This is a genomic window from Kribbella koreensis (assembly GCF_039525325.1).
In the GTDB taxonomy this organism is placed as follows: Bacteria; Actinomycetota; Actinomycetes; order Propionibacteriales; family Kribbellaceae; genus Kribbella; species Kribbella koreensis.
The window spans coordinates 168,069-224,433 of sequence record NZ_BAAAHK010000019.1 but is presented as its reverse complement, the minus strand read 5'-3'; the positions used below and the strand labels follow the sequence as shown (position 1 = coordinate 224,433).

Below are 56,365 nucleotides of genomic sequence, written 5' to 3'. Positions count from 1 at the left end.
GGGCTCGGCCAGACGGCGATCACCGCGATCAACCAGCAGGACCTGCCGGTGATCATCGGGATCGTCCTGTTCGCCTCCGCGGCGGTCGTGGTCTCGAACATCCTGGTCGATATCGCCTACGCCGTCCTCGACCCGAGGGTGAGGTTGCACTAATGAGCGCGGTATTTGGCTGGGGACTGTCCGGTCATGCGTTTGAAGGCGTTGCTGAAGGCACTCTCGGAGCCGTAGCCGAACTCGCCGGCGACGGAGAACACGGTGCGGTCGGTCGAGCGGAGGACCCGGCCGGCGGCCTGGATCCGCCAGCGGGCGAGGTAGTCGAGAGGGGACATCCCGACGAGGGTCTTGAAGCGGAGCGCGAAGGTACTGCGGGACATGCCGACCTTCTCCGCCAGCTCGGCCACGGTCCACCGGCGGGCTGGTTCACGGTGCAGCAACTCCAGCGCCGCGCCGATGCTGGGGTCGGCGAGCGCGCCCAGCCAGCCGGACGGACGCTCGTCGGAGGCAATCATCGCCCGGAGCGCCTGGACGAAGAGCACCTTGGTGAGCTGGTCGCGCACGGTGGCGGCACCGGGTTCGGCGTGCGCGAACTCCTCGCCGAGAAGCTCAAGCAGTGGGCGGAGAGCAGCAGCGGGCTTGCTGTTGGCAGGGATCCGGACGGTGGTGGGTAGATGATCCAGCAACAACGCCGCGGTGGTCTGGTCGAAGTCGACCGCGCCTCCGACGATCACCGTCTGGTCCGGAGCGCCTTCGGTGGTCTGGTACCGGACGGTGTCCGGGTAACCGCCGTTCTCGAAGACGGCGGTCCCGTCCACCGGAGCGAGGGCGGGATCGGAGGTTGCGCCGAAGGCCCGGGCGCTGGCCACCAGATAGCAGTCACCCGTTGCCAGATGCAACGGTTCGCAACCCTCCGCGGTGATCCAGCAACTACCCTCCAGAACGGCGCCGACCTTGATGTCGGCGTACCCGCCGAATTCGAGAGCCCAGTCGCCTGCCGCCTCGAAACGGGACGGGAGCGCGGCCTGGAGGTTGAGCAGGGCAAGCATCTCCGACAGCGGATCCATCCCGGCTCCTCTCAGCCTCGGACGCTCGATCAAGTAGTCCGGACGCCTACTCATGGAGTATGCACGGTCGTCCTCCTAGCGTGGTGAGTAGACCACGAGAGGAAGAATGCAATGAAGTTCGCTCAGCTTGGCGCGACTGGTTTGTACGTGTCCCGGATCGCGCTGGGCGCCATGTCCTTCGGCGGGGCCGGTACGCCGCCCTGGAACTTCGTCGGCGGGCTCGACGACGCCGCGGCCGGGCAGCTCGTCAACACCGCCCTCGACGCGGGCGTGAACCTGATCGACACGGCCGACATGTACGCCGACGGCGAGTCCGAGGAGATTCTCGGCCGGGTGATCAAGTCCCGCCGCGACGAGGTCATCCTGGCGACCAAGCTGGCCGCACGGATGGGACCGGGGCCGAACGACGCCGGGCTGTCGCGGTACCACGTCACGAACGCGCTGGACGCGAGCCTGCGGCGACTCGGGACCGATCACATCGACCTGTACCAGATCCACAACATCGACCCGATCACGCCGATCGAGGAGACGCTGCGCGCGCTCGACGACGCAGTGCGGGCCGGGAAGATCCGGTACCTGGGTGCGTCGAACCTGGCCGCGTGGCAGCTCGCCCGGGCGCTCGGCAAGTCGGATCAGCTCGGGTTGTCGCGGTTCGTCGCGTCGCAGTCGTACTACTCGCTGGCTGGTCGGGATATCGAGGCCGAGCTGGTGCCGTTGCTGACTGAGGAGAAGGTCGGGCTGATCGTGTGGAGCCCACTGGCCGGCGGGTTCCTGTCTGGCAAGTTCGGTCGCGACGGTAGTACCGATGCTGAGGCGCGGCACGGGAAGACCGGGTTCCCGCCGGTTGATCCCGAGGCCGGCTACGACATCGTCGATGTGCTGCGGAAGGTGGCGGAGCGGCGGGAGGCGACGGTGGCTCAGACGGCACTGGCGTGGGTGCTGGCGCAGCCTGCGGTGACGAGCGTGATCGCAGGGGTCAAGCGGCTCGATCAGCTGACCGGGAACTTGGCCGCGGTGGAGCTCGAGCTGACTGCGGAGGACCTGGCCGAGTTGGACGAGGTCAGTCGGCCGGCGGCGCGCTACCCGAACTGGTTGCAGGCCGATCAGAGCTGGCGCCACCCTGCCGCTTGATGTGGGCGGGTGGTGGGCGAGATATGGGCAGGTGTCACCGATGAGGTGAGCTGCGCGTCCGCCGTACAAAGAATCGCCGGGTCCGTCTGGGGCCCGGACCGATTCTTCCCAGGGGAAACCGAATGACGCTCTCAACGGAGCAGGGTCAGGCGACTGCGGTGGTGTTCGGGGGTGGGGTTGCGGCGGCTGCGGCTTCTCGGCGCGTGGGGACGTTGAGGCGGGTGAGGATGGCGGAGACGTGGTGGTCGACTGTGCGGACGGAGAGGATCAGCTTTTCGGCGATCTCGGCGTTGGTCAGGCCCTCGGCGATGAGGGTCAGGACGTCGGCTTGTCGGGCGGTTAGGCCGATGGGGTTGGCGCGGGTGGTGGGGACGGGGCCGCGGGGGATGACTCGGAGGCCTAGTTTGCGGAGGCGGCGGCGGACGAGGTCGGCGGCGGGGCGGGCGTCCAGGGCGTCTAGCAGGCGCAGGGCTTCTAGGGTTGGTTCGGTTTCGCCGGATCGGGCCAGCTCCAGCGCTTGCTCGTAGGTGTCGCCCAGCCGCGCCCACTCGTCGGCGGCTTGCTTCCAGTGGCGGGTGGCCGGCTCGAGGCCGGCGCGGACGTAGTACCGGTGGAGTTCGGGCCAGATCGGGGTCGATTCGAGGGCGCGCCATTCATCGCGTAGCGCTGCGATCCGCTCGAGGTCTCCAGCTAGGAAGGCTTGCTCGATCAAGACCGGTACGACGTACGCGGGCTCGCCCTTCGGGTCGGCCGGCTGACCGCGGCGTACCAGCAAGCGCGCGGCGACCGCCTCGACACGTGAGCGGATGAAGTCGCTTGGGTGGGAGCGGAGCGGTTCGAGGGCGGCCTCGGCTCTGGCCCAGTCGCCGCGGCGGAGCTGGATCAGGGCGTGCAGGGTGGTGAGCAGATCCTGGCCGGGACGGTTGCACTCGGCAACTACTGAGGCGAGTTCGTCCCAGCGCGACTCGTGGTAGAGCGTCTCCAGCCAGTCGACTCGATCCTGGAAGGAGTCAAAGTCGAAACCGACCTCCCGCGCCTCATCCCACCGATAGGCGTTGAACAATTCCCACGCATACGCAGTCCTGTGATCCGCCGGCAACAGACCCAACCGCCACGCCGCATCGAACAGCCACAGCGCCTCGTCATGCGCGCCGGCCGCGGCCGCCTGCTGGCCGGCTCGCGGAGCATACAAAGCAACCGCCTCGACATCCGCCGCCGCGATCGCGTGATGCGCGAGGCGAGCCAGATACCGCTCACCCTGACCAGCCTGTACGTCGAGCGCGCGCTTGTGCAGCCGCCGTCGCGCCAACCCACGCATCCCCTGCTCGATCGCGAGCCGGACGATCTCGTACCGGAAGCCGATCCCCTCGTGCCGCGCCTCCAGCAACCCGTACTGCTCCGCCTCCGCCAGCAACTCCTCGTCGCCGCCCGTCAGCCGCTCGGCCAGCCCCAGATCGATCGTCCCCGGCAGCACCGCCAACTGCTCGACAACCGACCGGCACGCATCGCTCAACCGCGCGGTCTTCGCCAGTACTGCGTCGCGGACGGCATCCGGTACGCCGGTCCCGGGAGAAGCGAGCATCGCCGACAGGTAGAACGGATTCCCGCCCGTCAACGCATACAACTGCTCCGCCCTGGAACCGGCGACCCATCGACGGACCTCGTCGAGCCCCAAAGGCGCCAATGGCAACCTCCGGGCACCTGCAGTCGCCAGTCCCCCGAGCCAGCGATGCAGCCGTTCCGGCAGCCGACTGTCGTCAGCCAACGTCAGTACGACGACGAGCGGATACCCCTCCACCCGCCGAGCCAAGTACCCCACCAGATCAAGCGTCGCGTCATCAGCCCACTGAATGTCATCGATCAACAACGCGGTAGGCACTTCCCCCAACCCCACCAACAACTCCTGATAGCCGACCTCAACCCGCCACCCCGCCTCCCGCAACGGCCCCAACCGAACCGGCTCCCGCACGTCATCACAGGCTCCGGCCACCACCCGAAGCTCGCCCGCCAACTCACCCGCGAGCACCCGCAGCAGACTGCTCTTCCCAACTCCACTCTCGCCAGTCACCAACACCACAGACCCATTCCCGCCCAGAGCCTGCCGAGCGGCAGCCCGCACCACGGCCACTCGCTCGTCGGCCGGAGCGTCGGGGCTACCGGCGGACCGGGCGCCTCGGCCCGCGACCGGGCCACCGGGCAACGCGGCGTGGCGCGCCTCGGGTGCGTGGGCGGGGTTCATGTCAGGCTCCGGTGGCGGGTCGGCCGCGGCCCGGCGTACCGGCTAGCTCTTTGCCGTGGCGTTCTCGGCTGTAGAGGTGGATTTCCAGACCGTCGGGGTCGTGGAAGATGACGAGCCAGCCGATGGTTGCGAGGACCAGCTGATGCTCGATGCCCAAGGCGGTCAGGTGGGCGATCCAGGCGTCGACGGCTTGCTTGTCCTTGACGCCGAAGAGGACGGGGTCGAAGCCGGAGAGGCCGGCTATGTCGGGGCGTTCGCGGAGGGCGAGGCCGCTGTTGCCCAGGCCTGGGCAGTCGTAGGCGACTCCGCGGATGACCCCGTGCTCGTCCGGGAACTCGAACTGCGTCGTCAGGTCGAAGACCTTCTCGTACCAGCGCCGGCTCGTCGCCAGCTCCTTCACCGGGAGCTTCACGGCGAAGATCCCGTCCAGTTCGGCTTTCATCAGGTCCCCCGAAGTCATAGGATTGAACTACATTCAATTAGTTTGAAGCTGATTCCAACGAAGTGTCAAGGAGTTCGTCCCGGTGACCGAGAAGCGCCGCTACTCCAGCGCCCTGCGCAGTGAGCAGACCGAGCTGGCCCGCAGCCGGATCCTGACCGCGGCCAGCGCCCTGTTCCTCGACAAGGGCTATCTCGGGACCACGCTGGCAGCGATCGCCGGCGAGGCCGGAGTGAGCGTGCAGACCGTCTACAACGTGATCGGCGGCAAGCCGGCCGTCCTGAAGGCCGCGTACGACGTACTGCTGGCCGGCGACGACGAGCCGATCCCGATGGTCGACCGCCCGATCTACCAGGCGATCGCCGGCGCACCCACCGCCGGTGAATGCCTCGCCCTGTACGCCGGCCTCGCCCGCGGAATCGCCGAGCGCACCACCCCACTGATCCGGATGGCCCGGGCCCAGGCCTCCACCGGCGACCGCGACCTGACGGAGTACCTCAAGACCCTCGACGGCGAACTCGCGTTCGGCTGCCGCTACATGGCCGGCCACCTCGCCGAGAAGTTCGGCCTGCGCGCCGGACTCGACATCGACAGCGCCGCGGACATCCTCTGGTCGATCAACGGCTCCGACCTGAGCCATCGACTCGTCAACGAGCGCGAGTGGGGCTGGGACCGGTACGAGCAATGGCTTGCCACCACGCTGACGGACCTGCTGATCGGCTAGAACGCCTCCAGCAAGGAGAACCGCTCGTCACACCGAACCACTCGACCCGGCTCGAACCCGGCAGCGGTCACCAGCGCGGCCCATTCCGCCTCGGTACGGTCGTTGCCACCGGCAATCACCATCATCTCGACGTCGTCGAACTTCGAGTAGTGCGGCTCGTTCCCGGCCGGGATCATCGTCTCGACCAGCAGCAGCGGCGCGCCGGCACGGCGGAGTACGCGAAGTAGCTCGATCGCCCGCTCGTCGCCGAAGTTGTGCACACAACTCTTGATCAGGTACGCATCGCCGGGCGGCACCTCCACGAAGAAGTCACCCGCGACCAGCTCGACGCGATCGCTCAGCCCCTCGGCCTCGAAGGTCCTCGAGGCCTCAGGCAGCACCTCCGCGAGCTCGAACAGTTGTGGGCCACGCTCCAGCAGTTGACCGGCGAGACGACCCCACTGCCGGACCGCGCCCTGATCCGCTTGGATGAGAGCTGACGTGGCTGATCCGCTGGGATGGAAGCTGACGTAGTGGCTGATGACTATGCAGGAGGAGGCGGGTAGTGGCGATCGCGGTCTATGGCGCGGGTGGGATCGGCTGTTACGTCGGTGGACGGTTGGCGGCTGGTGGTGCGGACGTCGTCTTCGTCGGGCGGCAGCGGCTGGCCGATGAGGTGGCTGAGCATGGGCTGCATCTGACCGACTACCTCGGCGCCGATCTCGTCGTACCGGCTGTGCGTTATGAGACGACGCCGGCCGCTGCTGCCGAGGCCGACCTCGTGCTCGTCACGGTGAAGTCCGCCGGTACTGCGGACGCTGCCGACGAACTCGCGTCGGTGCTCGAGCCCGGTGCGACTGTCGTGAGCTTCCAGAACGGGATCCGCAACGGCGAGGTGCTGCACGAGCGGCTGCCGGAGCAGACCGTGCTGACCGGGATGGTTCCGTTCAACGTGCTCAACCGCGGCAGCGGGTCGTTTCATCAAGGGACGCAGGGCAAGCTCGACGTACAGAAGCATGCGGCGTTGGAGCCGTATGTCGACGCGTTCGCGCGAGCCGGACTGCCGCTGACGCAGCACGACGAGATCCTGCCGGTCCAGTGGGCGAAGCTGCTGCTCAACCTCAACAACCCGGTCAACGCGCTCTCCGACCTGCCCCTGCGCGACGAGCTGGCCCAACGCGCGTACCGCCGCTCCTTCGCTGCCGCCCAGACCGAAACCCTGGCGCTGCTGAAGGCCGCCGGCATCACCCCGGCCAAGGTCACCGCCGTCCCCGCACACCGCCTGCCTGCCTTGCTGAGCCTCCCCGACTTCCTCTTCAAACGCCTTGCCGGCAAGATGCTTGCGATCGACCCACACGCCCGCACCTCCATGTGGGAAGACCTCCAGGCCGGCCGCCGCACCGAGATCGACTACCTGAACGGCGAGGTGGTCCGCCTCGCCGAATCCCTCGGCCGCCAGGCACCCATCAACAGCAAGCTGATCGACCTGATCCGGCAAGCCGAAGCTGGCGACACCACAGCCATCCCCGGCCCCACCTTGCTGAAACTCCTCACCTCAGCCTGAGACGACCATTCAACTGGCTGCGGAGGTGGGAGAAGAGGGAGGCCAGGCGGCCCTACCTATCAACCCGCCCAGAGCTGCCCATTCGAGCGGCGGCAGGCAGCCGGCCGGCATCGGCAACCGGCCATTCCAGCGGCGACTCACCAAGCGCCGCCAGCTCCTTCAGCTGCAGTACGCACCAAGGTGACAAATCGGTCCGTACGCCGAGATCGCCCCACTCGACCCACTCGTACGCCGCGACCTCAGCCTCATCAGCCACCGGCTCCCCGGCACACGTCACCCGGAACACCGGGCACAACTCGTTCTCGACCATCCCGTCCGCCATCACCGCGCGATACCGGAACTCCGGAAGTACCAACTCCACCGACGAAGCGACCAACCCGAGCTCATCGGCCAGCCGGCGCCGCACCGCGGACTCCATCGACTCACCGGGCAGCGGATGCCCACAACAACTGTTGGTCCAGATGCCCGGCCAAGTCCGCTTCCCGAACGCGCGCTGCGTCAGCAACAACCGCCCGCGCTCGTCGAAGACGTAGCTGGAGAACGCGAGATGCAGCGGCGTCGCGCTGTGATGCACCGTCGCCTTGGCCTCGGTCCCGACCGCGCGGCCGAAATCATCGACCAGGACCACCATTTCCGTCTCCACCCAGCGAGCCTAACGGTTCCGCCTGCAGCTCGGTGACCGGCCGACGCCCCCGGTACCTTCGCCGGCGTCGACTGGTCGATGACCGGATTGGTTGCCGCCGGACGAGGTCGGCCGCCTGGTCGGCCGGCGGCTGGAATCAACTCGGTACCCGGTCGAGCTCGGCGCTGTTAGCCTGAGCCGGTGATCAAGCGACCCGCGCAGTATCGACCGGCTCTGGGACGAGCCGGCCTGCTGTCGTAGTTCGCTCCACCCCAGAGCCTCCGAGGCAGGAACCGTCGTGGTTCCTGCCTCTTTCCGTTGCCGGAGGCGCTGGACCGGGTGCCTCTGTTCCCCGAGAGGATCCAGAATGACCGACGTACCGGCCGTGCTCGAACGGCTGCGGCGGACGACCGACACCATCGTCGGCGAGCAGGACCTGATCGACCGGCTCGCGTCCGGGCGCAGGCTGCGGATCAAGTACGGCGTCGACTGCACCGCGCCCGATCTGCATCTCGGCCATGCCGTCAACCTGTGGATGATGCGCCACTTGCAGGATCTCGGCCACCAGGTGGTCTTCCTGCTCGGCGACCTGACCACCCGGATCGGCGACCCGACCGGGCGTTCGGAGACGCGGCCGACGCTGACGCCCGAGGAGATCGAGGTGAACGCGGCGTCGTTCCTCGAGCAGGTTTCGCTGGTGCTGCGGACCGAGCCGGACGTTCTCGAAGTACGGCGGAACTCCGAGTGGTACGGATCGATGGAGGTGGCGACGCTGCTCGGGTTGTTCAGCCAGGTGACGCAGGCGCAGTTGATGGCGCGGGACATGTTCCGCGACCGGGTGGCCGCCGGGCGGGAGATCGCGCTGCATGAGCTGGTCTACCCGGTGCTGCAGGGCTACGACAGCTTCGCGATGGACAGCGATCTCACGATCGTGGGGTCCGACCAGCTCTTCAACGAGCAGCTCGGGCGGCATTTCCAGCAGCGGCTCGGGGCGCCGCCGCAGGCCGTCGTGATCACCACGATCACGCCGGGGATCGACGGTGGGCCGAAGCAGTCGAAGTCGCTGAACAACTACATCGGGCTGACGGACTCGCCGAAGGAGAAGTTCGGCAAGCTGATGAGCCTGCCGGACACGCTCGTCCAGACGTACGCGCACGTCTACAGCGAGCTTCCGCTGGAGCTGGTCGCGGCGCTCGGCGAGGCAGCGGCACATGGTGGTCCACCTGCTCGCGATGCCAAGCTCAAGCTGGCCGCGGCGATCGTCACCCGCTACCACGGTGCGAACGTCGCGAAGGCCGAGCGGGCGGCGTTCACCGAGCAGTTCAGTCATCGCGGTGTCCCGGCCGATCTACCGGAGGTCGCAGTGAAGACCTCCCGGCCGACCATCCTGGAGTTGCTGCAGGCGGCGCGTCCAGAGCTGAGCAACTCCGAACTCCGCCGGCTGATCCGCCAGGGAGCAGTCTCGATCGACGACCGGAAAGTGCTCAGCCATGACCAACCCGTCCCCCTCACCGAGCCCGTCACCCTCCGCTCCGGTTCCCGGACCTTCCACCGCGTCGTCGCCGACGTCTGAAACGAAGACCGTGGAGGCGTTGGTCAGCCTCGGCAGCCGGTACCTGGGTCAGGTACCGCTGTTCGAGGCGGACCGGCCGTGGTGGTCCGAGGTCGCGGCGACGACTCGCTATCTCGACGAGCTGCTCGGCGTACCGACCTTCGTGCTGCGCCTGGTGCACGCGGACAACGCGGAGCTCGGGCATGGCGGCCGGGTCGTCTTCCATGTCCAGGTGGCTGGGGAGCCGCGGGCCGGCGTACTCGATCCGACGCCGCGCGCAGACTGGCCGGAGATCATCGCTGCGCAGCCGCTGCGAGCGACGTGGGCCGAGGTCGACGGCCCGCAGCGGCTGGTGGATTGGGCGACCGGGATCGTCGGGGCCGCGGGCAAGCCGGTCCAGTACAAGACCTGGAACCTCTCCTGCCTGATCCAATTGCCTGACGCCGGCGCTTGGGCGAAGGCGACCAGCCGGTTCTGCAGCGTCGACGCGGACGTGATCAGCCACGTTCACCAGTACGACTCGCAGCTCGCACCAGCGGTTCTCGGGATCGACCTCGAGAACCGCTGGTCCCTCCTCGCCCACGCCCCCGGCACCGACTGCTGGGAACCCGACCCGGCCACCATCGAAGATATCGTCAGCCGCTGGGTCGCCGTGCAGTCCGCGATCGCCGACGATGACCTACGCGTCCCCCAACTCCTCCCCGCTGACCTCCCGGCGGAACTCGACCGCCTACTCGCAGGCGAAGTAGGCGACCGCCTCACCCCCACCGAACTGACCCAAGCCCACACCCTCCGGGCCCAACTCCCGGCGATCATCTCCGAGCTGGACTCGGCGGGCCTCCCCAACACCTTGGTCCACGGCGACTTCCACCCCGGCAACTGGCGCTCCGACGGCACCCACCGCGTCATCGTCGACTGGGCCGACAGCTACGTCGGCCACCCCGCCACCGACCTCCAACGCCTCACCAACTGGCTCCCCACCGAGAAGCGCCCGCTCGCCGTTCAGACCTGGACCACCGCCTGGCAATCCGCCCACCCATCCAGCAATCCGCTGCGCGCTCTCAAGCCGATGTCGGTCCTCATCCATCTGCTCGGCGCCGCCACCTACCAGCGCTTCCTCGACAACATCGAACCCGACGAACGCATCTACCACGAGGACGACCCCACGAACGAAATCCGCGCCGCCATCCAAGCAACGCTGACCCCGGACCACTGACGCCAGGCACGCCGAAACATCACGCCAGCGCCACAACCCCGCCAACGAACCCCGTTACTTCGCCCACTCCCACCCTGCAGGTCGCCACCGGCCGAACAACCCGCCAGCCGACCCCACCCGGCGGCGCCCCCACCGGCAAAGCACCCCGTCCGCCCAGCGACTGGACGGAAACACCCCGCCGCCCTCCCAAACCAGTTGCCTGAGGCACCTAGTGCTCCACCTGCGCATCTCCCGGCAACGGATCCACTCACACCGAGCACAAGTCGCCAAACCCGCACCGCCACGCACGCACAACCCCCACCAACCACTCCGACACGCCGAAGGCAAGCGATTACCCGCCGAGTTGGGTACGCACTCACGACCGCTACGTGCGCCGGCCGCCGGCCGAATTCGAGATTCCTGCTGACTTCCTTTCCGGCGGCACCCCGTACGCCGCGAATCCGGTTCGGGATCGCCCCTTTGTCTGGCACTGTGGTCAGCGATGGATGCGATCCTGAAATGCTGCCTCAACGGCGATCGCTCGCGCGCCGATCACCCCGCCGTACCGCTGACTCCAGCCGAGCTCGCGCAGTCTGCGTACGACGCTGTCGTGGCGGGTGCTGTGGCGGTGCATTTCCATCCGCGCGACTCGGAGGGGCGGGAGAGTCTGCGCTGGGCCGACGTCGAGCCGGCCGTCACCGCAGTACGGGAGCGGTGTCCCGAACTGCCGCTGGGTGTGTCGACCCGCGAGGAGATCGAGCCGGACCTGCCCACCCGCTTGGCGTTGCTCGGTGAGTGGGACGCCGGACCGGATTTCGCGAGCGTCAACTGGCACGAGGACGGCGCGGAGCAGATCGCGAGGCTGCTGCTCGAGCGCGGGATCGGGATCGAGGCGGGTCTCTTCACCCCGGACGCGGCCCGGAAGTTCCTGAACTGGCGTGGTCCGGTCGTGCGGCTGCTCGTGGAGGCGATCCCCGGGGTCTCACCCGGTACGGACGGCATCGCGGCAGCGCAGGCGGTACTCGACGTGCTCCCGACCGGCGTCGAGCTCGTCGTCCATGGCGAAGGCGAGTGGGCGTGGCCGGTACTGGAGTGGGCGCGCCGGCTGGGCTACGGACTGCGGGCCGGCTTCGAGGACATGCTTACCGGCCCGGACGGAGAGCGCGTCACCGACAACGGCCAACTGGTCGGCTACGTGAGGAGGAATCGATGACGATCCTGGTGACCGGCGCGACCGGCAACGCGGGTGGAGCGGTCGTACGAGCACTGGCCGCGCAGGGCATCCCGGCGAAGGCGCTCGTGCGCAAGCCGGTCGAGTTGCCGGCCGGTGTCGAGGCCGTGGTCGGCGACCTCAACCAACCGGACACCTTCACCGACGCCTTCGACGGAGTCAGCGGGCTGTTCCTGCTTGCCGGCTACGACCGGATGAAGGAGTTGCTGGCGAACGCAGTACAGGCCGGTGTACGCCGGGCCGCCCTGCTGTCGAGCAGCTCGATCGTCGGGACGAGAACGGACAACGCGATCGCGCAGTACCACGCCGAGGCAGAGGCGGCCGTCGAGCAATCGGGGCTGGAGTGGACGTTCCTGCGGCCGAACGCGTTCATGTCGAACACGCTGCGCTGGCTCCCGCAGATCCAGGCGGGCGACGTGGTCCGGCTGCAGTTCCCCGACGTACCGATCTCGACGATTCATCCGGACGACATCGCCGACGTCGCGGTCACCGCGCTGACGGCGGACGGGCATGCGGGAGCGGCGTACCGGCTGAGTGGGCCGGTGGCGTTGAGGCCGGCCGAGCAGCTGGCGATCGTGGCCGAGGCGATCGGGCGGCCCTTGCAGGCTGTCGAGCTGAGTGCGGACGAGACGCACGAGGAAGTGTTCGGGTCGATGCCGGCGAAGTACGCGGAGGCGATCGAGTCGTTCTATCGCGACGGGATCATCGACGAGACGACGGTGACGGACACCGTCGAGCAGGTGACCGGGCACGCGCCGCGGACCTTGCAGCAGTGGGCCAGGGAGAACGCCGCGCTGTTCAGCTAGAGGTCAGGTGCCGACGCGGTCGAGGGAGCGGACGGTGACCTCGTAGCCGAGGTTGACCACCAGGGCGAGCGCGACGCCGGTACAGCGATGGCACCAGCGCACCTCGTGATTGGGCCAGCGCGCGATGACGTCGGCGTCGTGCCCGTGGCATTCGGCGCAGTCGTCTCTGGAATGCGGATAGTGCGCAACGGAAGGGGCGGAGCTCTCGGCACCAAGCGTGGCCGGCTTCGTCATGCCTCTAGCGTGCTCTTACTTTCCGCCGGCGTGCAAACAGTCAGCACCACTTTTCCGTGGCCCGAGCCTGAAGATAGCGGAAAGTAATCGATTCGCTACCACAACCCACTTTGTATCGCGGGTGGTTGGCCGTCTAGGCGGGTGGCCGGGCCGTCGGGGTTAGGCGGGGCTGAGGGCTGCTACGTACTCCGTGCCGGTGCAGACGGTGCCGAATCTGGGGAAGACGTAGGAGATGGCGAAGTCGTGGGCGGCGGCGTCCAAGCCGGTCATCGCGTCGGTGACGTAGATCGTGTCGTAGCCGTGTTCGTCGGCGGCGCGGCCGGTGGACTCGACGCCGAAGTTGGTGGCGATGCCGGCCAGGACGACGGTCTTGATGCCGTGTTCTTGCAGTACGTCGTCCAGGCCGGTGCGGTGGAAGGCGCCGACTGTGCGCTTGACGATCTCGATGTCCCCTGGCTCCGGGTCGAGCGCGAAGCCGCTGCCCTCGGGCTGGACGTCAACGCCGGGACGCTCGACCCGGACGTTGACGACCAGCCCGCCGACGGCTCTGGTGGCTCGGGCCAATGCCGTGCTGCGTTCCAGTACCTCCGCGCCGGTCAGTGGCGCGGTGTCCAGCGCGATGATCCTCGGCATCAAGTCGATCAACAGCAATGCCGTGGTACGAGGCTCGAGTGTGGTCACGTTTTCGGAGACTACGACATGGTTGAGGCCAAGCTGTCGGCGAAGGCGGTGTCCTTCTCGGTGGCGGAGAAGCCGAAGCGCCAGGTGCCGCCGTCGTAGGTCCCGGGCTGCCAAGCGCGGCCGCCTGGTTGCCAGAGGGGCTGCCAGGCGATGGCCGCGTTCGCCGGGTCGTACCAGTGGTTGTCGGCCGCCCACGCCGAGCCTTGCTTGTACGCCGAGACGACGCTCAACCCCGGACTCGTCGCCATCGACCACTTCGGCAGACCGGGGTAGTCGCCGTCGCGGCCGAAGCCGGCCGGATCGCCCTGGTCGGTCAGCGCGGAGTCGACGTTGAAAGAGACCTCCCAGAGCGGCGCGGACGGTTGGGTGACCTGCCAGCGCAGGCTCGTGTCGAAGGTCTTCGCACTGAAGGCGAAGGACCAGTCGACCGTGATCAGCTCATCGCCGAGCGGAATGCCCTTGAGCGCAAGCGCGTCGCCCTCCGCCTGTACCTGCGCCGTCGCGCCAGTCAGATCGGTCGCGCCGAAGTTACCGACTCCGAGATAAGGCGCGGTCGCCCGAGACGACGCATCCAGCGCGGGCTTGTACTGAGCTTGTCCCGCCGGATCCACATCCAGCGCGGTCAGAACCGCCCGCGGAGTCGTCTGCACCGTCGCCCGGTAGTACTTCGTGCTGACCACCATCCCCTGCGTGACCTGCGTCTTGCTGAAGTCGAGCGGCGCGACGAACAGCCCGCCCTTCCCCCAGCCGGCGCCCGTCACGTACCAGTCGTCCCCGTTCTGGACGACCTCCGCCGCATGCGACTGGATCGTCCCGACCAGCTGGTCGATCGTGAAGTGCAGCGGATCCCTGCTCTTGTAGACCTTTGTCGACTCGTAGCCACCGTCGCAGCAGACGAACAGGTACCAGTCCTTGCCGCGCTGGACGACGAACGGCGACTCGGTCGGCCCACCGAACGTCCCGGCCTGCGGGTGCTGGAACGCGACCTGCCGCTCGCCCCAGTGGATGAGATCCGTGCTGGTGCGGTAGGCGACGATGTGGTTGCCGCCGCTCGGCGTCGAGTTGGCGGTGTAGTACATCACCCACTGATCGCCGACCTTGTGCACCATCGGATCGCGCCCGTCGAAGCCGTCGGTGAACAGCGGGTTCGCCGGATTCTTCGTCCAGTGCACGAGATCGGTCGACGTCGCCACAGACAGCCGGTACGCCGTATGGTCGGCCGTCCCACCCGCGTAGAACATGTAGTAGGTGCCCCGGTCGTACATCACGTAAGGCGCCCAGATGTGGGTCTCGCCCACTGCCGGGTCGGCGAACAGAGCCGGTGGCTGCTTGGTCCACGGACCGGTCGGCGACGGCGCGGTCGCGTGGCCGAAGCTCTTCTCGTCGAGCGGGTCGGCCGGCTCGGCGTGGGTGATCGCGTAGACGTGCCAGGTGCCGGTCCTGCGGTCCTGGACCAGTGTGTGGTCGTTGTAGTACCAGGGGCTGGACTCGCCGACGCTCGGGTCGTAGACCTTCACGAACTTCCCGGCAGCCACCACCTTCTCGGTCTTGCTGAAGGACTCCTTCTTGATCACGGACAACTCCAGATCGAGCAGGTCGAGGCCTGCCAGGTAGCCGATCGCGGCTGCGTTCTTTCCGGTCACCGTGATGCCTAGTTGATGCTTGCCTCGAGCAAGCTGCTTGGCGCCGAGGTCGACCTTTGCCGTACTGACACCGGTTGCCGCATAGCCGTCGAAGGTGGCTAGGTCGGCACCGTCGATGCTGAGGTCGACGATGCCGTAGTCGGCGGCCTTGGTGAGCACGGTCGAGAGGGTGTAGTTGCCGGCGGTCGGGACGGTGAAGGGCAGGACTACCTTGTCGCCGGCCTTTGCGCCGTGGATCCAGAGTTGCGCGCCTGCCGACCAGTTGACGCCACAGCAGTTGCCCTGCGGATCGACCGGTACCGTGGCCTCGTCGGCCGGGAGCATGGACTCGCCTTCGATCCGGATCGTGCTTCCCGAGGTCGCCTGCGCCGTCACGGACTTCGGTCCGGTGTTGCCGGCCAGGTCGGTCGCCGCGACGCGATACGTCCAGGTCTCCTCCAGGCCGATTCCCTTGTGCACGAAGCCGGGCACGCGACTCGCGCCGACCAGCTTCTCGGCTTCGTTCTTCTTCGCGGCATAGATGGTGTACTTCGTGATGCCGCTCTCATCGGCGGGCTCGGACCAGCTGAGTGCGATCGCGTTGTCGGCGCGGCTGGTGGCGGTCAGGTTCTGGACCTGGCCGGGGGCGCGGCGGTCGGCGTACGGGCTGACTTGGGATTGAACGACGTAGGCGGCTGCCGTCCAGGGTGTGGCCGGTTTCAGCTCGATGGTCAGCTTGCTGCGGCCGGTGGTGGTTGCTGCGGGCAACTGGTAGTTGTCGTCCAGCCAGCGTTGCTTGGTGTTGCCGAGGGCTTGCGACCAGGTGCCGACCTCCTTGCCGTCGACGAACACCTTGGCCGATTGGCCGGGCGAGTTCTGGTCGCTGGTACGGCGTAGCGTCACGCCTCGGTTGGCCGGGTCGACCTTTGCGGTGAAGCGAATAGGGGCTGCGCTGGTCCTGACCTGGTCGGTGACGGCGATGTCGTCGTGGTCGCCTTCGTAGACGCTGGTCAGGTCGGCCTGGGTCGCCGTCGGGCCGTCCGTGTATTGGTGCTGCCGGCGGCTTTGCGGGTCGCCGGCATCGATGCGGTCGGTTTCACGGGCGCCGAACTTCTGCTCTGCAGCGGAGTACAGGAAGGCGGTTGAGCCGTAGATCGCGGGGACGTCGTCCTGCTGGCCGTGTTCGATGCCGAAGGTGAGCTGGTTCTGGAAGTTGATCGAGTCGGTGATGTGCAGGCGGAAGGCGCTGTCGCATTCGTTCTTGCACTCCCCCGCCTGGACCTCGTGGCCGGAGTTGCCGTGGAAGGGGGTGGAGTAGGTGCCTTGGTTGAAGTACCAGCCGGACTCGTAGTAGTCCTCGGTGCCGGTGCCATGGATGGCCGGGGTGCGCTCGCCGTCGACGTGGACGCGCTCGTCGCCCTCGAGGTAGCCGCGGGTGTTGCCGTCCGGTTGCAGGCCTTCCATCGTGTGCGAGACGCCGACGAACTTGCCGCGGCCGGTGGTGTCCGCGATCAGCCAGTCGCTGCCCATGGCGGGCTGTGCCCGGTGGGAGATCGCGGTGAAGTAGCCGGTCTTGCCGGTGAGGAGGTCGGCTGCCGCTTTGACGTTGCGTGCGTCGGTGACCTCGGCCTGACCGGCGGACAGCTGGTACTGCGTGGTGTTGACGAGCTTGACGGTGGCGCGGGTGAGGTAGGGCATCGGCCACCAGGACTGGTACCACCCGTCGGGGTCCATGACGAAGAAGAGGGAGCGGACGTCGTTCTCGCCCAGGCCGGAGCCGAAGAATTCGCCGAGCGGGGCGTCGACGCGCTGCCGGCCGTCTACGGTGACCTGGATTCGTACGCCGGACAGTAGGGCGTCGGACGGTTTGACGCGTTCGGCGTCGGCGGGCGTGGCGGCGTACGGCATCGAGTGGGAGCCTTTCCAGTTCTGCTTGGTGATCTGGTAGGCGTGGGCCTGCTCGTCGGCCACGTGCTGCGGGCCGACGTCGAGGGTGTCGGTGCGCTTGACTGTCTGGTTCATGACCGAGTCGGCCCAGTAGGTGAACTCGTTGAAGTCGAGGTCGGAGGAGACGAACTCGTTGCGGATCTCGATCTGCGATTTGCCGGCGGTCGCGCTGGCGGGGAGGTCGACCATCTGGTCGGCCCATTGCGCGCCCTTGGCCGGCAGCGGCGTCCACTCACCGGTCTGGACGCCGTCGACGAAGACCTTGGCCCGCTGGTTGCCGATCCGCAGATCCATCCGGCGGATCAGTTTGACGCCGGTGTTGGCGGGGTCGATCCTGAGCGTGAACTTGCTGCCGCCGAGGAAGGCGCGGCCGTCGTCGGCGAAGGTCTTCAGGTCGAGGCCGACGAGCTGTGGCAGCTTCAGTTTGAGCGCGCTGAGCTCGCCGGGGCCGTGGGTGTCGGCGATCGTCAGTTGCTTGCCAGGGGCAAGGGTCACCGGGGTCTTCGTGGTTCTGGCCTGCGGTTGGGCCGGTTTGGGGTCTTTGGTGCCGGACGCCTTGAGGAGGGCGATGACGTCTTCTGCTTTGTCGGCCGGGTCGAAGGTGGTGACGCCGGCCGGGTCGGGGAACTCGCGGTAGTCGACGTGGTAGAAGAGCGGGTTGTTCTGGACGGTGACCCGCATCGACTTCTGGTACGGCATCGGGACGCGGATGTAGACGCCGCCGCTGGTCTGGAGGGCGTTGGCGACCAGCGGGTAGACGAAGGGCGCGCCTCGCTTGCCGTCGACCACGTCCTGGAGGCCGGCGTCGAGCACCTTCTTGCCGTCGACCTCGACGGTGATGGTGCCGGTTTTGCGGACGTCGCCCTCGTCGCGGGTGAACCAGATCGAGGCGAGCTCGCCGGGGCCGTCATCCTCGGCGATGACGCAGCCTTGAGCGGTGGTCCTCAGGCAGGAGTAGGTGCCGTCGAAGCCGTCGTTGTTGGTGCCGTCGCGGCCGAAGCTGGAGAACTGCTTGGTGCGGACGCCGGTCTGCAGTTCGGGGAGGCGGTCGAGATGGCGGTAGGCGTCCCAGCCGACGGGGCCGTTGCCGGTGCCGGCGCCACGGCCGGCGCTGCTGCTGTTGCCGCTGCCCGGGGCGGGGGCGTACGTCGTACCGGCTGCTGTTTGGAGGGTGGCCGGGACTACCAGGACAGCGCCGAGAAGGGCGGCCACGGCGCGTCTGAGGGAGCTGGTCATGGGCGGACCTCACGATCTGGGAAATCGATTTCTCAGATGTCTACCACCGATTCGGAGCGGTTGAGAAGGGCTCGGCGGGAATGGGAAGCGCGTTCCGGCAGTTGGCCACCCGATGGACGACCGGGTTGCCCATGGCAGCAGACTGGTCTCGCACTCAGACTTCCAGCACTCACTCGCAGGAGACCTCCATGAGTACTGCTCCAGCCCAGATCGCCGTCACCGGACTCGCGGTGATGGGCCGCAACCTGGCCCGGAACCTGGCGCGCAACGGCTTCCGCGTCGCCGTCCACAACCGGTCACAGGGCCGTACGGACGCGCTGATCAAGGAGTTCGGCCACGAGGGTGAGTTCACCCCGGCCGCCGACCTGCCCGAGCTGGTCGCGTCGCTGGAGCAGCCGCGCAAGATCATCATCATGGTCAAGGCCGGCGAGCCGACCGACGCGGTGATCGACGAGCTCGTGCCGCTGCTCGACCAGGGCGACATCGTGATCGATGCCGGTAACGCGCACTTCGCGGACACCCGGCGGCGCGAGGATGCACTCAAGGCCAAGGGGCTGCACTTCGTCGGCGCCGGCGTGTCCGGTGGCGAGGAGGGCGCGCTGAACGGACCGAGCATCATGCCGGGCGGTTCGGTGGAGTCGTACGCGTCGCTCGGGCCGATCCTGACCAAGATCGCGGCGCAGGTGAACGGCGAGGCGTGCTGCGTGCACGTCGGGCCGGACGGCGCCGGGCACTTCGTGAAGATGCTGCACAACGGCATCGAGTACGCCGACATGCAGCTGATCGCGGAGGCGTACGACCTGCTGCGCAGCGTGCTGGGGCTGAGCGCTCCGGAGATCGCTGACGTGTTCCGCGAGTGGAACACGGGCGACCTGGAGTCGTTCCTGATCGAGATCACCGCGGAGGTACTGAGCCAGGTCGACGAGTCGACCGGTGGGCCGTTCGTGGATGTCGTACTCGACCAGGCGGAGCAGAAGGGGACCGGGCGCTGGACCGTACAGGTCGCGCTGGACCTGGGGATCCCGGTGAGCGGGATGGCGGAGGCCGTCTTCGCCCGGTCGCTGTCCGGCGACACGGTGCGGCGGTCGGCGGCCGCGGGTGTGCTGGCCGGGCCTTCGGACGACACCGGCGTCTCGGTCGACCGGGACGCGTTCATCGACGACGTCCGGCACGCGCTGTACTCGTCGAAGCTGGTTGCCTACGCGCAGGGGTTCGACGCGATCCGGGCGGCTTCGGATCAGTACGGGTGGAACATCGACCTCGGTGCGATGGCGAAGATCTGGCGGGGTGGGTGCATCATCCGGGCGCGCTTCCTGGACCGGATCAAGGAGGCGTACGACCGGGACGCGGCGCTGCCGTCACTGCTGGTCGACGACTACTTCAAGGAAGCCGTTGTGAGCGGGCAGGACGCTTGGCGTCGGGTCGTCGCCACCGCGGCGACCGCGGGCGTGCCTGCGCCGGGCTTCTCGGCGGCGCTGTCGTACTACGACGGACTGCGGGCCGAGCGGCTGCCTGCGTCGCTGATCCAGGGATTGCGGGATCTGTTCGGCGCGCACACTTATCACCGGGTGGACCGCGAAGGCGCTTTCCACCTCGACTGGTCGGGCGACCGCAAGGAGTACTCGGCCTGATGCTGTGAGCCTGGCTCGCCATGATTGGTGGAGCCAGGCTCGGTGCGGCGTGGCGATTGGCGCTGAGGGTCGAACGTATGTTCTAATGTGCTCTCAGCGCCAGCCCGCTTCGGCGGGGACATGTCACCCAGGGAGATCGCCGCAACGATGACTGTAGACACCTTCGCAGCAGAAGCCCAGACCGACGCCGTCGACACTCCCGAGGCGGCGCTCGACTCTTCGGCTGCCGTTGATTCGACCACCGAGGCGCCGGCTGCCGACGCGTCCGTGGAGAGCCCGGCCGACGCCACGGACTCGTCCGAGACCGCCGCGCCGGTCGCCGAGAAGCCGAAGAAGGCGCCGGCCAAGAAGGCCGCGCCGAAGAAGACCAAGACCCTCGAGCTCACCCTGACCGTCACCGGCACCGCCGACGGCGAGTGGAAGGCCGAGCTCAAGCAGGGCAACAGCTACATCGCGAAGAACCTGCTGGTCGCGGCCGCCGCCGTCTCGCGCGCGGCCAAGGAGCTGCACGAGGACCTGTCCGGCCCGATCGACGAGGTCATCGACGCCGCCCGCGAGCAACAGGCCGCGAAGGTCGCCGCCCTCGAAGCGGAACTCGAAGCCGCCCGCAAGGCGCTCGCCGAGCTCGACGACTAGTTCAGCAGTTTCCTGCCGGCTCATCACCGGCAGGCGCTACCCGTCACCCCACCGGCTCGCCCCGGGTGGGGTGACGGGTACAACCCGACGACGGGAACTGGCTCGCCTGGTGGTTGGTACCTTCCCTGTGCCGATCAGTGGGTGGATTCTCTGGTGGGGCCTGCCTGAGGCGTCCGGCGGGGCTTGCTGGAGAAGGTGTTGAGGTGGTGCCGGATCGGTTGAACTGTGGTCGAACGCAGTGTGACCGATTCGGCACGCCGCAGTGGTGGGCGAAGCTTGTTCGGGCGTCGTAGGTTGTTGGCCTGGGCCGGTCCCGTCGGGCCCTGACCGCTCCGAACAGAAGAGGTCAGATGAGCACATTCCAAGACCTGGGATCGTTATTGCTCGTTCGTGGTGCCGATGAGCTGGAGCATGCGGGTGGCACGTTGTACGTGCATCTGCATCGGGTCGCCAAGCGACTCCGCTCGCTCGGCGGCTCCGAGACGCTGGTGCTGGCCGGGCTGGCGCATGCGGCGTACGGAACGGATGGGTTCCCGACGCATCTGTTCGACTGGCACGACGAACGGCCGGTGCTCGAGGCCGTGATCGGGCCGGAGGCGGAGCTGCTCGTCTACCGGTACGGCGCCTGCGAGCGTGAGACGACCTGGCGCGATCTCGCCGAGCACAGCACGGTGACGGATCGCTTCACCGGGACGTCGGAGGAGCTGACGTCAGCGGAGCTGCGCGACTTCATCGACCTCACGATCGTCAACGAGCTGGACGTCCTCGACCACGCCCCGGACCTCAAGCCCAAACTCCACGCGTTCCTCACCGAACAGATCCCGCGCTGGCAGTCCCTCGCCTCCCCCGCAGTACTGGCCGACGCCCACCGCGCACTGGAGCTCTAGGTCCCGTAAGCGATGTAGCTACTCGGCCTGGGAGAAGGCGCGGATGGTGGTGATCACCAGCGCCAGCAGGGTGGCGGCAATCGTTGCCGCCACGCAGAGCCAGAGCGGCAGACTGGTCAGCAGGACGGTCGCGGCGAAGGTCAACGGACCGACGTAGAAACCGGCCAGCCTTGGGTGATTCCTGATCCACCGCAGTACGACGGGGATCGGCATCCCGATCGGCGCCAGCAGAAGGCCGGCGGCCAAGGCGACCTGCCAACCTCGGACGCTGAGCACCAACGCCCCGACCAGAAGCCAGCAGAACGGCGCGAAGGCCAGCAACCACCACGGCGGCTGCCACGCTTCCGGCGTATACGAGTCGTCGGTGTCCGGATCCGCCGGGTTCCGGGCGGGGTCGTCCTGCGTCACGCCCATCGCCCCCTCTGTCGGCTGGGCCCAACACTTCGAGTCTGGCACCAGCCGAACAGATTGCTGGAAAACAGCCCGTGGCCGACGCATGATCGGAACATGGCCCGCTACGAAGTGATCGCCCGCGCCACCATCGATCGAAGCCAGCCCACGTCCGCCTACTTCACCCTGGCCATGCTGTCCGGTCGTCTCGACAAGGGCATGCACCTGCGACGCATCGAGGACCTGCCCGACGGCAAGGTCGCACTCGTCCTGCAGCACAAGTTCAGCCCGCGGAAGCAGGACGAGGCCGCGCTGATGGCCAACCGAACGCTCGCCCAGCTCGGTATCCCGGCCAGCCAGGTGCAGCAGGTCGATCTGCTCCGGCTGTCCCGTAAGGGGCGCACTCTGGTCCGGTCCTGGATCGGCCCCGGCGACCCGCCCGGTCCCGGCTTCAGCGGGGACCGCGAGCCCCGCAAACCACTGCCCACTCCGCCGCACTTGAACGCCTCACTCGATCTCCCCAACGACTGACAAAGACAAATCAGCCTCACCCGGCCTATGGCCGGGGCAAGGCGGCTGGGACGTACCGGCCCCGCCCCGTGATACGGACGGGGCGAGCGACCGGTTCAATCGGTACTCCGCGGCTGTCGCCGGACGGGGCGGCTGCCACGGAGCTCAGAGCGTCAGGGCGTGAAGACCTCGAAGGCGGCCGCGTACGTCGTACCGAGCCTGGTGCCGTGGGCGCGGCCGATCCCCTCGAGGAACTCCTCCGCGTCGAAGTGCGGCCAGTTGAGCCCTTCGATGTAGGCCTTGTGCGCCTTCAGCGAGTCGACCCCGACCGCGAAGGTGTCGGTCGTGTCGATGGCGTGCTTGCTCTTCGGTGAGCCGGCCGCCCACACCTGCCGGACACCGCCCCAGCGCTCGCCGTCATCGGGGAAGATCCACCGGTTGGCGGCGTCGCGGACCGCGTCGAGGGTGGCCCGGCCGGTGTTGATGTGGTCGGCCTGGTTGAGCAGTGCTTCGCCGTCCCAGGTGTCCCAGAAGTTGTTCGTGATGACGATCTCGGGCTGGTGCCGCCGGATCGCGCCCGCGATCAGCCGGCGCAGCGCGACGCCGTACTCGATCGTGCCGTCGGGCTGGCCGAGGAACTCGACCACGGGGACGCCGACGATCCGCGCCGACTCGATCTGCTCGGCCTCCCGCAGCGGGCCGCTCTCGGCCGGCGCGATGCCGTCGATGCCCGCCTCGCCGGAGGTGAGCAGGACGTAGACGATTTCCTTGCCCTGGCCGGTCCAGCGCGCGATCGCGGCGGCGGCGCCGAACTCGAGGTCGTCGGGGTGGGCGACCACCGCGAGGGCCTTGGTCCAGTCCTCGGGCAACGCTTCGAGCGGTTCCGGTGCAGTCATACCGGAAGGCTACGGCCGCGACGGTCCGTCCGGGAGCGGGGTTGCCCCGGAATACCAGCCATCCGGCCCACTAGGCCCCGAAGACCTGCCTGGTGTAGGGGTTGGCGAAGGTACGCTGCGGGTCGAGCCGGTCACGGACGGCGAGGAAGTCGTCGAACCGCGGGTACCGCTCGCGGAAGTCGGACGCCTCGAGCGTGTGCAGCTTGCCCCAGTGCGGCCGGCCGCCGAAGGCCCCGACGATCTGCTCGAAGGCGTCGAAGTACTTGTCGTGCGCGAGCCGGTGGTACTGATGGATCGCGATGTACCCGGTGTCGCGCCCGTACGCCGTCGACAGCCAGATGTCGTCGGCCGCCGCGACCCGGACCTCGATCGGGAACGGCAGCCGCTCCCCCGACCGGTCGATCCAGGAACGCAACTGCCGCACGACCTCGACCACATGCTCGCGCGGTACGGCGTACTCCGATTCGCGGAACACCACGTTGCGCTCCGAACAGAACACCTTGTACGACGAGTCGACGTACTCCCGTGCCGACAGCGCCCGGGACGCCAACTGGTTGATCCGCGGCACCAGCCCAGGTCGCCGTACCGACAGACGGTTGGTCCACTCGAAGACGCGGTTGGACAGCAACTCGTCGTCGACCCAGCCGCGCAGCTTGCCGACCGGGGACGCGCCCACGCCGGGGCCGACCCGGTTGTTGCGCTTGGTCAGCGCGACGTCGGTGTGCGGGAACCAGTAGAACTCGAAGTGATCGTTGCCATCGGCAAGCTCATCGAAGCCACCCAGTACTTCGCCCAGCGGCAGCGGCATCTCCTGAGCACGCAGCAGAAACGCCGGTACCGTCTGCAGAGTCAGCGCGGTGATCACGCCGAGCGAGCCGACCGAGACCCGCGCGGCGTTGAACACGTCCGGGTTCTCGTCCGCCGAGCAGTGCAGCACCGAGCCGTCGGCCGTGACGAGCTCGAGCCCGACGATCTGCGTCGCGATCCCACCGAGCTTCGCGCCGGTACCGTGCGTGCCGGTGGAGATGGCGCCCGCGATGGTCTGCTTGTCGATGTCGCCGAGGTTGGCCATCGCCAGGTCGAACGACGCGAGGCCCGCATTCAGCTTCGCGAGCCCGGTCCCCGCACCCAGCGTCACGTGACCGGAGGCCTGGTCGGCACTGGTGATCGAGGACAGCCCGTCGAGCCGGACCATCACCTGTTCAGGGACCGAGCAGCCGGTGAACGAGTGGCCGGAGCCGACCGCCTTGAGCTGCTTGCCCTGCTCGGCCGCCGTCTTGACCATCGCCGCGACCTCGTCGACCGACGACGGCCGCAGGGTCTCCACACCGGTTGCCGACTCAGTACCGGCCCAGTTCCGCCAGGTGGTGGTGCTCATCCGAAGTTCTTCCCCTCACCCCGGTAGGTGACGAGCTCGGTCAGCTCGTTGCCGTCGATCGCGTGCAGTACGTCGAATCGTTCCAGCATCTCGCCCGCCTTGGCATAGCGCATCCAGACCCGGTCGCCGATTCGCAGGCCACGGGCGTTCTCGCCCACGACCGGCGTCTGGACCTCGCCGGCTCCTTCGGTACCGAGCAAGCTCAGCCCGAGCGGCCAGCTCGGCGAAGGCAGCCGCGACTTCTTGGCCGGGCCGGATGCGACGTATCCGCCACCGAACAGGGTCGCGATCCGCGAGGTCGGGCGGCGGACCACTCCGAGCGCGTAGGCGACCGCGTGTTCCGGCTGGAAGACGTCGTACTTGTCGAAGAGCGTGGGCCCGTAGAGACCGGAGCCCGCGGTGACCTCGGTGACGGACGGGTCGGCGCTGCTGACCTCGATGCTTCCGGTGCCGCCCGAGTTGACCAGCTGCAGCAGCGCGACCTGCTTGAGGGCGTCGACGATCAGGCCGCGGCGGTCGGACAGTTCTCGCGCCGAGAGCTTCTTGACCAGGCGTACCGCCGGGGACGTGTCCGGCAGGCCGGCGATCTGTGCCTCGTAGAACATCACGCCGACGAGCTCGAACGCGTCGTCCGCCACCACTCGGCGAGCCAGTTCGAGAGCCTGGTCGGGCGTGCGCAGCGGCGACCGGCGTACGCCGAGATGCTGGCCGAAGATGCGCAGTGACGCGTCGACGTCGAGGCAGACCCGGATCCGTTCGCCGCCACCGGTGACCGACTTGATGAAGGCCAGCTGCTCGAAGTCGTCGATCATCAGCGTGATCCGCGACGCCAGCTCGGCATCGGCGGCCACCTCCCGCAGGGCGGCGCGATGCACGGTCGGGTAGCCCATCAGGATGTCGTCGACGCCGTCCTGCGCCAGCCAGATCGCCTCCGGCAGCGAGTAGGCCATCACGCCGTGGAAGCCAGGACGGTCGAGCGCGGCCTTGATGAGCGCGCGGGATCGTACGGACTTGGACGCCACGCGGATCGGCGTACCGGCGGCCCGGCGGACCAGATCGTCCGCGTTCCGGCGGAACGCGGCCAGGTCGACCACCGCGTACGGCGGCTCCAGCTCAGCCGTCAGCCGCGTGTACCTGTCGAAGTCAGCCATGTCAGGAGTTTAGAGCGAATAAATACTGAAAGGTAGTACATCTTTACGGCAAATCGATCACAGCCTGCAGAGCAGGTACTACGGCCCGCGCCCACGCGGCCTGCTGGTCGGGCGTTGTTGAGGATTGAGCCAGTAAGGCCACGGTAGAGCCCTCGAGCGTGGAAACCTCCACAAACGCCTCGGCAGCTTCGTAAGAACGGACCGCGGCGACTGCATCCGGGGAGGACCAGAGCTGCTTGACCTGCAGGCCGCCCTTGGTTCCGCAGGCTGTCATGCGGGCCTGGTAGCCGGTGTAGTAGGCCTTGGCGCGGGTGGAGTCGGCGAAGCGGAGTACCAGGACTGTGGCCGGTTTGGCGGCTGGCGTGCGGTAGGTGCCCTGTAGTGCGTGCGCCGGGACCGGCAGTGAGTCGGTGGGGAGTGGGTTGCCGCACCCGACGGGCAGTGCTTCGTAGGCGGCCTGCTGGGGTGCACGGCTGCGGGTCCAGGTGTCATTGCCCACGAAGCCGACCTCTGCGCCGCCGGGGTCGGTGTAGGTCTTCCAGCCTTTGCCTAGCTTGGCGGGTGCGGGGAGGTTCTTGGCGGAGACAGGTCCGGCCGCTGCAGGTGGAGGGGCTGTCGCCTGCTCCGGGAGGGCAGGGGGCTCGGCAGCGTCTGTGGGCGGGGTGGTGTTCAGGGTGTTGGTCGGGACCGGCACGGTGCCGCCCGTCGCTGTGGGGGTTGGGGCGGGCTCAGCGGCTGGCTCGGCGCTGCAGCCGTACAGGAGAGCTACAGCGCCCAGGGCCAGAGCTAGTGCGGGTTTCACTGGGGCTCGAAGTGTTGGTAGTCGGGCTGACGCCAGCCGGCTCCCCAGAAGAAGCCTGCGGCGCGCAGTGCCTTGGTCGGAGCGCTACTGCTGAACAGCATCCCGGGACGGGCCACTGACCGGTTGCGGTAGGCCAGGCCGTTCGACGGGTACCAGACGTTGTTCGCCGCGAGGTACGGGTTCTCCACGGTGTTGATGTCGATCGCATAGCCGTAGGAGTGCGGCGAGAGCGCGTACGGGTTGCCGGTGACCTGGCGGCAGTTGAAGGCCGAGGTGTTGTCCGCCGCCATCGACCGGATGTCGCTGCCGCCGTACAGGTCGACACGCTGCATCCGGCGGATCGGGAACTTCGCGTTGAAGCTCGCGGTCCAGACGGTGATCATCTTGGCCACGGCCGCGTCCCGGACGATCAGTTCACCGCGATGCACCAGGCCGTCGAAACCCCAGTAGTTCAAGGTCAGCAGGCGCAGCTGCGACGGCTTCACCGGGCAGCCGGCCCGGTAGGTCTTGTTGACGTAGCCCGCGCCGACAAGGGCGACCTTGGCGTTCACCAGCGCCTTGATCGTGATGACGGCATAGCCGGAGGCTTCGACAGAGGCTGCCGGGACGCCGAGCGTGATGACCCGGACAGTCTTGGTCGCGGGCAGGTTGTCCGGGACCGGTACTGCGAAGGTCCCGTTGGCCGCGATCCAGGCGCTCGTCAGGGTCCGCCACTTGCCGCCGTACCGGTCCTGGAGGCCGACGAGCTTCTTCCCGGGCTCGGGCGGGGTCAGCTTGCCGGTCATCTTCACGCCGGTCAGGACGGTGTACGTCGCGGCCGGCTTGTCCATCACCAGCGTGCGGTCGAGCACGTTGACCGTGCGGTCCGGGGAGGTGCCGAGGGTGCCTGGGTTCTTGTTGCCGATCACGACGCGGAAGGTCGCGGCGCCGGGGGCCGGCCAGGTGTAGAGGAACTTGTAGGCGCCGTCGGCGATCGTGCGGGTCGCGCCGCGCAGTACCCAGGTGGTGCCTTGCTTCTGCCAGAGGGTCAGGTACCAGTTCGCCAGGCCGCTCTCCATCCGGCCCGCGAGCGTGATCGGGCGGTCCTCCCAGGTGTTGGCCGGCTGGTTCAGCGTGATCGGCGTCGCCACCGCCGGAGTCGGCGGTGGTGTCGTCGGCGGTGGTGGTACCGGCGGCGTCGTCGGTTCGTCCGCCGGAGCAGGCGTCGGCGTGGTGGCCTCGGCCGCGGCGGGCGGCGCTGCCGGCTGCGTCGCCACCGGTGTCGACGGCGGTGGAGTCTCCGCGGCAGTCGCGACCGCAGGTATCAGTGCGAGACACAGCACCGCCGTGAAGGCGGCCGATCCCAAGGCACGAGCCTTCATGGGCCAGTCCTCCCCAGTTCGGGAGAGCCACCCCAGCTCTCCTCTCACCTACTAAGAGGCTTCTACCCAGGAAGACGTCACACTCTGCCCGAAATGTTCGACTATTCGTGCAATCTCTTGACGGCGGCGTCGACCCGCTCATCGGTCGCGGTCAACGCGACCCGCACGTGCCGCTCACCCGCTGCGCCGTAGAAGGCACCCGGCGCGACGAGAATGCCGCGCTCGGACAGTGCCTCGACAGAGCCATACGCGTCGTACGCCGGATTGCTCGCCCACAAGTAGAGGCCGCCCTGCGACAAGGTGATCTCCCAGCCGGCAACGGTCAGCGCATCACGCAGTACTGTCCGGCGGCGGACGTACCGGGCGCGCTGCTCGTCTACATGCACGTCGTCGGCGAAGGCGGCAGCCATAGCGGCCTGGATCGGCGACGGGACCATCAGACCCGCGTGCTTGCGCACTGCCAGCAGCTCGGCGACCACTGCCTCGTCACCCGCCACGAAGCCGGCACGGTAGCCGGCGAGGTTGGAGCGCTTGGACAGCGAGTGCACTGCAAGGAGGTTGTCGAAGCTGCCGCCACAGACGTCCGGGTGCAGCACCGACACAGGGGTCGAGTCCCAGCCGAACTCCATGTAGCACTCGTCGCTGACCAGCAGTACGTCGTTTGCCCGGGCCCACTCGACCGCTGCGCGCAGTTCGTCGGCAGAGGTGATCTGGCCGGACGGGTTGCGCGGTGAGTTGAGGTAGGCGACCCGTACCGGCCCGTCGTACTGCGTGGGGTCGGCTACCGGGACGCTGGTGGCCCGGGCGAGCGCTGCACCGGCCTCATACGTCGGGTAGGCGAGGTCTGGGATCAATACGGTGTCGCCGGCACCGATGCCGAGCAGTGTCGGCAGCAGCATGATCAGCTCCTTGGTGCCGATCACCGGGAGGATGCCGTGCTGCGGGTCGACGTTGGGGACGTCCAGCCGGCGTGCGAGCCAGTCGACGGCCGCCTGGCGCGCAGTACCGGTCCCGATGGTCGTCGGGTACGCCGGTGCGTCGGCAGCGTCCGCCAGTGCCTTCTTGACCAGCTCCGGCACCGGGTCGACCGGGCTACCGATCGACAGATCCACGATCCCGTCCGGATGAGCCGCCGCCTTCTGCTTGAAGGGAGCGAGCTTGTCCCAGGGGAAGTCCGGCAAACGACTGGAGGTGGCTGCGAAGTTCACCCCTGCATTGTCTCCTGCTCTTCCTTCGGCAGGTCGGCGGCTGCCCGCTCCGTGGAACCTTCGGTGAGGAAGCCGGTGGCGGCGGCTACTACGGCGGGGTCGCGGAGGACCCGGTTGTGGCCGAGGCCGTCGGTGAGGTGGAGCTTCGCGTCCGGCCAGACGTCGACGAGGGCGATGCTGCCGTCGGCGGAGGTTTCGCGATCCGAGCGGTCGTGGATCACCAGCAAGGCCGGCAGTTCGCGCTCCTCGGCCAGGGCATCGACGATCGTCGGGACGGTGTAGCCCTCCATCGGCCCGAATCTGCGGCTGAACCGGCGCAGGAAGCCGGCCCGGATCCGGGGACCGAAGCCGAGATGAGCCTCGTACTGCGCCAGCCCCTCGCGGAAGTCCGTCGCCGTCGCGAGGAACACGATCCGCCGCGCGCCGAACCCATCCCGCAACGCCAGCGTCACCGCGGCCGCACCCAGCGAATGCGCCATCACCCCGTACGCCGGTCCGTACGCCGCGACGACCGCTTCGAACGCATCAGCCAACTCCGGCAACGTGGACCGCTGAGCCCCGTCCCGGCCCGGCTCGGACTCCCCATGACTCGGCGCATCGAACGCGACGACCCGGAACCCCGCATCGAGCAGCGGCGGAACAAAGGCAGCCAACTGAAGCCCCCAGCCGCCCCACCCATGCACCAGGTAGATCGTCGGGCCATCGACCCCGCCCTGGCCCCGAACCGCCCCACCGGCTACGCCGCCGCTCCAGATCCGTCCACGGACGATGCCACCTTCGAACGGCAACTCCAGGGGCGTCGCCTCCGGCAACTCCACCCGTAGCCGTTTGGCCTTCTCGGAGACCTGTGGGAGGCGGAACCAGATCGTGTCCAGCATCCGCGCGCCCACCGCCGGCGCGACCCGTTCGAGCACCTGGAAGATCCGGCGCTGTCTGGCCAGAGTCCGACCGTTCGTGCTTTTCTTTGCCGACATGACCGCTCCTCAGGGGAAGGATTCAGACCTTGGCCGCCCGGAGCAGCGCCTCGAAAGCAGCGCGGGCCCGATCCTCGGCCTGGGGGTCGGCCAGCAACCGGCTGGCCAGGTGGTACGACATCAGCACACCGCGGATGTCGAAGGCGTACTGCTCCGGATCGGCATCAGCGCGGAACTGCCCCTCGCTGACCCCGGTCCGGAAGACGGTGGCGATCGTGTCCACGTAGTCGCGCTCGATCTGCACCACCCGATCACGCACCGGACCGGGCGGGGCGTCGTCCAGTTCGGCCGACACGCTCGTGAAGAAACAGCCACCAGGCAAGGCGAGATCGCCGTTGTCCCAGCGCAGCTTGCGATCGAACAGCTCCCGCAACCGCGGCTCGCCACGCGGCATCTTCAGGGCCGGCCGCAGCACCCGCTCGGCGAACAACTCCCCGGCCCAGTCGATCACCGCGACCTGCAGTTGCTCCTTGGACCGGAAGTGCCCGAACAGCCCGCTCTTGGAGAGGCCGGTCTTGTCCGCGAGCAGCCCGATGGTGAGCGCGCCCAGCCCGACCAGGCTGACCTGACGGGCCGCCTCGTCCAGCACCGCGGCGCGCGTCTCTTCACCCTTGCTCACGGGATCAATAAAAGCACGGTCGTTCGCAACAGAGCAAGCCGATTCAGCAGGACCGGGCCGGGTCGACCTTCCGGTGGATCGCGTCGCCGATCTCCTTGAGCTGCGCCAACTGCCCGGGAGTCAGCGCATCGATCACGTACTCCCGTACCGCCGCCACATGCCCAGGAGCCGCCGCGACGACCTGCTCCCACCCGGCGTCGGTGAGCTCGGCGACCGTGATCCGGCCGTCCTCGACGTCTGGCCTGCGTACGACGAAGCCGCGCTTCTCGAGTCGCTTCACCACATGCGACAGGCGGGACAGCGACCCATTGGCGAAGCCGGCCAGCTCACTCATCCGGCGCGAGCGATCCGGCGACTCGGACAGCCCGGCCATCACCAGGTACTCGAAATGGGTCAGCCCCGAGTCGCGCTGCAACTGGTAGTCGAGCGCACCCGGCAGCTTGAACATCAGCGCGGCCAGCGACATCCAGGCCGCCAGCTCGTCGGGCGCGAGCCAGCGCACCCCGTCGTCCTCCCCGGTCATGTCACCACTCTAGCCGATTAGTTGACGCTTCAACCCACTGCGGCTATGGTTGACGCGTCAACTAACACTTCGAGAGCGGAACGTCACTGATGAATGTGTTCCTGTGGATCCTGGCCGGCCTGCTGGCTGCTTTGTTCCTCGGCGCGGGCGGCAGCAAGCTGGCTCAGTCCAAGGAGAAGCTCGGCGCGAACCCGAACATGAAATGGACCGAGGACTTCTCGGCCGGCCCGCTCAAGCTGATCGGCGCCGCCGAGGTGCTGGCGGCTCTCGGCCTGATCCTGCCGGGCGCGCTGGACATCGCCCCGATCCTGGTCCCGCTGGCTGCGAGCGGGCTGGTGGTCCTGATGGCCGGCGCGATCGTCACCCACCTCCGCCGCAAGGAGTACCCGCCGCTCCTCATCAACACCATCATCCTGATCCTGGCCCTGGTCGTCGCGATCTTCCGCTTCGGCCCCAACAGCTTCTGATCCAAAACGCGGCCGCCGCGGCACTGGTCCCAGTGCAGCGGCGGCCGCGTACGTAGTACCGGCTGTCAGAGGTCTGTCAGAGGTAGAGCCCGGTCTGGCCGTCCTCGAGGCGGCCGGCGGCCACCGCGTGCAGGTCGCGTTCGCGCAGCAGGACGTAGTCGTCGCCGCGGACCTCGACCTCGGCGCGGTCCTCGGGGTCGAACAGCACCCGGTCGTCGACCTCGACGGTGCGCACGTTGGCGCCGATCGCGACCACCTTGGCCCAGGCCAGCCGGCGGCCCATCTGCGCGGTCGCGGGAATCAGGATGCCGGCCGAGGACTTGCGCTCGCCTTCGGCCTCGGTCGAGACCAGCACCCGGTCGTGCAGCATCCGGATCGGCAGCTTGTCGTCGGCCAGCCGCTTGCGAGCCGTCACCGGCGACCCACCAGCTTGCGGATCATGACCAGCATGCCGAGGACGCCCACCGCCGCGGCACCGACGGCGACCAGCTTCTGGGTGCGCAACTGCCCGCGCTCGTCGAACACCTGGGCCCTGGCCTGTTCGACCTGCCGCTTGGCGACGTTCTTCGGGTGCGCCCGGTCGACCAGCTCATCGACGGTCGAGGCCAGTCGGGCGCGGGTGGCGGCGATGTCCGCCTCGATCTGCTCGGTGGTCCGAGCCTTCGTCTCCGGCACCTTGGGCTCCCTTCACAGTGTTTGATCCCATCCTTGCAGACACGTCTTGCAGGTCAGCGCTGGAGATCCACGACCACCTTGATATCGCCGGGCTCCTTGACCAGGGCTGCAGGCCAGTTCGACAGCGGCACCGACCGCGTGATGAGCCGCTCCAGCCACGCCGGGTCTGCGGCCAGCAGTACCTCCACCGCATCCGCATAGTGCCGCTTGGCCGCGTTCACCGTCCCGACCAGCGCAGCGTTCCGTACTACGAGTTGCCGCGTCAGCGCGTCGAGCTGTACGTCGATGGACGCCGGCCCCGGCGAGATCCCGGTCAGACACATGACGCCGGCCGGCGGCAGCAGCTTCGCGCAGTCGAACACGAGCTGCCCGGCCCCGGTCGCCTCGACCACCACGTCAGGCGTCACTGTCAGGTCGGAGACGTCATTGAGGTACTCCGCGCCGAGGTCCCGGACCAGTTGCGGCTTGGGGCCGTCGGTGGCGAGGTCGAGTACATGCACGGTGTGCCCGCGCTGGGTGGCGATGAGGGCGGCCAGTAGGCCGATCGGGCCGGCACCTGTGATCAGCACGTGCTCGGGGCCGTACCAGGAGCGGGCACCGACATGTTCGATCTGGTCCCAGGCCTTGGTCAGGATGCTGGCGGGCTCGACCAGTACGCCGAGCTGCCCGAGTTGCTGTGGCACCGGGACGGCGTAGTACGGGTCTACTCGCCAGCGCTCGGCGCCGTAGCCGTCCATCTCCTTGATGCCGCGCTCGGTGTAGCGGCCGTTGCGGCAGAAGTCCCATTCGCCGCGTGCGCAGGCTGGGCAGGGCACTGGGTCGGGGCGGCGGACTATGCCGGCAATTAGGTCACCAGTGGCGAACCCTGAACCCGTCGGCGCCTCCAGTACCCGGCCGAGGGACTCATGCCCGATCACCAGCCTGTCGGCGCCGGGACGGCCCGTACCGAAGAGACCGCCGCAGAGCTCGATATCCGTGCCGCAGATCCCAGCGAGCAGTCCCTCGACCAGTACCGAGCCGTCGGACTCAGGCGGTTCCGGCACCTCGCCGACCGAGGCAGAGTCAGCCTTGCCCGGCACCACCGTCATCGCCCGCATGAGACCACTCTGCCCCATTCAGCCTGGTTGAAGCCGTCACGCCAGTCGGGTGATGTCCACGGTGACATCGATTGCCGTGGCAGCCCCTCCCGAGTAGATGCCCTTCAGCGGCGATACGTCCCCGTAGTCGCGACCAGTGGCGACCCAGACGTGTCGGTGAGCGATCGGGATGTCGTTGGTCGGGTCGTACCCCCACCAGCCACCCGTCCACGCCTCGATCCACGCATGGCTCTCACCGACCACCGTCTCCCCCACCGCCGCATCAGCCTTGGTGTGCAGATAGCCGGAGACATACCGAGCCGGTACTCCGACAGCGCGGAGCATTGCCAGCGTCAGGTGCGCGTAGTCCTGGCAAACCCCTTCACCGGCCTGCCACGCGTCCACTGCCGACGAGTGCACACCAGTGGTCCCGCGCTGGTAGGTCATGGTGCCGTGAACCCACTTCGAGATCGCCAGGACGGTCTCTGCCGGGCTGAGGCCCTTACGGAGGCTCCGGGCGATCGCAGCCAGCTCCCTGTTCTTGGGGACGTACTCCGCGAACTCCAGGTACTCGCCGTACCGGTCGAGGCTCTGTGGCGAACGCACGTCAGCCCAGGTCGCTTCCTCTTCCGGCGTGGGCTGTGCGGTGGTCTCGACGACCGAGGCTGCGATCACCTTCAGCTCGGTGTGCGGCGCGTGCAGGTCGAAGGAGTTGACCTCGGTGCCCCAGTAGTCGGTGTAGCGGTAGGAGCGGGTGGCCGGGACTGTCTCCAGCCGGGCGACCATGAGGTTCTGCCGGTCGTCGCTGCGCGGAGTGAGTCGTGCCTCGTTGTAGGACTGCGTGACGGCGGTTGCATAGCGGTAGCCAGTCGTGTGGACCACACGGAGACGCCACTTCACAGGTTCACCTCCGCGTTGTTCCACTCCACCCAGGGCACTGCGTGGAAGTACTGCTGTGACACGGCCTCGCCCACCTCGCGCACTGTCGCCTGCAGGGCCTGCAGCCTTCCAGTGAGGTCGTCGAGCAGCTCGGCCGGTCGCAGGAACTCCAGGTCGCTCCTTGCCTTGCCCAACAACCTGCTGGCCTCTGCGCTCGCGCCGATGCGAGCAGACTCGCCGTGCTCGAGCTCCTCCAGGCAGGACTCGGCCTTGCTCAGCGCATGGAACACAGAGCGCGGGAACAGTCGGTCCATCAGCAGGAACTGGACTACCCGGGATGCGTCCAGGGCGCCACGGTAGGTGCGCAGGTACGTGTCGTGCGCGCCCGCTGAGCGCAGTACTGTCACCCACCCGGGCGAAGTCGGCTTGTCGCCTGCCCGGGACATCAGGAGCCGCACGATCATGTCGACGCGCTCCACCGACCGCCCGAGCACCAGGAAGCGCCAGCCGTCGTCCCTGCTCATCGTGGAGTCCGCGAGACCGGCGAACATCGCGGCGCGGTCCTCTACGAAGGTGAAGAACTCGTGCGGCCCTACCCGGCGAGCAGCGCGCTGCCGCTCGGGCACTGCGTTCCACATCGAGTTGATGCAGTGCCAGAGCTCACTGGAGACGACCTCGCGCGCCACCCGGGTGTTCTCGCGGGCGCTGGAGATGGACGACACGATCGAGCCGGAGCGGTCCGGGGACATCGCCACCAGTTCGGTCAGCGTCCACACGTCCAGAGTGGTCCCTTTGGGCGGTTCGATGCCCAGGACCGCCAGCAGCCGGCGACTGGCGGTGTCGGCGTCCACGGTCGCGTCCTCGAGCAGTTGGTGCACCGATACGTCGAGGATCCGGGCCGTGTCGTCCGCGCGTTCGACGTACCGGCCGATCCAGTACAGCGACTCGGCATTGCGTGCGAGCATCGTCAGCACCTCCCCATCACTGTTGCTGCTGTTGGGCGACGTTGAGCTCCGGGCCCTGCTCCGGAGTACTGGCCTCGTCCGAGCGCAGACCGGCCGCGGCCAGGCCCCGGCCGCGCAGCTCGGCGTTCTCGTCGGACGCCCTGGGGGCCAGCACCCAGGTGTCCTTGGAGCCGCCGCCCTGGGACGAGTTCACGACCAGGCTGCCCTCCGGGATCGCCACCCGGGTCAGGCCACCGGGCAGGACGAACACGGACTCGCCGTCGTTCACAGCGAAGGGCCGCAGGTCCACATGTCTCGGCTGCAGCCGCTCACCGACCTTGGTCGGCACAGTGGACAGCTGTACTACGGGTTGCGCGATCCACCCGCGTGGGTTGCTCCGGATCCGGCGGCGCTGGGCAGCGAGCTCCTTGGCCGACGCATCCGGGCCGAACACGATCCCGTAGCCGCCCGAGCCCTCCACCGGCTTCGTGACCAGCTCGTCCAGCCGGTCGAGCACCTCGTCGTGCTCAGCGGGCAGCCAGCAGCGGAAGGTGTCGACGTTCGGCAGCAGCGGGGTCTCACCCAGGTAGTACTTCAGGATCTCGGGCAGGTAGGTGTAGACCAGCTTGTCGTCGCCGACGCCGTTGCCGATCGCATTGGCGACCACTACGTTGCCGGCCCGCGCCGCGTTCACCAGGCCCGCGACACCGAGCACTGAGTCAGGTACGAAGTGCACCGGGTCCAGGAACTCGTCATCGATCCGCCGGTAGATCACATCCACCCGCTGCTCGCCCTCGGTGGTCCGCAGGTAGATGACATTGTTGCGGGCGAACAGGTCCCGGCCCTCGACCAGTTCGACCCCCATCTGGCGGGCTAGGAGCGAGTGCTCGAAGTAGGCCGAGTTGTAGACGCCAGGGGTCAGGACGACCACGTTCGGGTCCGTAGTACCGGCTGGTGCTGCTGCGCGAAGGGCGCGGAGTAGATGGACGGCGTAGTCGCCTACTGCGCGCACCCGGTGCTTGGCGAAGAGGTCTGGGAACACCCGGGCCATGGTCCGGCGGTTCTCCATCACGTAGGACACCCCGGATGGGCTGCGCAGGTTGTCCTCCAGCACCCGGAAGTCGCCCTGCTCGTCCCGTACTACGTCAATGCCGGCCACGTGGATCCGCACGCCGTTGGGCGGCGCAATGCCGGCCGCCTGGCGATGGAAGTGCTCGCAGGAGGTGATGAGCCGCCGTGGCAGTACGCCGTCCGCCACGATCTCCTGCGCGCCGTAGATGTCCGCGAGGAACGCCTCCAGCGCCCGGACCCGCTGGACGATGCCGCGCTCCAGCCGGGCCCACTCGGAGGCAGTGATGACGCGCGGGACCAGGTCGAGCGGGAACGGCCGCTCCTCCCCCGACAGCGAGAAGGTGATGCCCTGGTCGACCAGGGCCCGGTCGAGCGCCTCGGACCTGGCCGTCAGGTCGGCAGGCTGCAGCGGCGTCAGCGACTCGTGCAACCGCCGGTACGCCGGCCGTACCTCCTCGCCGGCGCCGAACATCTCGTCGTACGCGCCGGCATGCGGCCGTCCCGGATCGAGGTAGCCGTCGAACAACTGTGGGCCAGCGGGGCGGATCGGTGCGCGGCTCATCTCCGAATCTTCACCCACCGATGCCCGCCTCGCACCTGGATCCCGGGTCAGTTTTCCCGCACGTAACAAGCGAACCGCATCCGTGTAACACAAGCGCTTGCTCTCGGCCGGAGCCGCTGAGGCGACTGTCGGAGCAGTACGGCAGAATGTCGGACAATCACCTGCTCCTGGGAGGGACACCTCATGCCCGATCGTCTGGCCGTCGGCGACGCCGCACCCGATTTCACCCTCCCGGACGCGGACGGCAACGACGTCTCGCTGGCCTCGCTGCGCGGCAAGAGCGTGATCGTGTACTTCTACCCGGCCGCGATGACGCCGGGCTGCACCAAGCAGGCCTGCGACTTCCGCGACTCGCTCGACTCACTGCAGGCCCACGGGTACGCCGTACTCGGTATCTCCCCGGACAAGCCGGCCAAGCTGGCGAAGTTCCGCGAGCGCGACGGCGTGACGTTCCCGCTGCTCAGCGACCCGGACAAAGAGGTGCTGACCGCGTACGGCGCCTTCGGCGAGAAGACGATGTACGGCAAGAAGGTGACCGGGGTGATCCGGTCGACCTTCGTCGTCGACCCGGACGGCAAGATCGCGGTCGCGCAGTACAACGTGAAGGCCACCGGCCACGTGGCGAAGTTGCGCCGCGATCTCGGTCTCGACTAATTGTCAGGACATTTTCCGAAGGTAAACCCGCAACCGTTTCATAACGGTGGTCCAGGGAACGTCCGTTGGCGCGGTCGATTCGATGTGATTTGGATCACACAAAGTTTTCACCTGTTCGCAGCGGAAACACTACGTTCCGTCATATTTGCAGACCTCTGAGGGACGAGCAGTACTGCGGACACGCTCCGCGTCCAGTTGCAACCCTCCATCTGGTGCGTGGACATCGGCCGCGCTCTTCGCCCTGACCAGTGCAAACCGGGTAATCTGCGCGCGCAGTCTGCCTCTGGGAGGGAGGGACCTGCCGCGATGGGAAAACACTCCTCTGCGGTGACGAAAAGTAACAACAACAACCGGCGTCCGCTGTATCTGACGGCCGCCGGGCTACTGGTGCTGTCGTTGGGCGCCGTGTTTGTGGTCCGCTCCTTCGGGTCGGAATCCGGTGCCGACGGGTTCCTGGGTGGTAAGTCGTGCAACGACAAGACCCAGATCCGGCTCAGCACCACGCCCGAGATCCAGCCCTTGCTGGAGCGGGCGGCCAAGGCCGTGGCGGACCGCAAGGACGACAGCACCACCGCGTGCCTGCAGTTCAACATCACCGGGGCCCCGTCGTCCAAGGTGGCCAGGGACATCGCGAACAACGCGGAGGGCCGGCCCGATCTGTGGGTGCCGGACTCCTCGCTGTGGGTGTCCCAGGCCGACGACGGCCAGTCGGTGCCGACCATCGCCGTCCCGTCGGTCGCGACCTCACCGCTGGTACTGGTCGGTCGTTCGGACAACTTCGCCGACGTCTCGTCCTGGCTCGGCACGTTCTCCAAGACAACGCCGGCCCTGCTCGACCCGTTGAGCCAGTCGCCCGGCGCGCTGGCCCTGCTCGCCATCCAGGCGGAGCGGGCCAGAACGACGGCCTCCGAGACCCAGGTGGGCGAGGTCATCGTGCCGCTGGCCCAGAAGCTCGGGTCGATGGCCAAGCCGTACACCGACGTGAACGGGTTGCTCGGCCGGGCCGGCCAGCCCGACAGCACTCTCGTCGTACCGGCCTCGGAGCAGAGCTTCGTCAAGTACCAGGACGAACACCCCGACTCGGAGTTGAAGGCGGTCGTGCCGCGGACCGGCACGCTGCTGCTCGACTACCCGATCGTGGTCACCTCGTCGTCGGACAACGAGGCGTACTCCGACGCGGCCAAGGCACTCGGCGAGGAGCTGATCAACAACGCGGTCGCGCAGGCGCGTGACGACCTCGGTTTCCGCGACGCGCTGGTCAGCGACCTGGGTGGCGGCCGCGGTGTCGGTGCGGTCAGCCGGCTGCCCGTGCCGTCCACGGCGGCCATCAACAAGGTGCTGGGCGAATGGACCCGGCTGTCGCTGTCGGCGCACTCGCTCGCGGTGATCGACGTGTCCGGTTCGATGGCCGAGAAGGTCGGCAACAAGACCCGGATGCAGCTCACGATCGAGGCCGCGGTCAGCGGCCTGAAGCTGTTCCCGGACAACGCCGCGCTCGGCCTGTGGACGTTCTCCACGAAGATCGGCAAATCCAACGCCGACTTCCGCGAGCTCGTCCCGATCGCCAAGCTGACCGAGGCCCAGCGGCAGCGGATCACCACCGCGCTGGCGCCGCAACAGGCGATCAAGGGCGGCGGAACTGGCTTGTACGACACCGCGATCGCCGCCGTCCAGGCGGTCCGCAGCGGCTACGACTCCAGCGCCGTGAACGCCGTCCTGCTGTTCACCGACGGCAAGAACGACGACCCTGGCAGCCTCTCGCTGGCCCAGACCGTCGCGACCCTGAAGGCGCTGAAGGACCCGGCCCGCCCGGTCCGCATCATCGCCTTGGGCATGGGTCCCGACGTCGACATCAACGAACTCCAGGCACTGGCCATCGCCACCGGCGGCCAGGCGTTCGTCGCGAAGAACCCCCAGGACCTGCGGACCGTCTTCATCAACGCCCTGCAGAGCCGCTGACGATCGGCGTCCCCCTAAGATGTCACCAGGGGGACGCCGATCCTCCAGCCAGAGTGGTGGAATGGCAGACACGCCGGCTTTAGGTGCCGGTGCCCCCGGGCGTGCGGGTTCAAGTCCCGCCTCTGGCACAACCCGGCTTGATGGTCAGCTCACGATGCCGTGGGCGGTGTTCCATTTCTTGGCGCCTTGGTAGGCGTCGATCATTCCCCAGACCCAGACGGCGGGGAGCAGGACGAAGCCGATGATGACGAAGCAGAGGACCGCCGCGACGCAGTAGGCGGCGAAGATGGCGATGCCCAGGCCTACGTTGCCGTTGATCAGGGTGCCCAGACCGGGAATGAAGAAGGACGCCAGGAGCGCCAGTCCTGGGTTCTTGGGTGCCACTTGTTGCGGGTAGCCGACGCCGTACGGCTGCGGATAGCCGGGCTGCTGCGGCGCCGGAAGATTCCCGTACTGCGGTTGCTGCTGCCCGTACTGCGGTTGTTGCCCGTACTGCGGTTGTGCGGGCTGGTCCGGGTGTTGCCACTCCGGATACTGCTGAGACATGGTTCTCCCCTCATCCCCGAGCCCCCCTCGGGATGCTGGTCACCGTAACGCTCTGTGTCGGATTTGCCTAGCGCTCAGGCCTGGATCGTTCGAAATGTGACCGTCCGTCAGTTTCGCAATGAACCGTCACGGGAAGGTCTGCAGTGCGCCACAGATCTGTTCGGCCGACCGGCCGGCGGCGCAGGGGGAGGCATCAGTGGACAAGAAGGCGAACGTTGGCCTGTGGAAGATCCAGCTCACCCAAGGAGGTACGGCCCAGACAACGCTCGATGACCTCTTGGAGTCCTATCGCAGGCTGCGGAAGGCAGACCCCAGCAGCCATCCTCGCCTCGTCCAAGTGGCACTGGCCCAGGCGGTCAGTGGTGTCTCGTTGGAACTCTACATACGCTCTCGCCCATCCCCAGGGTTCGCCCCTTTCGTCTCCGACTACCTCATCTTTGAAAACGACCAGAAGAAGTTCGCGTACAACGTCATCGACACGTGCCTCTTCATCGTCACCAAGCCCTCGCTCTTTGCGGTGACCTCCAGCTTTGGTTACCGCATCTTCGACGGGTACGTGGATTTCGCCTTCCCCTTCGAAGTGGCCAAGCGTTTGGTGGCGAACAACTTCATCGCCGCAGATGTCCGGGAATTCTCCGGACCGAGGGCCAGTCGAACCGAGACCTATCGGCGAGCCCAGTCGATTTCCGGCAGCGAGTCCTTCGGGAAGGTGTGGAAGCGACTGGTCGGGCGGTTGGACACCGGCCTGCTACCGACTGGTGGCTATCTGGCCAGCATCATCGACATCCACAAGCCACCAGCCCTGGAGATGAAATCCTCCTTCACAATCCGCAAGAAGCTCGACCTTCTCGAGGTCGTCAAGCTCGCGCAGGAGCTCGACGATCTGCCGGAGCCCTCCCCCGATCAGACTCGCCAACTCGCGTTCCTGGACAACCTTTATGTCGTCCGGGATCAACAGCTGATCCTGGATCTGCGCTACCACCTACTCGACAATGTGCGTCAAGCGATCGTTCACGGATCGGAGATAGACCTCGATCTCGGCGACCCCGATGAGCTCGCCGCCTATCAGACCGGCACGGACTTCCAGCTGTCCCGCTGGACGGTACCGGGCGATCCGCCGGACAAGGACGATCTCTTCGGAGTGATCCGTCAGCAGCTGAGCGGCCTTCTCAAGAAGCCCACAGCCTTCGTCGAGAAGCTGGAGACATTGCGGTTCTCGTATCGGAGGCAGTCGGACGACGCCCAGCCGGTACGCAAGGAAGTACACAAGTTCATGCATGCGCAGGTCGACCTCAACGGTCAGACCTACTTCCTGCTCGACGGCAGCTGGTACCGAGCACAGGGCGCATGTCTCGAGAACCTCAAGCGAGATTTCCTGGCGGAAGTGTTCACCGGCAGACAACCCATCCTCTCGCAGGAGGATCTCGGCCTGATGCCATGGTCGGGAACCGACGAAGACGGTTACAACAGAGCCCAAGGCGCCAGTGGACAGTTCTACTACGGCGACAAGGTGTTCGCCTTGAGCGATCGCGGAAAAGTAGAACTCTTCGACCTGCTGCGGGTGGACAAGGCGGCCGGAACCTTGCACGTCATCCATGTCAAGGATGGCTTCGACGGCAAGATGCGTGACGCCTGCTCGCAGATATCACTGGCCCGGGAGGTCATCTCCGCGGATCTGACCAACGGGAAGGTGCTCTTGGAGGCCTTCTACCCGCGCTGGCAGCTCGCCAATGCGGGTCGAGGAATCAGCAAGGAGGACTTTCTGGGCTGGTTCGACCTGAACATCATCTATGCCGTCCTGGCGTCGACCAAGACTGACTTCACCGAACAATCCTTCGATCAACAGCTCAGGTCGCACATAGCCCGCCGCGAGATCATCGCAACCCGAAACGAGTTCAAATCCAGCGGAGCCACCTTCAGGCTCCTCCATACCAAGCGTTCTTGAGGCTGATCAGAGCGATTTGAGGTACGCCGCACCCCGAGGCGAGAGTTCGTAGCCGGTTTCCAGGCTGTGAGTGAGGCCTAGGTTTTTCAGTTTGCGGACGTCGAGTTTGAAGGAGGGGGTGTCTCGGCCGAGGTCCGCGGCCAGGTCGGCGGCGCGGACGGTGGGCTTTTCCTGGATCTTTTGCAGGGTGGTCGTGGTCCAGGCGCCGTGGCGGCTCAGGGAGTCGAGCTGGGCCAGGCGGGTGCGGATGTCGTCCAGGTCTTCGGAGGTCAGGTCCGCGGTGGCGGCCAGTTCTTCGCGGGGGTCCGGGCCTTCGACCAGGTGGAACTTGATGAGGAAGGTGGGCCAGTCCTCGTTGCCGCGGAGGCGGCGGCGGACGTCTCGGGCGTTTTGGCGGTCGGCGGCGAAGATGTCGTCGTCGTAGTCGGAGATCAGGTCGGGGTTGACCTGGCGGACGGAGTCGATCTCGATCCGGCCGGCGTTGGTGCGGTAGATGCGGCCCTCGACCACGCGGGGCTCGGCCCAGCGGCGGTAGGCGGCGGTGATCTTGCCGGCTTCTACGCCGTCCCGGTCTGATCCTGCGAACAACATGTCAGGCCTCCAGTGCTTTCGCCACGATCGGGGCGAGCTCGCGCAGCGCCTTGCCACGATGGCTGATCGCGTCCTTCTCCTCGATCGACAGCTCGGCCGTGGTCCGGTCGTAGCCCTCGGCGGCGAACAGCACGTCGTAGCCGAAGCCGCCGGTGCCGCGCAGCTCGCGGATGACCGAGCCGGGCATCTCGCCGCGGACGACCACGTCCTCGGCACCTTCCCGCACGAACGCGACGGCCGCCACGAAGGAGGCACCTCGCCGCTCGTCCGGTACGTCTTCCAGCTGGCCGAGCAGCAGGATGTTGTTGGCGTGGTTGTCCTTGGCCGGGCCCGACCAGCGCGCGGACAGTACGCCGGGCATGCCGTTCAGCGCGTCGACGCAGATGCCGCTGTCGTCCGCGATCGACGGCAACCCGGTCGCGGCCAGCGCGGCGCGGGCCTTCAGCAGCGCGTTGCCCTCGAAGGTCGGCTCGGTCTCGGCCGGCTCCTCGTACGCCGGTACGTCGCCGAGCCCGAGCACCTCGATGCCGGGGACGATCGGCGCGAGGATGCGCTGGAGCTCGGCGAGCTTCTTCTTGTTGTTCGAGGCGAGGAGCACCTTGGTCACGCCAGCGCCTCCAACTGCAGCTTGGTGAGCTCGGCGCAGCCCGTCGTACCGAGGTCGAGCAGGCTGTTCAGCTCGTCGCGGTCGAAGGGCGCGCCCTCGGCCGTGCCCTGCACCTCGATGAACTTGCCGTCGCCGGTGAGCACCAGGTTCATGTCGGTCTCGGCCCGGACGTCTTCTTCGTAGCAGAGGTCGAGCATCGGGGCGCCGTCGATGATGCCGACCGAGACGGCGGAGACCGAGCCGGTCAGCGGCTCGCCCTTGAGCGCCTTGCGGTCGCGCAGGAAGGAGACGGCGTCGGCCAGGGCGACGTAGGCGCCGGTGATGGCGGCCGTACGGGTACCTCCGTCGGCCTGCAGGACGTCGCAGTCGAGCAGGATGGTGTTCTCGCCGAGGGCCTTGTAGTCGATCACGGCGCGCAGCGAGCGGCCGATCAGCCGGGAGATCTCGTGGGTGCGGCCGCCGATCCGGCCCTTCACGGACTCACGGTCGGAGCGCGTGTTCGTCGAGCGCGGGAGCATCGCGTACTCCGCGCTCACCCAGCCGAGGCCGGACCCCTTGCGCCAGCGCGGCACGCCTTCGGTCACGCTGGCCGCGCAGAGCACGCGGGTCCGGCCGAACTCCACCAGCACCGACCCCTCGGCATGGTCGAGCCACTTCCGCGTCAGGGTCACCGGCCGGAGCTGATCAGGAGTACGTCCATCGATACGAGCCATGGACGAAACCCTATGCCCGAACCTGCTGCACCTCCGCATCGAGAGAAGAAGCAGCCGTCGCCGCGCTGCGCGCGGCGACGGCGGAGTGAGAGAAGGCAGCCGCCGAGGTGGGTTCCGGGAAGGCGGGGGTGGTGCTGGGAGGGAACACGGGGGTGGTGCCGGGCGGGAAGGCGGGAGGCATGGGGGTGCGAGGGGGCGACGCTGGGGGTGGGCGTAGTTGGGTGAGGGCCATGCGGGCGGCCCAGGGGGTGAGGTCGCCGGCTCGGCGGCCTAGCCAGGGGACGCCTTCGCGGAGCATCCAGAGGGCGTCCGCCCACTTGGACGGGGTATCACCGAGGCAGTCCAGGGCCGGGGGCTCCGCGATCGGCAGGCCCTGGCGGTGGAGTTCGTCGGCGAAGGCTCGGGCCAGCCGGCGATGGCCGCGTTCACCCGGGTGGAGACGGTCGACGCTCCAGAAGTCGCGCCGGTACACCTCGGGGTAGTCGGCCATGTCGATCCGGATCCCACCGAAGCGCAGGTACAACTCGTCGTACACGGAGTTGACCTGCTCGATCCGGTTCCACAGTGGCCGGCGCAACCACGCCGGCAGGCCGAACACCTGGCCGTGGTCGTGGAAACGCACGGTCAGCAGCGTCGCGCCGCGCCCGGTCAGCTGCTCCGCGCAGTACTGCAGGCACTCGCGGATCTGGCCGACGTCGAAGGTCGACCGCATGGTGTCGTTCACGCCGACGATCAGGGAGGCGAGGTCGATCGGGCCCGAGCCCGTCGACGGGAGTTGGTCGGTCGCGACCTTCGGCGCGGTGGCGCCGCTGGTCGCGAAGTTGGAGAACGTCACACGGTGGGAGCTGCCCAGGGAGTCGGCGAGCAGCGAGGCCCAGCCCCGCCACCCCTCCCCAGGGCGAGCACCGGCACCGGCCAGGTCGGTCGTGCTGCCGTTCATCGGGTCCCCGACACCAACGGTGGTCGAGTCGCCGAGTGCCACATAGTGGAGGGTCACATTCCGTCATGGTGACGGGGCTGTCCGATGTCTGCGCAGACCTGAGATGACCGCTTGGTTGACACCTCGGAATCTCACGGGTGTTGAAGATCGGAACTGTTCAGACATAGGGTTTAGCAATCATCTATGTGCAGGAGTCGCTCGCATGAGTACAGAAGACCTCCGGTTCGGCGTGGTGGGGCTCGGCGCCCGGAGCCGCCTGGCCAAGCATGCCCATTCCCCGGGTGAGGGTTCCCGGATCGTCGCCGTCTGCGATCCCGTCGAGGCGCAGCAGCAGGCCGCGCTCGCGGAGTACCCGGACGCCCAGGCGTACGCCGACCACACCGACCTGCTCGACCTCAAGCTGGACGGCGTGTTCCTGACCACGCCCGACGACCTGCACGAGGACCCGGCGATCGACTTCCTCCGGGCCGGCGTCGCCGTCTTCGTCGAGAAGCCGCTGGCCATCACCACCTCTGGCTGCGACCGGGTGCTGCAAGCGGCGTACGAGACCGGCACCCGGCTGTACCTCGGGCACAACATGCGCCACATGCCCGTCGTCCTGACGATGCGCGAGCTGATCCAGCAGGGCGCGATCGGTGAGGTCAAGGCGATCTGGTGCCGGCACTTCGTCGGCCACGGCGGCGACTTCTACTTCAAGGACTGGCACGCGGACCGCAGGCGCAGTACCAGCCTGCTGCTGCAGAAGGGTGCCCACGACATCGACGTGATGCACTGGCTGGCCGGCGGGTACACCGTCCGGGCCAACGCGCTCGGCGGCCTCACCTTGTACGGCGGGATCGCGGACCGCCAGGACCGTTCCGGGCAACGGTTCTCGGAGTTCGTCTCCGAGGACAACTGGCCGCCGCTGTCGCAGACCGGGATGGCGCCGGTGATGGACGTCGAGGACCTCTCGATGGCGAATCTCCAACTGGACAACGGCGTACTGATGTCCTACGAGCAGTGCCACTACACCCCGGACTACTGGCGCAACTACACCGTGATCGGCACGGCCGGCCGGCTGGAGAACTTCGGCGACGGCCCCGGCGACGTCGTCAAGGTGTGGAACAGCAGGCGTTCCGGCTATCGCGCCGACGCCGACATCGTGGTCGAGATCCCCGATGCGGAAGGCGGTCACGCGGGCGCCGATCCGCGCCTGGTGGCGGAGTTCGTCCGCTTCGTCCGCGAGGGCGGCGCGACGCTGACCTCCCCCGTCGCCGCCCGCGCGGCGGTCGCAGCCGGCTATGCGGCCACCACTTCCCTGCGTACGAACGGCACCCCGATCGACGTCCCGCCGCTGGACCAGGCCCTGATCGAGTACTTCGACCGCGGCCAGACCCGCTAGCTGTTCAGAAACTCCTGCAGTACTTGACGAAGCTCAGCCGGCCGCTCGCGCCACAGCGAGTGGCCGGCCCCTTCGATCAAGCGGAACTCATGGTTCGGGATGTGCTTCGCAAGCTCCTGTACTGCGCTCGCCGGCCGCGGGTCACCCGTGCCGTGAACCAGCCAGACCGGCATCGTCAGGCCGGCCACGCGAGCGGCCAGCTCATCGTCAGGCCAGGAGTTCACTTCGCCGGCGAGTGCCCGATTGGCCGCCCAGTTGATCGGATACGGCACCGCCGCATCTTCCAGCGCCCACTGCCAGGCGCGCTCGCGATCGGCGTGATCGGTGAACCAGGACAACGCCCGGAACTCCGTCTCCTCCGCCGGTGTCCGGCCCGGCCGGAAGGACTCCAGGCGCTCCAGTTGCTCAGCCGTCATCCGCTGGTCGCGCACTTCGAAGTACGGCGTGTGCCAGTCGCCGATGCCGACACCGCTGAAGTGGCCGACCTTGGCCACGTGCTGCGGGTAGGCCGCCGCGTACGTCAGCGCGAGCTTCGCGCCGAACGAGTGGCCGAGGACAACGATCCGCTCGTGTCCCCAGTGCTCACGCAACTCCTCGATGTCGTCCTGAAGCCGTTGCATGGTTTGGTTTTCGGACGGGTCGGAGCCACCGCAGCCACGCTGGTCGAAGCGGTGAACGACGGTCAGGTCGTCGAGCATCGCGGCCACCGGCTCGAGGTAGTCCCACAGGCCGGGGCCGCCATGCAGCAGCACGACGGGCGGTGAGGCGGTCGTCGTGCCGGTGGTCCAGGTGCGCAGACGGGTGCCGTCAGACAGGGTGACGAACTCCATCAGATGTCGAAAATGGCGTTCGGGGTGGCGACCAGGACTTCTCCCGGGTAGGTGCGGCGGGCCCCTATCCCCTGGGTTTCGCGGTCGAACCAGGGCGGGACGTGGGTGATGACGAGGCGTTTGACCCCGGCTTTCTTGGCGTGTTCGCCCGCGTCGGCAGGCGTGAGGTGCAGGTCGGGCGGGTTGTTCGGGTCGTCGTCGCGCAGCGCGGCCTCGCTCAGCAGCAGGTCGGCGCCACGGGCCAGCTCGATCAGCGCCTCGTTCGGGCCGGTGTCGCCGGTGTAGACCAGGGACTTGTTGCCGTGCTCAACGCGGATCGCGTACGCCGGTACCGGGTGCACCATCGCTGTGGTGCGGACCGTGAAGGGGCCGATCTGCTGGATCTCCTGCCAGGTATGGAACTCCAGCTCCTCTTCCATCCCCGGATCGAGAGGCAGGTCGTAGGCAAGCGCCATCCGCTCGGACGCGCCGGGCGGGCCGTAGACGGGGATCCTGGGCAGCGGCGAGGACGGCGAGTACTTCGCCGCGACGTACAGGCCGCACAGATCCATGCAATGGTCGGGATGGAGGTGGGACAAGGCGATCGCGCCGATCTCCGGCACGGACAGGTGGCGTTGCAGCGCGCCGAGCGCGCCGCTGCCGAGATCGAGAATGAGGTTGAATCCGTCGGCGGTGACCAGATAGCTCGAAGCAGGCGAGTCCGGCCCGGGGACGGACCCGGAGCAGCCGAGCACAATGAGCTTCATATCTTGAACATTACCGGCGGGTTGCCGACTTCGCAGAGCGACCAGAGCGTCGCCGAGGGCAACCAAATCGCGCGGGCATCGTCAGCGGACCCAGGCGAACTGGTCCACGCCGGAGATCACCGGGCCGAGGAAGCGCGAGCCGATCGCGGCGAACTCGTCCGGGCTGCCGGTGGTGACGAACCGGTGCCGGGGCGCGGGCAGGTCGTCGGCACGCAGCAGTCCTTGCTTGGTCAGTACGCCGTAGACGTCCTTGGCGCACTCCTCCGCACTGCTGACGAGGGACACGTTGTCACCCATCACGTACGAGATGACGCCGGTCAGCAACGGGTAGTGGGTGCAGCCGAGGATGAGCGTGTCGACGCCGGCCTCGACCAGCGGGTCGAGGTATTCGTGGGCGGCCGCGAGCAGCTCCGGCCCGGAGGTGACCCCGGCCTCGACGAACTCGACGAAGCTCGGGCAGGCCTGCGTCATCAGCTGCACCTGCGGGGCGGCCGCGAAAGCGTCCTCATACGCAAGGGAAGTTGCCGTTGCCTGCGTGCAGATCACGCCCACCCGCTGGCTTCTCGTTGCCGCGACGGCGCGTCTCGCCGCGGGGAGGATCACCTCGACGACCGGTACGTCGTACCGCTCGCGGGCGTCCCTGAGCATCGCGGCGCTGGCCGAGTTGCAGGCGATCACGAGCATCTTCACGCCGGCCTCGACCAGGTGGTCCAGGCATTCCAGCGCGTACTCGCGGACCTCGGCGATCGGCTTCGGGCCGTACGGCTGACGTGCGGTGTCACCCAGGTACAGGATCGGTTCGTGCGGCAACTGATCGAGCACCGACCTGGTCACCGTGAGCCCGCCGAAGCCTGAGTCGAAGATGCCGATCGGTGCGTCTGCCACGTTCCGAACCTTAGCTCGCGCGGGCCGGAATGCCGTTACCGGGCAGAGCTGAAGTAAGCCTTACCTAGCTTCGCAGGACGACACGCCGGAGTTATCCACATCTTTACTCTCAGGAATTGCAAACTGACGTGACCCAGGCCACTCTTAGCGGATGTGTTTCCAACCGCCCCCAGCGATGCCATGAACCTGGTGGTCCAGATCGCGGTGGCTTACACCACCACCGGTGCACCGAATCCGCACCCCAGCAACGCCGCGGTGGCAGGCTCTGCCGCCGGTCCGGCTGTGGAGACGAGCACGTCCAGCACCAGCGCCAGCGCCGACGTGGCGTCGGCGATCGGCCCGACGGGCTTCCTGCTGCTGATCGCGCTCGCCGCCTTCGCCCTGTACCTCGTCTCGCTGTCCCTGCACCCGAACGCGAAATGCAATCGCTGCAAGGGCGCAGGCCGGCACAAGGGGTACTTCTTCAGCTACGCCCAACGTCCCTGCAGCAGCTGCAAGGGTCGCGGCGTCCATCCCCGACTAGGCCGCAAGGTGCTTTTCAAGTCGTCGACGTAGGAACCGGCGCACACCGCCCGCCCGCGGTGAGCCGCTCCGGACACTAGGCCCAGAGCTGGCCTTCGAGCCGGTCCTCGGCCTCGTCGATGGTGCCTTCGTAGGCGCCCGTCGACAGGTACTTCCAGCCGCCGTCGGCGACGACGAAGGCGATGTCGGCCTTCTCGCCTGCCTGGACGCATTTCGCGGCCTGGCCGAGCGCGGCGTGCAGGATGGCGCCGGTGGAGATGCCGGCGAAGATGCCCTCGTTGTCGAGCAGTTCGCGGACCCGGCGGACGGCGTCGCGCGGGCCGACCGAGAACCGGGCGTCGATCAGCGACGCGTCGTACAGCTCGGGGACGAAGCCCTCGTCGAGGTTGCGCAGGCCGTAGACCAGTTCGCCATATCGGGGCTCGGCGGCGACGATCCGTACTTCGGGCTTGTGCTCACGGAAGAACCGCCCGGCGCCCATCAGCGTGCCGGTCGTACCGAGCCCGGCGACGAAATGCGTCACCGACGGAAGGTCGGCCAGGATCTCACGCGCGGTGCCGTCGTAGTGCGCGGCCGCGTTCGACGGGTTGCCGTACTGATAGAGCATCACCCAGTCCGGGTGCTCCTCGGCCACCTGCTTGGCCACGCGGACCGCCTCGTTCGACCCGCCCGCGGCCGGCGAGGAGATGATCTCGACGCCCCACATCCGCAGGATCTGCCGGCGCTCCTCGGAGGTGTTCTCCGGCATCACGCAGACCATCCGGTACCCGCGCAGCTTGGCCGCCATCGCCAGCGAGATGCCGGTGTTGCCCGAGGTCGGCTCGAGGATCGTGTTGCCCGGCCGGAGCCGGCCGTCCTTCTCCGCGTCGAGCAGCATCCGCAGCGCCGCCCGGTCCTTGATCGAGCCGGTCGGGTTGTGGTCCTCCAGCTTGGCCCACAACCGGACGTCACCCGAGGGCGACAGCTTCGGCAGGCCGACCAGCGGCGTACCGCCGACCGAGTCGAGCAGGCTGTCGAAACGCACGATCAGCCGCCGGCGACCGCGGGCAGCACGACGACGACGTCGCCGTCCTTGACACCGGTGGACAGGCCGCCGGTGAAGCGCACGTCCTCGTCGTTCACGTAGACGTTGACGAACCGGCGCAGCTCCTCCGGCTCACCCTCCACGATCCGCTCCTTCAGGCCCGGGTGGGTGCCGTTCACGTTGTCGATGAACTCGGCCAGCGTGCTGCCGTCCCCGTTCACCGCCTTCTCGCCCCCGGTGTAGGTGCGCAGAATGGTCGGGACGCGAAGCTCGATCGCCATCTCAGTTGTCTCCTTGGTTGCTGTAGGCCGCGACGACCTTGACTTCTTCTTCGGTCACCACGCCGTCGATGATCCGGTACGACCGGAACTCCACCGGCCCGTCGTACGAGGCCTCGTCCGCACCGTCGCGGGTGGAGACGAGCACGTAGTGCGCACCCGGCTCCTGGGCCAGGTTGATGTCCGTCCGGGACGGGTAGGCCTCGGTGGCCGTGTGCGAGTGGTAGATCACGACCGGTTCCTCGTCGCGCTCGTCCATCTCCTTGTACAACCGGAACAGATCGCCCGAGTCGAACTCGTAGAACGTCGGCGACATGGCCGCGTTCAGCATCGGGATGAACCGGGCCGGCCGGTCGCTGCCGATCGGTCCGGCGACCACGCCGCACGCCTCGTCCGGGTGGTCGCGACGGGCATGCGCCACGATCTCGTCGTACGTGACCTGGTCGATGGTGAGCACCCCTCCACGATACGGAGCCCACCGACAGCCCCCTGACAACCCGGTTCTCCGTCCACATACTGGATGGTTCGGAGCGTAGTCACCTGCGAATAATGAGCGACCATGACGGAAGCGGGGAGGATCTTCGCCGGACTCGGGTAGGAAATTGGTCCCGATCAGGGCCAATTTCCTACCCAACCTCCGGCCGGCTGAGGCGGAGCAGCAGGGTGGGTGCTACCAGCGGTCGTGGATCTGGGGGCGGATGAGTTCGTCGTAGACGGTTTGGACGACTTTGAGCTCGCCGGTGCTGAGCGGGGTGAGGGTGGCGGCGCCGATGTTGCCGGCCACTTGCTGGGGGTTGCGGGCGCCGGGGATGACGACCGAGACGCCGGGCTGGTCGAGGATCCAGCGGAGGGCGAACTGGGCCATGGTGGCGCCCTCGGGGACGAGCGGGATGAGCCGCTTGACGGCCTCGAGGCCGGTGGCGAAGTCGACTCCGGAGAAGGTCTCGCCGACGTCGAACGCCTCGCCCTTGCGGTTGTAGTTGCGGTGGTCGTCGGCGCCGAAGGTGGTGTTCTCGTCGTACTTCCCCGAGAGCAGCCCGCTGGCGAGCGGCACCCGGGCGATGATCCCGACGCCGGCCCGCTCGGCGGCCGGCAACACCTCGTCGAGCGGCTTGAGCCGGAACGCGTTGAGGATGATCTGCACGGACGCGACATTCGGCCGGGCGATCGCGGTCAGCGCCTCTTCACACGTCTCCACACTCACCCCGTACGCCGAGATCCGCCCCTCCTGGACGAGGGTGTCGAGCGCGTCGAACACCGCGTCGGTCGAGTAGACGGCGGTCGGCGGACAGTGCAGTTGCACCAGGTCGATCGTGTCGACGCCCAGGTTCTCCCGCGACCGGTCGTTCCACGCCCGGAAGGCGTCCAGGTTGTAGTTCTCAGGCTTCTGCTCGACGCGGCGACCCATCTTGCTGGCGACGGTGAGCTCCGGGTGCTCCTTCAGCACCTGCCCCACCAGCCGCTCGCTGCGCCCGTCGCCATACACGTCCGCGGTGTCGATGAAGGTCACTCCACCCTCGACAGCCGCGTTGAGCACGTCGAGCGCGTCGCCCTCCTTCACGTCACCCCAGTCGGCCCCCAACTGCCAGGCCCCCAGCCCAACCACACCAACCTGACGACCAGTACGCCCCAAAGTCCGCTTCTCCATAAACCCACCCTATGCGCCGCCGGGCTGCGCAGGCGGTGGGCGGCGGGATCCGCGCAGGTGATGGGGTCAGGCCTTCGTCAGGACGACCGTGAGTTCGTCGCCTTCGGTGATGGCGAGGGTGTCGGCGAGGGTTTCTGACATCAGCGTGTGGCGGTGCTCTTCGATGGCCTCGCGGGTCGGGGGGTCGGCTGTCAGGGTCAGGGTGATGTGGTCGGTGATGTTCAGGCCGGCGTCTCGGCGGGCCTGCTGGATGGTGCGGATGAGGTCTCGGGCCACGCCTTCGCGGTGGAGTTCCGGGGTGACTTCCAGGTCGAGGAGGACGAAGCCGCCGTCGGTGAGCAGGCCTGCTGCCTGGTGGGTGGACTCGGCGCAGTCGGCCAGGACGGTTTCGAGGGTGTACTCGGCGGGCTCCAGGGTGATGCCTCCGGCAACTACTTCGCCTGACGGGGCGACCGACCAGTCGCCGGACTTCGACGCCTTGATGACGGCTTGGACGTCGCGGCCGAGGCGGGGGCCGGCGGCGCGGGCGTTGACGGTCAGCTTTTGGGAGACGGGGGCGTCGACCTCGTCCAGCTCAGCCAGGACGACCTGCTGGACGTTGACCTCGGCGCGGAGGATCGGCACCAGGTCCTCGAGGGACTTGGCGTCGGGAGTGGCGACGGTGAGGGTGCGGAGGGGTTGGCGGCCCCGGATGCCTTCGGACTTGCGGAGGGCGGAGGCGGCTGAGCAGATCTCGCGGACTCGGTCCATCCGGGTGACGAGGTCGGGGTCGGAGGGGAGGTCGGACGCCAGCGGCCAGTCGGTGAGGTGGACGGAGCGGTCGCCGGTCAGGCCTCGCCAGATTTCTTCGGCGGTTAGCGGGAGGAGAGGGGCTACCACCCGGGTGACTACTTCCAGGGCCGTGTAGAGGGTGTTGAGGGCGTCTTGGAAGGTTGCCCCCTTGTCGTCCCAGAAGCGTTCTCGGGAGCGGCGGATGTACCAGTTGGTGAGGACTTCGAGGTAGCTGACCACCGACTCGCAGGCAGAGGCGATGTCGTAGCGGTCGAGTTGGTCGGTCACGTCGGCTACGAAGACGCGGAGGCGGGCCAGGAGGTACCGGTCGAGTTCGACCTGCGACGACACCGACCAGGTAGCGGTGGCCGAGGCCGCGTTGGCGTACAGACCGAAGAAGTACCAGGCGTTCCAGAGCGGGATCATCACCTGGCGGACGCCGTCGCGGATACCGGCCTCGGTGACGACCAGGTTGCCGCCGCGCAGGATCGGCGAGGACATCAGGAACCAGCGCATCGCGTCCGCGCCGTCGCGATCGAACACCTCCCGCACGTCGGGATAGTTCCGCAGCGACTTGCTCATCTTCTGCCCGTCGCTGCCCAGCACGATCCCGTGCGACAGGCACGACGAGAACGCCGGCCGATCGAAGAGCGCCGTCGCGAGGATGTGCATGGTGTAGAACCAGCCCCGCGTCTGCCCGATGTACTCGACGATGAAGTCGCCCGGGAAGTGGTGCTCGAACCAGTCCATGTTCTCGAACGGGTAGTGCACTTGCGCGAAGCTCATCGATCCCGAGTCGAACCACACATCCAGGACGTCGGCCACCCGCCGCATGGTCGAGCGGCCGGTCGGGTCGTCCGGATTCGGCCGCGTGAGCTCATCGACGTACGGGCGGTGCAGGTCCGGTACGGCGACGCCGAAGTCCCGCTCCAGCTCCTCGACCGACCCGTAGACATCGATCCGCGGATACGACGGATCGTCCGAGCGCCACACCGGGATCGGCGAACCCCAGAACCGGTTCCGGCTGATCGACCAGTCGCGCGCGTTCGACAGCCACTTGCCGAACTGCCCGTGCTTGACGTGCTCCGGCACCCAGGTGATCTGTTCGTTCAGCTCGACCATCCGGTCCCGGATCCGGGTCACCTCGACGAACCAGCTCGAGACCGCCTTGTAGATCAGCGGATTGCGGCACCGCCAGCAATGCGGATAGCTGTGCACATAGCTGTCCTCGCGGACCAGCGCACCGGCCGCCTGCAGATCGCGGATGATCGGCCGGTTCGCATCGAAGACATGCTGACCCACGTACGGCGGCACCACGGTGGTGAAATGCGCCCCGTCGTCGACGGTCAGCAGCGTCGGGATCCCCACCGCATCACAGGCGAGCTGGTCCTCCTCGCCGTACGCCGGCGCCATGTGCACCACGCCGGTGCCGTTCTCCGTCGTCACGTGGTCGGCCGCGATCACCTGGAACGCGTTCCCGGTCCCCCAGCGAGAAACATCGGTGAAGAAGTCGAACAGCGGCGTGTACCGCAGCCCGATCAACTCCGACCCCTTCAACCGCCGCAGCACGTCACCGGACAGGCCGGCGACCCCGCCGTGCTCTTCCGCGTACGCCGGCAAACGCGCCTCAGCCAGGATCGTCGGCCGGCCCGAAGCGTCCTCGACCACCACGTAGTCGATGTCCGGAGCAACCGCCATCGCCAGGTTGCTCGGCAACGTCCACGGCGTCGTCGTCCAGGCCAGCAACCGCTCACCCGTCTCCAGCACCACCGCGACCGTCACCGACGGGTCCTGCCGCGGCTGGTAGACGTCGTCGTCCATCCGCAGCTCATGATTCGACAGCGGCGTCTCGTCGTTCCAGCAATATGGCAGGACGCGGAGCCCCTCGTACACCAGGCCCTTGTCGTACAGCGTCTTGAACGCCCAGATCACCGACTCCATGTAGTCGCGATTGAGCGTCTTGTAATCGTTCCCGAAGTCCACCCAGCGCGCCTGCCGGGTGACATAGGCCTGCCAGTCATCGGTGTACTTCAGCACCGACGCCCGGCACGCCTCGTTGAACTTCTCGATCCCCAGCTCGAGGATCTCGGCCTTCGTCTTCAGCCCGAGCACCCGCTGAGCCTCCAACTCGGCCGGTAGCCCGTGCGTGTCCCACCCGAACCGCCGCTCGACCCGATGCCCGCGCATCGTCTGGTACCGCGGCACGACATCCTTCACGTACCCGGTCAGCAGATGCCCGTAATGCGGCAACCCGTTCGCAAACGGCGGCCCGTCGTAGAAAACGAACTCGTTCTCCCCGTCGATCCCGGCCGCGCGTTGCTCCACCGACGCAAGGAACGTCCCGTCCGTCTCCCAGTACTCGAGCACGTCACGCTCGAGCTGCGGAAACTCCGGGCTCGCGGTCAGTCGGGTCTTGCCGGCCTTGGGATAGCTCATCGCCCGATCGTATGCGGGCCGGCCCGCACCGCGCTCGGCCTTTACCCAACGCTGTGGACAACCCTCAGCGGATGTTGTGGAGCAGCGCCGACTGGAGGTAGCCGAGCCAGTCGTAGAGGTCGTAGGTGAGGCGGCGGGGGTCGTCGTCGGGGAGTTTCTCCCAGACGCCGTAGTCGTCCTCTTCCTTGATGTCGAGGCGGGTGCCGATGGCGAGGCGGAGGTCGTTCAGGGCGCGGAGCCAGGCGAGTTGGGTGTCGCCCTCGAGGGTGATGCCGTCCTCGGGGGAGTTCTCCAGAGCGGTCAGCACCTGCTTGGCGTCGGAGACCTTGCTGTCGCGCAGGCCACGCTCGGTGAACCGGCGGAACTCGGCCGACGCCTGGTCGTCGGACTTGTACGCGTCCGGCAGCAGCCGCTGCAGTACGACGTCCTCCGGCGGCGAGGTCGGCCCGTCGTTGTCGAGCAGCGCGGCCAGCGGGTCGCTCGACTCGGCGGCGCGCGGCGGCATCCCGTCGTACAGGAGCTCGACCAGGTTGCGGAGCAGGTTCGCCAGGATGTCCGCCTCGTGGTCGGCGAAACTGACGATCACGGTCTTCTTGCGCTTGCGGAATCTCGTCACGACTTCTCACAGGTGGCCCACAGGCCGTACTGGTGCATGGCCTCGACGTCGCGTTCCATCGCCTCGCGGTTGCCGTTCGAGACCACCGACTTGCCCTCTTCGTGGACCTGCATCATCAGCTTCTCCGCCTTGGCCTTGGAGTAGCCGAAATGGGTCTGGAAGACAAACGTGACGTAGTCCATCAGGTTGACCGGATCGTTCCAGACGATGGTCACCCACGGTGGACTCAACTCGATCGCCTCGTCGATCTCGGGGCTCGCGAGTTCACTCGGTGCGGTGGTCACTAGGCCATTCTCTCCATCATCGGTTCTCGCCGCGCAATAGGCTGCTCTTGTGAACGCTACGACAGCGCTGCTGACGGACCACTACG

Annotated in this window: 57 protein-coding genes and 1 tRNA gene (1 of these 58 running past the window's edge); 19 read left to right on the top strand and 39 right to left on the bottom strand. The window is 67.7% G+C overall.

The features are described 5' to 3' along the window. A protein-coding gene (locus ABD116_RS35145; protein WP_343980692.1) for an ABC transporter permease crosses the window boundary here: on the top strand, positions 1–153 show its final stretch. The gene continues 807 nt to the left of window position 1, outside the view; only the last 153 of its 960 coding nucleotides appear in the window; its start codon lies off the left edge, out of view; its stop codon occupies positions 151–153. On the opposite strand, the gene ABD116_RS35140 is transcribed toward ABD116_RS35145, so the two are convergent. Next, positions 150–1,061: an AraC family transcriptional regulator gene (locus ABD116_RS35140; protein WP_343980690.1), complete on the bottom strand. Its 912-nt coding sequence runs from the start codon at positions 1,059–1,061 to the stop codon at positions 150–152. The genes ABD116_RS35145 and ABD116_RS35140 overlap by 4 nt on opposite strands. A 111-nt stretch (positions 1,062–1,172) precedes the next feature. Here ABD116_RS35140 and ABD116_RS35135 point away from each other — a divergent pair, with 111 nt between their 5' ends. Further along, positions 1,173–2,192, top strand: a complete 1,020-nt coding sequence (locus ABD116_RS35135) for an aldo/keto reductase (RefSeq protein ID WP_343980687.1) — start codon at positions 1,173–1,175, stop codon at positions 2,190–2,192. Between the two features lie 145 nt (positions 2,193–2,337). On the opposite strand, the gene ABD116_RS35130 is transcribed toward ABD116_RS35135, so the two are convergent. Next, positions 2,338–4,431 (bottom strand): LuxR C-terminal-related transcriptional regulator, encoded by a 2,094-nt coding sequence (locus ABD116_RS35130; RefSeq protein ID WP_343980684.1) that lies wholly within the window; start codon positions 4,429–4,431, stop codon positions 2,338–2,340. A 1-nt stretch (position 4,432) separates the two neighbouring features. Then, a complete protein-coding gene (locus ABD116_RS35125; RefSeq protein ID WP_343980681.1) occupies positions 4,433–4,891 on the bottom strand; it encodes a VOC family protein in 459 nt (152 codons plus the stop codon). Positions 4,892–4,955: 64 nt separating this feature from the next. Here ABD116_RS35125 and ABD116_RS35120 point away from each other — a divergent pair, with 64 nt between their 5' ends. Then, positions 4,956–5,594 carry a TetR/AcrR family transcriptional regulator gene (locus ABD116_RS35120; protein ID WP_343980678.1) on the top strand — a complete coding sequence of 213 codons (639 nt, stop codon included), beginning with the start codon at positions 4,956–4,958 and terminating at the stop codon, positions 5,592–5,594. Here the strand turns inward: ABD116_RS35120 and ABD116_RS35115 are convergent. Beyond that, positions 5,591–5,992: a methyltransferase gene (locus ABD116_RS35115; protein WP_343980725.1), complete on the bottom strand. Its 402-nt coding sequence runs from the start codon at positions 5,990–5,992 to the stop codon at positions 5,591–5,593. The two genes, ABD116_RS35120 and ABD116_RS35115, sit on opposite strands and share 4 nt — an antisense overlap. Positions 5,993–6,138: 146 nt before the next feature. Between ABD116_RS35115 and ABD116_RS35110 the strand changes: the two genes are divergently transcribed. After that, positions 6,139–7,137, top strand: a complete 999-nt coding sequence (locus tag ABD116_RS35110) for a 2-dehydropantoate 2-reductase (protein WP_343980675.1) — start codon at positions 6,139–6,141, stop codon at positions 7,135–7,137. Between the two features lie 52 nt (positions 7,138–7,189). On the opposite strand, the gene idi is transcribed toward ABD116_RS35110, so the two are convergent. Further along, the gene (gene idi, locus ABD116_RS35105) at positions 7,190–7,780 is read right to left on the bottom strand and encodes an isopentenyl-diphosphate Delta-isomerase (protein WP_343980672.1); all 591 of its coding nucleotides are present in this window, start codon (positions 7,778–7,780) and stop codon (positions 7,190–7,192) included. Between the two features lie 346 nt (positions 7,781–8,126). On the opposite strand from idi, the gene tyrS reads away from it, so the two are divergent. From tyrS to ABD116_RS35085, 4 genes are all read left to right on the top strand, one after another. Next, on the top strand, positions 8,127–9,332 hold the full coding sequence (gene tyrS / locus ABD116_RS35100; RefSeq protein ID WP_343980669.1) for a tyrosine--tRNA ligase: 1,206 nt from the start codon (positions 8,127–8,129) through the stop codon (positions 9,330–9,332). A 10-nt stretch (positions 9,333–9,342) separates the two neighbouring features. Beyond that, on the top strand, positions 9,343–10,527 hold the full coding sequence (locus ABD116_RS35095; protein ID WP_343980666.1) for an aminoglycoside phosphotransferase family protein: 1,185 nt from the start codon (positions 9,343–9,345) through the stop codon (positions 10,525–10,527). A gap of 481 nt (positions 10,528–11,008) precedes the next feature. Then, entirely contained in the window at positions 11,009–11,719 is a 711-nt protein-coding gene (locus ABD116_RS35090; protein ID WP_343980663.1) for a 3-keto-5-aminohexanoate cleavage protein, read from the top strand. Continuing rightward, positions 11,716–12,543 carry an NAD(P)H-binding protein gene (locus ABD116_RS35085; RefSeq protein WP_343980660.1) on the top strand — a complete coding sequence of 276 codons (828 nt, stop codon included), beginning with the start codon at positions 11,716–11,718 and terminating at the stop codon, positions 12,541–12,543. Before ABD116_RS35090 ends, ABD116_RS35085 begins: the two co-directional genes overlap by 4 nt. Before the next feature lie 3 nt (positions 12,544–12,546). On the opposite strand, the gene ABD116_RS35080 is transcribed toward ABD116_RS35085, so the two are convergent. From ABD116_RS35080 to ABD116_RS35070, 3 genes are all read right to left on the bottom strand, one after another. Next, on the bottom strand, positions 12,547–12,777 hold the full coding sequence (locus ABD116_RS35080; protein WP_343980658.1) for a hypothetical protein: 231 nt from the start codon (positions 12,775–12,777) through the stop codon (positions 12,547–12,549). A gap of 159 nt (positions 12,778–12,936) precedes the next feature. Then, the gene (locus ABD116_RS35075; RefSeq protein WP_343980655.1) at positions 12,937–13,458 is read right to left on the bottom strand and encodes an isochorismatase family protein; all 522 of its coding nucleotides are present in this window, start codon (positions 13,456–13,458) and stop codon (positions 12,937–12,939) included. An 11-nt stretch (positions 13,459–13,469) separates the two neighbouring features. After that, complete coding sequence (locus ABD116_RS35070) at positions 13,470–18,263, bottom strand: DUF2961 domain-containing protein (protein ID WP_343980652.1); 4,794 nt, start codon at positions 18,261–18,263, stop codon at positions 13,470–13,472. A gap of 188 nt (positions 18,264–18,451) precedes the next feature. Between ABD116_RS35070 and gndA the strand changes: the two genes are divergently transcribed. From gndA to ABD116_RS35055, 3 genes are all read left to right on the top strand, one after another. Next, positions 18,452–19,894: an NADP-dependent phosphogluconate dehydrogenase gene (gndA, locus tag ABD116_RS35065; RefSeq protein WP_343980650.1), complete on the top strand. Its 1,443-nt coding sequence runs from the start codon at positions 18,452–18,454 to the stop codon at positions 19,892–19,894. A gap of 147 nt (positions 19,895–20,041) precedes the next feature. After that, the gene (locus tag ABD116_RS35060; RefSeq protein WP_343980647.1) at positions 20,042–20,530 is read left to right on the top strand and encodes a DUF6319 family protein; all 489 of its coding nucleotides are present in this window, start codon (positions 20,042–20,044) and stop codon (positions 20,528–20,530) included. Between the two features lie 350 nt (positions 20,531–20,880). After that, positions 20,881–21,417, top strand: coding sequence for a DUF6817 domain-containing protein (locus ABD116_RS35055; protein ID WP_343980644.1), 537 nt, complete (start codon positions 20,881–20,883; stop codon positions 21,415–21,417). An 18-nt stretch (positions 21,418–21,435) separates the two neighbouring features. Here ABD116_RS35055 and ABD116_RS35050 read toward each other — a convergent pair whose 3' ends face one another. Continuing rightward, positions 21,436–21,831, bottom strand: coding sequence for a hypothetical protein (locus ABD116_RS35050; RefSeq protein ID WP_343980642.1), 396 nt, complete (start codon positions 21,829–21,831; stop codon positions 21,436–21,438). A 93-nt stretch (positions 21,832–21,924) separates the two neighbouring features. Here ABD116_RS35050 and ABD116_RS35045 point away from each other — a divergent pair, with 93 nt between their 5' ends. Further along, the gene (locus ABD116_RS35045; RefSeq protein ID WP_343980639.1) at positions 21,925–22,338 is read left to right on the top strand and encodes a hypothetical protein; all 414 of its coding nucleotides are present in this window, start codon (positions 21,925–21,927) and stop codon (positions 22,336–22,338) included. A gap of 152 nt (positions 22,339–22,490) precedes the next feature. Here ABD116_RS35045 and ABD116_RS35040 read toward each other — a convergent pair whose 3' ends face one another. The 9 genes from ABD116_RS35040 to ABD116_RS35000 all read right to left on the bottom strand — a co-directional run bounded on the left by ABD116_RS35040 (position 22,491) and on the right by ABD116_RS35000 (position 31,229). Further along, complete coding sequence (locus ABD116_RS35040; RefSeq protein WP_343980636.1) at positions 22,491–23,213, bottom strand: PIG-L deacetylase family protein; 723 nt, start codon at positions 23,211–23,213, stop codon at positions 22,491–22,493. A 70-nt stretch (positions 23,214–23,283) separates the two neighbouring features. After that, entirely contained in the window at positions 23,284–24,591 is a 1,308-nt protein-coding gene (locus tag ABD116_RS35035; protein ID WP_343980632.1) for a D-arabinono-1,4-lactone oxidase, read from the bottom strand. Further along, on the bottom strand, positions 24,588–25,742 hold the full coding sequence (locus ABD116_RS35030) for an amino acid deaminase/aldolase (protein WP_343980629.1): 1,155 nt from the start codon (positions 25,740–25,742) through the stop codon (positions 24,588–24,590). The genes ABD116_RS35035 and ABD116_RS35030 overlap by 4 nt, the downstream gene beginning before the upstream one ends. 43 nt (positions 25,743–25,785) lie before the next feature. Further along, entirely contained in the window at positions 25,786–26,544 is a 759-nt protein-coding gene (locus ABD116_RS35025) for a hypothetical protein (protein WP_343980626.1), read from the bottom strand. After that, positions 26,541–27,905 (bottom strand): M15 family metallopeptidase, encoded by a 1,365-nt coding sequence (locus ABD116_RS35020; RefSeq protein WP_343980623.1) that lies wholly within the window; start codon positions 27,903–27,905, stop codon positions 26,541–26,543. The genes ABD116_RS35025 and ABD116_RS35020 overlap by 4 nt, the downstream gene beginning before the upstream one ends. A 101-nt stretch (positions 27,906–28,006) precedes the next feature. After that, positions 28,007–29,113 carry a succinyldiaminopimelate transaminase gene (gene dapC, locus ABD116_RS35015; RefSeq protein WP_343980619.1) on the bottom strand — a complete coding sequence of 369 codons (1,107 nt, stop codon included), beginning with the start codon at positions 29,111–29,113 and terminating at the stop codon, positions 28,007–28,009. Continuing rightward, positions 29,110–30,087, bottom strand: coding sequence for an alpha/beta fold hydrolase (locus ABD116_RS35010; protein ID WP_343980616.1), 978 nt, complete (start codon positions 30,085–30,087; stop codon positions 29,110–29,112). Before ABD116_RS35010 ends, dapC begins: the two co-directional genes overlap by 4 nt. Before the next feature lie 22 nt (positions 30,088–30,109). Further along, positions 30,110–30,706: a TetR/AcrR family transcriptional regulator gene (locus ABD116_RS35005; protein ID WP_343980612.1), complete on the bottom strand. Its 597-nt coding sequence runs from the start codon at positions 30,704–30,706 to the stop codon at positions 30,110–30,112. A gap of 43 nt (positions 30,707–30,749) precedes the next feature. Further along, positions 30,750–31,229: a MarR family winged helix-turn-helix transcriptional regulator gene (locus ABD116_RS35000; RefSeq protein WP_343980609.1), complete on the bottom strand. Its 480-nt coding sequence runs from the start codon at positions 31,227–31,229 to the stop codon at positions 30,750–30,752. Positions 31,230–31,318: 89 nt separating this feature from the next. On the opposite strand from ABD116_RS35000, the gene ABD116_RS34995 reads away from it, so the two are divergent. Beyond that, on the top strand, positions 31,319–31,696 hold the full coding sequence (locus ABD116_RS34995; RefSeq protein WP_343980606.1) for a DoxX family protein: 378 nt from the start codon (positions 31,319–31,321) through the stop codon (positions 31,694–31,696). Positions 31,697–31,772: 76 nt separating this feature from the next. Here ABD116_RS34995 and ABD116_RS34990 read toward each other — a convergent pair whose 3' ends face one another. The 6 genes from ABD116_RS34990 to ABD116_RS34965 are packed head-to-tail and all read right to left on the bottom strand — an operon-like array spanning position 31,773 to position 36,903. Then, on the bottom strand, positions 31,773–32,111 hold the full coding sequence (locus ABD116_RS34990; RefSeq protein WP_343980603.1) for a GroES family chaperonin: 339 nt from the start codon (positions 32,109–32,111) through the stop codon (positions 31,773–31,775). Continuing rightward, positions 32,108–32,371 carry a DUF3618 domain-containing protein gene (locus ABD116_RS34985; protein WP_343980600.1) on the bottom strand — a complete coding sequence of 88 codons (264 nt, stop codon included), beginning with the start codon at positions 32,369–32,371 and terminating at the stop codon, positions 32,108–32,110. The genes ABD116_RS34990 and ABD116_RS34985 overlap by 4 nt, the downstream gene beginning before the upstream one ends. 53 nt (positions 32,372–32,424) lie before the next feature. Beyond that, positions 32,425–33,468, bottom strand: coding sequence for a glucose 1-dehydrogenase (locus ABD116_RS34980; RefSeq protein WP_343980597.1), 1,044 nt, complete (start codon positions 33,466–33,468; stop codon positions 32,425–32,427). A gap of 36 nt (positions 33,469–33,504) precedes the next feature. Further along, positions 33,505–34,347, bottom strand: coding sequence for a transglutaminase family protein (locus tag ABD116_RS34975; protein ID WP_343980594.1), 843 nt, complete (start codon positions 34,345–34,347; stop codon positions 33,505–33,507). After that, the gene (locus ABD116_RS34970) at positions 34,344–35,291 is read right to left on the bottom strand and encodes an alpha-E domain-containing protein (RefSeq protein WP_343980591.1); all 948 of its coding nucleotides are present in this window, start codon (positions 35,289–35,291) and stop codon (positions 34,344–34,346) included. The genes ABD116_RS34975 and ABD116_RS34970 overlap by 4 nt, the downstream gene beginning before the upstream one ends. A gap of 16 nt (positions 35,292–35,307) precedes the next feature. After that, positions 35,308–36,903, bottom strand: coding sequence for a circularly permuted type 2 ATP-grasp protein (locus tag ABD116_RS34965; protein WP_425552210.1), 1,596 nt, complete (start codon positions 36,901–36,903; stop codon positions 35,308–35,310). Positions 36,904–37,086: 183 nt separating this feature from the next. On the opposite strand from ABD116_RS34965, the gene bcp reads away from it, so the two are divergent. The 3 genes from bcp (at position 37,087) to ABD116_RS34950 (ending at position 39,644) form a co-directional block, all read left to right on the top strand. Beyond that, entirely contained in the window at positions 37,087–37,557 is a 471-nt protein-coding gene (bcp, locus tag ABD116_RS34960; protein ID WP_343980588.1) for a thioredoxin-dependent thiol peroxidase, read from the top strand. A 327-nt stretch (positions 37,558–37,884) separates the two neighbouring features. After that, a complete protein-coding gene (locus ABD116_RS34955; protein ID WP_343980584.1) occupies positions 37,885–39,516 on the top strand; it encodes a substrate-binding domain-containing protein in 1,632 nt (543 codons plus the stop codon). A 47-nt stretch (positions 39,517–39,563) separates the two neighbouring features. Next, positions 39,564–39,644: transfer RNA gene (locus ABD116_RS34950), tRNA-Leu, on the top strand. Between the two features lie 16 nt (positions 39,645–39,660). Here ABD116_RS34950 and ABD116_RS34945 read toward each other — a convergent pair. Continuing rightward, positions 39,661–40,062, bottom strand: coding sequence for a hypothetical protein (locus tag ABD116_RS34945; RefSeq protein WP_343980581.1), 402 nt, complete (start codon positions 40,060–40,062; stop codon positions 39,661–39,663). Positions 40,063–40,258: 196 nt separating this feature from the next. On the opposite strand from ABD116_RS34945, the gene ABD116_RS34940 reads away from it, so the two are divergent. After that, complete coding sequence (locus ABD116_RS34940) at positions 40,259–42,007, top strand: DUF6119 family protein (protein WP_343980578.1); 1,749 nt, start codon at positions 40,259–40,261, stop codon at positions 42,005–42,007. A gap of 6 nt (positions 42,008–42,013) precedes the next feature. Here the strand turns inward: ABD116_RS34940 and ABD116_RS34935 are convergent, their stop codons facing one another. Genes ABD116_RS34935 through ABD116_RS34920 form a run of 4 tightly spaced genes read right to left on the bottom strand, consistent with a single transcriptional unit; the run spans position 42,014 to position 44,915 of the window. Then, positions 42,014–42,598, bottom strand: coding sequence for a hypothetical protein (locus tag ABD116_RS34935; protein WP_343980576.1), 585 nt, complete (start codon positions 42,596–42,598; stop codon positions 42,014–42,016). Position 42,599: 1 nt separating this feature from the next. Further along, the gene (gene rdgB, locus ABD116_RS34930; RefSeq protein WP_343980573.1) at positions 42,600–43,205 is read right to left on the bottom strand and encodes an RdgB/HAM1 family non-canonical purine NTP pyrophosphatase; all 606 of its coding nucleotides are present in this window, start codon (positions 43,203–43,205) and stop codon (positions 42,600–42,602) included. Next, positions 43,202–43,918, bottom strand: coding sequence for a ribonuclease PH (gene rph, locus ABD116_RS34925; RefSeq protein WP_343980570.1), 717 nt, complete (start codon positions 43,916–43,918; stop codon positions 43,202–43,204). Before rph ends, rdgB begins: the two co-directional genes overlap by 4 nt. A gap of 10 nt (positions 43,919–43,928) precedes the next feature. Then, positions 43,929–44,915, bottom strand: a complete 987-nt coding sequence (locus ABD116_RS34920) for an SGNH/GDSL hydrolase family protein (RefSeq protein WP_343980567.1) — start codon at positions 44,913–44,915, stop codon at positions 43,929–43,931. Positions 44,916–45,060: 145 nt separating this feature from the next. On the opposite strand from ABD116_RS34920, the gene ABD116_RS34915 reads away from it, so the two are divergent. Beyond that, the gene (locus tag ABD116_RS34915; RefSeq protein ID WP_343980564.1) at positions 45,061–46,239 is read left to right on the top strand and encodes a Gfo/Idh/MocA family protein; all 1,179 of its coding nucleotides are present in this window, start codon (positions 45,061–45,063) and stop codon (positions 46,237–46,239) included. On the opposite strand, the gene ABD116_RS34910 is transcribed toward ABD116_RS34915, so the two are convergent. The 3 genes from ABD116_RS34910 to murI form a co-directional block, all read right to left on the bottom strand. Then, entirely contained in the window at positions 46,236–47,069 is an 834-nt protein-coding gene (locus tag ABD116_RS34910; RefSeq protein WP_343980561.1) for an alpha/beta fold hydrolase, read from the bottom strand. The genes ABD116_RS34915 and ABD116_RS34910 overlap by 4 nt on opposite strands. Beyond that, a complete protein-coding gene (locus ABD116_RS34905) occupies positions 47,069–47,815 on the bottom strand; it encodes an MBL fold metallo-hydrolase (protein WP_343980558.1) in 747 nt (248 codons plus the stop codon). Before ABD116_RS34905 ends, ABD116_RS34910 begins: the two co-directional genes overlap by 1 nt. Positions 47,816–47,896: 81 nt before the next feature. Beyond that, a complete protein-coding gene (gene murI / locus ABD116_RS34900; protein ID WP_343980555.1) occupies positions 47,897–48,700 on the bottom strand; it encodes a glutamate racemase in 804 nt (267 codons plus the stop codon). Between the two features lie 180 nt (positions 48,701–48,880). Here murI and ABD116_RS34895 point away from each other — a divergent pair, with 180 nt between their 5' ends. Then, the gene (locus tag ABD116_RS34895; protein ID WP_343980552.1) at positions 48,881–49,255 is read left to right on the top strand and encodes a hypothetical protein; all 375 of its coding nucleotides are present in this window, start codon (positions 48,881–48,883) and stop codon (positions 49,253–49,255) included. Between the two features lie 43 nt (positions 49,256–49,298). On the opposite strand, the gene ABD116_RS34890 is transcribed toward ABD116_RS34895, so the two are convergent. The 7 genes from ABD116_RS34890 to clpS form a co-directional block, all read right to left on the bottom strand. Further along, positions 49,299–50,246 carry a PLP-dependent cysteine synthase family protein gene (locus ABD116_RS34890; protein ID WP_425552209.1) on the bottom strand — a complete coding sequence of 316 codons (948 nt, stop codon included), beginning with the start codon at positions 50,244–50,246 and terminating at the stop codon, positions 49,299–49,301. A 2-nt stretch (positions 50,247–50,248) separates the two neighbouring features. Beyond that, positions 50,249–50,527 (bottom strand): MoaD/ThiS family protein, encoded by a 279-nt coding sequence (locus tag ABD116_RS34885; RefSeq protein WP_343980549.1) that lies wholly within the window; start codon positions 50,525–50,527, stop codon positions 50,249–50,251. Position 50,528: 1 nt separating this feature from the next. Further along, positions 50,529–50,981, bottom strand: a complete 453-nt coding sequence (locus ABD116_RS34880; protein WP_343980546.1) for a M67 family metallopeptidase — start codon at positions 50,979–50,981, stop codon at positions 50,529–50,531. Positions 50,982–51,194: 213 nt separating this feature from the next. Further along, entirely contained in the window at positions 51,195–52,172 is a 978-nt protein-coding gene (locus ABD116_RS34875) for an aldo/keto reductase (protein WP_343980543.1), read from the bottom strand. Between the two features lie 66 nt (positions 52,173–52,238). Then, positions 52,239–55,379, bottom strand: a complete 3,141-nt coding sequence (gene ileS / locus ABD116_RS34870) for an isoleucine--tRNA ligase (protein WP_343980540.1) — start codon at positions 55,377–55,379, stop codon at positions 52,239–52,241. A 64-nt stretch (positions 55,380–55,443) separates the two neighbouring features. After that, a complete protein-coding gene (locus ABD116_RS34865; RefSeq protein ID WP_343980537.1) occupies positions 55,444–55,995 on the bottom strand; it encodes a DUF2017 domain-containing protein in 552 nt (183 codons plus the stop codon). Next, positions 55,992–56,279, bottom strand: a complete 288-nt coding sequence (clpS, locus tag ABD116_RS34860) for an ATP-dependent Clp protease adapter ClpS (RefSeq protein ID WP_343980534.1) — start codon at positions 56,277–56,279, stop codon at positions 55,992–55,994. The genes ABD116_RS34865 and clpS overlap by 4 nt, the downstream gene beginning before the upstream one ends. Positions 56,280–56,365 lie beyond the last annotated feature (86 nt).

Coding starts and splice junctions, on each gene's coding strand:
- ABD116_RS35140 (WP_343980690.1), bottom strand. CDS start 1,061: ATGGATCCGCTGTCGGAGATGCTTGCCCTGCTCAACCTCCAGGCCGCG.
- ABD116_RS35135 (WP_343980687.1), top strand. CDS start 1,173: ATGAAGTTCGCTCAGCTTGGCGCGACTGGTTTGTACGTGTCCCGGATC.
- ABD116_RS35130 (WP_343980684.1), bottom strand. CDS start 4,431: ATGAACCCCGCCCACGCACCCGAGGCGCGCCACGCCGCGTTGCCCGGT.
- ABD116_RS35125 (WP_343980681.1), bottom strand. CDS start 4,891: ATGACTTCGGGGGACCTGATGAAAGCCGAACTGGACGGGATCTTCGCC.
- tyrS (WP_343980669.1), top strand. CDS start 8,127: ATGACCGACGTACCGGCCGTGCTCGAACGGCTGCGGCGGACGACCGAC.
- ABD116_RS35090 (WP_343980663.1), top strand. CDS start 11,009: ATGGATGCGATCCTGAAATGCTGCCTCAACGGCGATCGCTCGCGCGCC.
- ABD116_RS35085 (WP_343980660.1), top strand. CDS start 11,716: ATGACGATCCTGGTGACCGGCGCGACCGGCAACGCGGGTGGAGCGGTC.
- ABD116_RS35080 (WP_343980658.1), bottom strand. CDS start 12,777: ATGACGAAGCCGGCCACGCTTGGTGCCGAGAGCTCCGCCCCTTCCGTT.
- ABD116_RS35070 (WP_343980652.1), bottom strand. CDS start 18,263: ATGACCAGCTCCCTCAGACGCGCCGTGGCCGCCCTTCTCGGCGCTGTC.
- gndA (WP_343980650.1), top strand. CDS start 18,452: ATGAGTACTGCTCCAGCCCAGATCGCCGTCACCGGACTCGCGGTGATG.
- ABD116_RS35060 (WP_343980647.1), top strand. CDS start 20,042: ATGACTGTAGACACCTTCGCAGCAGAAGCCCAGACCGACGCCGTCGAC.
- ABD116_RS35055 (WP_343980644.1), top strand. CDS start 20,881: ATGAGCACATTCCAAGACCTGGGATCGTTATTGCTCGTTCGTGGTGCC.
- ABD116_RS35050 (WP_343980642.1), bottom strand. CDS start 21,831: ATGGGCGTGACGCAGGACGACCCCGCCCGGAACCCGGCGGATCCGGAC.
- ABD116_RS35045 (WP_343980639.1), top strand. CDS start 21,925: ATGGCCCGCTACGAAGTGATCGCCCGCGCCACCATCGATCGAAGCCAG.
- ABD116_RS35040 (WP_343980636.1), bottom strand. CDS start 23,213: ATGACTGCACCGGAACCGCTCGAAGCGTTGCCCGAGGACTGGACCAAG.
- ABD116_RS35035 (WP_343980632.1), bottom strand. CDS start 24,591: ATGAGCACCACCACCTGGCGGAACTGGGCCGGTACTGAGTCGGCAACC.
- ABD116_RS35030 (WP_343980629.1), bottom strand. CDS start 25,742: ATGGCTGACTTCGACAGGTACACGCGGCTGACGGCTGAGCTGGAGCCG.
- ABD116_RS35020 (WP_343980623.1), bottom strand. CDS start 27,905: ATGAAGGCTCGTGCCTTGGGATCGGCCGCCTTCACGGCGGTGCTGTGT.
- ABD116_RS35010 (WP_343980616.1), bottom strand. CDS start 30,087: ATGTCGGCAAAGAAAAGCACGAACGGTCGGACTCTGGCCAGACAGCGC.
- ABD116_RS35000 (WP_343980609.1), bottom strand. CDS start 31,229: ATGACCGGGGAGGACGACGGGGTGCGCTGGCTCGCGCCCGACGAGCTG.
- ABD116_RS34995 (WP_343980606.1), top strand. CDS start 31,319: ATGAATGTGTTCCTGTGGATCCTGGCCGGCCTGCTGGCTGCTTTGTTC.
- ABD116_RS34980 (WP_343980597.1), bottom strand. CDS start 33,468: ATGCGGGCGATGACGGTGGTGCCGGGCAAGGCTGACTCTGCCTCGGTC.
- ABD116_RS34970 (WP_343980591.1), bottom strand. CDS start 35,291: ATGCTCGCACGCAATGCCGAGTCGCTGTACTGGATCGGCCGGTACGTC.
- ABD116_RS34965 (WP_425552210.1), bottom strand. CDS start 36,903: ATGAGCCGCGCACCGATCCGCCCCGCTGGCCCACAGTTGTTCGACGGC.
- bcp (WP_343980588.1), top strand. CDS start 37,087: ATGCCCGATCGTCTGGCCGTCGGCGACGCCGCACCCGATTTCACCCTC.
- ABD116_RS34945 (WP_343980581.1), bottom strand. CDS start 40,062: ATGTCTCAGCAGTATCCGGAGTGGCAACACCCGGACCAGCCCGCACAA.
- ABD116_RS34935 (WP_343980576.1), bottom strand. CDS start 42,598: ATGTTGTTCGCAGGATCAGACCGGGACGGCGTAGAAGCCGGCAAGATC.
- rph (WP_343980570.1), bottom strand. CDS start 43,918: ATGGCTCGTATCGATGGACGTACTCCTGATCAGCTCCGGCCGGTGACC.
- ABD116_RS34915 (WP_343980564.1), top strand. CDS start 45,061: ATGAGTACAGAAGACCTCCGGTTCGGCGTGGTGGGGCTCGGCGCCCGG.
- ABD116_RS34910 (WP_343980561.1), bottom strand. CDS start 47,069: ATGGAGTTCGTCACCCTGTCTGACGGCACCCGTCTGCGCACCTGGACC.
- ABD116_RS34905 (WP_343980558.1), bottom strand. CDS start 47,815: ATGAAGCTCATTGTGCTCGGCTGCTCCGGGTCCGTCCCCGGGCCGGAC.
- ABD116_RS34895 (WP_343980552.1), top strand. CDS start 48,881: ATGAACCTGGTGGTCCAGATCGCGGTGGCTTACACCACCACCGGTGCA.
- ABD116_RS34885 (WP_343980549.1), bottom strand. CDS start 50,527: ATGGCGATCGAGCTTCGCGTCCCGACCATTCTGCGCACCTACACCGGG.
- ABD116_RS34875 (WP_343980543.1), bottom strand. CDS start 52,172: ATGGAGAAGCGGACTTTGGGGCGTACTGGTCGTCAGGTTGGTGTGGTT.
- ileS (WP_343980540.1), bottom strand. CDS start 55,379: ATGAGCTATCCCAAGGCCGGCAAGACCCGACTGACCGCGAGCCCGGAG.